Origin of the sequence: Mangrovactinospora gilvigrisea (assembly GCF_001879105.1) — a bacterium.
GTDB lineage: Bacteria > Actinomycetota > Actinomycetes > Streptomycetales > Streptomycetaceae > Mangrovactinospora > Mangrovactinospora gilvigrisea.
The window spans coordinates 1-55,107 of sequence record NZ_MLCF01000062.1; the positions used below are offsets into that span (position 1 = coordinate 1).

Consider the following 55,107-nt stretch of genomic DNA (forward strand, 5'->3'; position numbering starts at 1 on the left):
CCCACCTGCCCCTCCCCACCCCCACCGGATCCACACCCCCGAGTGATCGCGCCGCACGCAACCCGTTCCACAACCGCTCCGCGAACCCGGTAGTCTGGGCGCGGTCGCCCCACGGCGACCCCCGCCTCCGTAGCTCAGGGGATAGAGCACCGCTCTCCTAAAGCGGGTGTCGGCAGTTCGAATCTGCCCGGGGGCACAGTGCGCGAGACGCACCGAAGGCCCAGACCGACCGGGGTGAACCGGGTGGTCCGGGCCTTCGGATTGTGCGCTTCCGGTGCTTGTTGTCCGGGCCGGGACCTGCGGCTTTCGGCACCCGGGCGGATACCCCGCTTGCAGTGGTGAGGCCGGTGCTGGTGTGTCGGAGATTGAGGAAGTACACGCCTCGGGAACCTCCTGACGCGCTGTTACGTCAGTAGTGGTGAACCACCATTCGCACGTTCACCGACTCTGGGTTTGCGGTGACGGACGGGCCTGGCCGAGGGACCACGGGGGCGCTCCTGGCCGAGGACGTCCACGGCAAACCCTGGAGGACCGGATGGATTGGACGAATGTGGTTTGGGTTGTCGGCGTTACGACCGTCGGACACCTGGTCGCGTTCACCACGATCGCTCTCAGGTCCCTCTCGGGAACGAACCCGCGTGATCGCCCCGCAATCCTCCGGGCTCTGGCGGAGGTCGGGCGGTCTTTGGGGCGTCGGCGGCGGCGTTGACGGCTACCGAGCCGCCCTTGCTGGCGAGGAGGAGGTTAAAGACCCCTCTGCGTCTTCAAGGGCGGCTCGCTGTGCTTCAGGCTACGGGGCGTCCGGGGCCTTCCACAGGACCGCGGTGGGCTGCTCGGGGGTGAGGTGGAGGGCGCCGGTCCAGGAGAGGAAGGACGGGGTGGGGAGGTCGTCGGTGCCCAGGAAGAAGGCCCGGGTGGCGGCGGTGACGTCGAGGGTGGCGGCGGATTCGGTGAGGGGGGTGCGCTGGACGTCGATCTCGGCGAGGTCGGCCTGGGTGGTGCCCGGCGGGAGTTCGACGGTGGTGGCGGCCGCGCCGTCGCGGTTCACCGCCGAGGTGGCGACGCCGTGGTCGGAGCGGTAGACGGTGGCGTCCCCGCGCAGCCGCACCGTGACCGTCAGTCCCACGTTGCCGGTGTCGGCCGTCGGGGAGGCGGTGTGGGTGACCGCGATCCACAGGTAGTCGCGCTGGTCGCTCAGTGCTGGGGTGGACGGATCGGCGGGCGACTCGATCTTCCCCTCGCGGGACATCTCCTTCGCCATCACCGGATACGTCCACGGGTTGACGTCCATCATGTGCTCGCGCGGCTGGCCGCTCGGCAGGTCCTGCAGCGGCGAGAGCGCGAACCGCATCGGGTCGTCGATCGCGTCGCACATGTTGTTGTTGGAGGTGCAGGTCTCCAGCCGCGGACGGTCGCCGTTCTCGTAGGACCCCGCGTAGGCGAGGGTCTGGTGGTTGGCCGCCTGGTACACGCCGGTGTCCGGGACCCGGTTGCCGGCGGCGTCGATCTCCACCCGGTAGACCCACTCGATGTCGGTGGTGCGTCCCCAACGGGACATCAGGGCGGGGGAGTCGGTGCCGCCGTCCTCGTTGCTCCAGATCACCGAGTACTGCAGGATCCGGTGGCCTGGCGTGGTGGCGGGCAGGAACTCGTGCCACATCAGCAGCGGGGTGTCGGTGGTCGCCGACTGGAACGCGCTGCCGAGCGCGGGGACGTTCCGTCCGTACAGCACGGGCGCGTTGCGCAGCACGATGCCGGTGTCGCCGGTCTCCGGGCGGACGTCCACCGCGAGGCCGGAGAGCCGCGCCGTGCGGGCGCCGGCGGGCGAGCGGTCCGCGGCGAGCGCCAGCCGCAGGTGGTGGGTGCCGCGGGTGACGTGCCCCAGCGCGAGGCTGCGGGTGAGCGGCTGCGCGCCGGGGACGACCAGGTCGGTGGCGTAGCGGCCGTCGAGGTAGATCGAGACCACCGCTGACTCGGCGCCCTTGGTGCCCCAGTCGGTGCCGGGCGCGGCGGCGGTGAGGGTGAGCAGCGCCTCGCCGGTGCGGTCGGCGCGGAACGGGACGGTGCGGGCGGGCCCGCCGCGCGCCACGGTGACCGCGTGGCCGCCGCCGTGCGCGGCGGCGCCCGCGGCGGCGTCCGCCGGGGCGGCCGCGCCCAGGCCGCCGGCGCAGGCCGCCACCAGCGCGCCGGCCGCGAGCACCGCCCTCAGCCGGGCTGCCGACCGCTTGCCCCACCTCTGACGTACCGCCATGGCGTCTCCGTCCCCTCGGTGTGCTCCGATGTCTCCGGCACCTTGGCAGTCCCGGTTGAACCGCAGTGTGCGCAGACCCGACCATCCGTGTAACCCGTCGGGCACGTGATGTTGACGGAACCTCAGATGTTTCCGGCGCTGAAGCCGGCGTCCGGCGCGCTTCGGTACAGCCTGCGGGCCTCGGCCCGCCGCGGCGCCGCTCAGAGGCCGATGCGGCGCACCGCGGCGAGGAGGAGGTCCGGGCGGCGGGTGGGTAGGGAGTGCTCGGAGTCGGGGATGGTGACGAGGTCGCAGGTCGGGAAGTGGCGGAGGACGGCCGCGGTCTGCCGGTGGTCGCCGACGTGGGTCAGTCCGCAGCGGAGGTAGGTGACGGGGGTGCGGATCCGGGCGGCGGTGCGGTGCCAGCGGACCGTGTCGAAGCGGAGTTCGCGCAGCACCGCGTCCCGGACGGCCAGGTCGTGGCGCCAGACCAGGCCCCCGTCGGCGCCCGGTCGGACCAGGTGGCGGTGGGGGTGGTCCGGCGTCAGATCCGCCGGGTCGACGCCGACGCATCGCGCGAACGCGTGGAGGTCGGCGAATCCCGGGGGAAGCGCGCCGGCGTTGGGCGTCGTCGGCTCCCACGCCCCGGCGGGCAGTCCGTCGACGGCGACCAGCCGATCGAGCATCTCCGGGTGCGCCTCGGTGAAGCAGAAGCCGAGCGTCGCCCCCATGGAGTGCCCGAGGAAGGTGAACGGCGGCAACTCCAGGGCCGTCGCCACCGCGTGGAGGTCGGCGACCCAGCCGTCGAAGCAGTAGTCGTCCGCCCAGTCGGACTCGCCGTGGCCGGCCAGGTCGACCGCGACGACGGAGTGGCGCCCGCGCATCTCCGCCGCGAACCGGTCCCAGATGCGGGTGTGCCCGGGGTAGCCGTGCACCAGCAGCAGGGGATGGCGGCCCGGCGGTCCCCAGCGGCGGCAGTGCACACGGCGGCCGTCGATGCGAAGGACGACGTCGGTGGCCACGGTGCGCACCCTAGCGGCAGCGGGCTCAGGACGGGGACGGTCCGCACTCGCGGCCGCCGCGGGGGGAGCGGGACGCCGCATGCCGGCGCCCGGCTCTCGCGGCCACCAGGTAGGACTGGTCGTCGGTGGCATGGGCGGCGGCCACCGCCCGCAGGTCGCTCACCATGGCGATGACGTCGCGCGCGGTGTGCCGCTCCAGGTTCATCCCGCGTCGCTCGAGGTCGATCTGCGCCAGCCGCAGCGCGGTCGCCGCATGGATCAGCCCCGACGCCAGCGTGCCGTGTTCCCCGCACGTGTGAGTGTCTGTCATGTCGCCGCTTCCGTTCGTGTGTCGGTGCCGGTCTGCTGCGGCCAACGGTCTTCCATGAGGCCCATGTTGCCACGTGTTCGAATTTATGTTCGAGGCTTCCGGCGAAGCAATGTCAGAGGTGTCCCGTAGCCTCCCCGTGGGTGGTTGCTGCGCGAGTGAAGGCCCAGGTCGCCGCGGTCCCCCGTCGGCATGCGCCGCGAGGGCGGTGGGCGGTGGGTGCGGCGAGGGCGGTGGGTGACGCAGCCTCAGGCGGTCAACGTCGGTGCGGACTTCCCACCGGCGGGCGCGCGCCGGGGTGCCGCGCGGTCCAGCGGCACCACGACGGTGGAGTGGAAGCGGTGGACCGCGTCGTTGACGCTCCGTATGAAGCCGGTCTCGGCGTTGCCGCGGCTGCTTCCCATGCCCTTGAACAGCGACAGGCGGAAGCCGGAGATGCGGGCGCCGTCCTTGGGCAGCAGGTCGGCGGGCTCGGGCCGGAGGCGTTCCAGCGTGCTTCGGGGTCCGCCGCCGCGACCCTCGACGAGCGTCTCGATGTGCAGGTCCGCCGGAGCCTCGGCCAGGCAGCGGATGAGCCGCTTCGCCCAGGCCAGCGGATAGCCCTGCTCCGGGGTCGGGACCTCGATGGAGGTGCGGAGCCGTCCGGTGCGGAGGTCCGCGGTGACCGCCAGGAGGCCGGGCGCATCCTCGATGCGCAGCTCCGCCTGCAGCTGGCCGGTGAGGCAGAGCTGATCGGCGAGGCGGCTCCGTCGGGCCGCGGGATCCACTCCGCGCCTGCTGCGCTGCGCCGGGAGGACCTTCTTGCCCAGCTCGCCGCCGAGCCCGAGGGACACCTGACGGGTCAGCCGCTCCCAGCTCTCGACGACCTGGAGCGCCCGCGGGTCGCCCTGGCACAGCGTCTCGTCGTCGATCCCGTTGCGCACGGGTACCCACGACCGGCCCATGTTCTGGAAGCCGTGGCAGCCGGAGTTCTCGTGCTGGAGGTAGTGCAGCAGCTCCTGGAGGAGCCATGCGTGCGCGCCGTTCCCGACGCCCTCGTGGCGGATCAGCATCTGCGCCTGGTGCGCGACCTCCGCCCAGGAGAGGTGCCAGAGGGCCGCCTTCTGCTTGCGGCGTCCGTCGACCCTGACGTCGACGAGCGGGCTGCCTTCCAGGGCGACGTCGTTGGACAGCGTGATCACGGCCTCGTAGCCGCGGCGTGCCGCGATGTCCATGTACGCCTGCACCTGTTCGGTCCGCAGGGCGTTTCCGTTGGTCTTCGTCTCCAGCAGCGCCGTCCACAGCTTTCCGGCCCGCTCGACGCGGATCACCCCGTCGGGGCGCCGCGGCTTGTCGCTGTGCGGGAGCGTGACCTCGGCGAACGTCTCCATGGTGCCGGCCGGTGCGCCGAACGCGACGGTGATCCTCCGGCCGAACTCGGGCACTTGGGCCATCACCGAGAGCAGCACCGACGTGGCCCGCATCTCGCGGTCGTGGTCGCTCTTGAGTGCCGACACGGGGAAGAGGCGGGCCGCTCTCCAGGAGTCGTTCTCCGCCAGGCTCTTCTTGGCCGCCGCCGGCAGGGTGACCTTCTTCTTCGCGGTGCGGGGCCGGGCGGCGGCCTTCCGCGGCGCACGGGCCTCGTCCGTCTCGGCCGTCTCGTCCGCCCCGGACGCCGCGGACGCCCCGGACGCCGCGGCCGGCTCGCCGTCACGGACCGCGGCGATCTCGACCGCGGGTTCGTCCTGGACGTCCTGCGCATCCGCGGATGCCGCGTCGTCCTCGATGTCGACGCCGAAGTCCGTTGCCAGACCGGCGAGGCCGGACGCGTAGCCCTGGCCGACGGCCCGGAACTTCCACTCTCCGGCGCGCCGGTAGAGCTCGCCGAAGATGATGGCGCTGACCGTGTCGACGTCGTCGACGGTGAAGTCGAGGAGATCCTCGCCCGCGCTGTCGGCCAGCGATATCCGGACGCCGTCCAGCTCGCTGAACCGCGCGCCCTCGTAGCGGCTGGCGGCCACGACGATGCGGTCGACCTCGTCCGGAACCGCGGCCAGGTCGAGGCTGATGCGGTCCTCGCTCCCCTCCGCCGTCGGCGTATTGCCCAGCAGGTGCACGCTTCCGTCCGCGGCGGCCGGGTTGTTGTAGAAGTAGAAGTCGGTGTCGCTGCGGACCTTGCCGTCCGCGCCCAGCAGGAGAACGGAGACGTCCGCGTCGCCTTCGCCTGTCGGGCTCCCCCACCCCAAACTGACGATCACCGCCCCGCAGTTCTCGCTCAGGGCCGACAGGGCCGCATTGGATCCCTTGCTCATGTGCTGCACGATGCCCCCAAAATGATGCAACTCGGACACGAAAGCGTGTCTGTCTCGGCTGCCATCCCCCGACGCGGTACAACGCGTCGCATATGCGTCACTGTATGCGCAATCGACGCCACCCCGTGGGCTGTGCAACGAGTATGCGGCGATGGATCTGGCGCAGCGTCAGATCCGCCCGGGGGCCGCGAGGTTGTATCGAGGGTGACCGGCGTCACATCCGGGAGGTGTCACGGTCGGTGGGGCAGGAGGTGTCCGTAGGGGGGCAGGCAGTCGGGCAATCCTGGAAGGGGCGGTCATGAAGGCGATCATCGTGTGCACGTCGGTCTCGCACGGCAACACCCGGCGGGTGGCGGAGGAGATGGGGGCGGTGCTGGGGGCGGACGTGGTGGCGCCCGGCGAGGTGGGGGCCGGGGAGCTGGCCGGGTACGACCTGGTGGGATTCGGGTCGGGGATCTTCAACCGTCGGATCCACCCCGAGATGCGACGGTTCGTCGGCGACCTGGCGGCGGACGGGGCCGGGCGGCAGGCGTTCGCGTTCGCCACCAGCGGGCTGCCCGGGCCGCGGCTGACGCCGCTGGTGCGGGGGCTGGAGCGGAAGGGCTTCGCGGTGGGCGAGACGTTCGCCTGCCGCGGCTTCGACACCTGGCTGCCGTTCAAGCTGGTCGGCGGCATCCGCCGCAACCGCCCCGGCCCGGACGACCTCGCCGCGGCCCGCGCCTACGCCGAGCGGCTCAAGGCGGTGCGGGAGGACAGGGGTTGAGCTCCGGCGTCAGCGGCCGGTGAAGCCGGGGTTGGCGGCGTCGAAGGCGGCGCGGTGGGCGGTGATGGCGGGGCGGTGGGCGACCTCCCAGTCGGCGAGGGCGCGGATCAGGGTGGTGCAGTCGCGGCCCATTTCGGTGAGCTCGTACTCGACCTGCGGCGGAACCGTGGGGCGGACGGTGCGCGTCAGGAGGCCGTCGCGCTCCAGGTGGCGCACCGTCAGGGTGAGCATCCGCTGGGAGACGCCGCCGGGGATGGCGCGCTGCAGCTCCTTGAAGCGGCGCATTCCGGCGGCGAGTTCGACCAGGACGTAGGCGGACCACTTGCCGCCGATGCGGTCCACCAGATCCCGGACCCCGCACTCGTCCGGCGGGGTGTCGCACACCAGCTCCTGCTCCTCGGTCACATCCGTGTGCCCTGCCGACATCGATGTGCCTCCTTATGCGATCCACCGTGCCGCTCCAGGATGGCAGCAGCGCACTTCGCGCGGCTAAACACCCTGGAAGGAGCCCCCATGATCCTCGTCACCGGTGCGTCCGGAGCCCTCGGCGGACTCGTCGCCGAGGAGCTCGCCGCCCTCGGCCTCGCCGCCGGCCGCGACTACCTGCTCGGCAGCCGCAAGCCCGCCGAGGACGCCCTCGGACGGCGCGTCGACTTCGACGATCCGGCCGGCCTCGTCGACGCGTTCGCCGGCGTCGACACGCTGCTGCTGATATCCGCCGGCGCCGCCGAGGACGACGTCGTCATGGCCCGGCACGGCGCCGCGATCGACGCCGCGGCGGAGGCCGGCGTCGGCCATGTCGTCTACACCAGCGTCAGCGGGGACGGCGACCACCTCACCTACGCCCTCGCGCACCGCTGGACCGAACGCCGGCTCCGCGGCAGCGGGCTGACCTGGACGATCCTGCGCAACGGCCTGTACGCCGAGTTCCTGGCGTCGATCGCCGCCCCCGCCCCGGACGGCACCGTCGTCGCCCCGCTGGGCGACGGCCGGCTCGCCGCCGTCGCCCGCCGCGACCTCGCCGAGGCGGCGGCGCGGGTCGCCGCGGACCCGGCCCCGCACGCCGGACGCGTCCACGAGCTGGTCGGGACCGCGCCGCTGGGCGGTGCCGAACTGGCCGCCGCCCTGGGGACGGACTACCGTCCCGCCGGGCTGGAGGCCACCCGCGCCGCGGTGGCCGGCTCCGGCACGATGCTGCCCTTCCAGGTGCCGATGCTGCTCAGCACCTACTCCGCGATCGCCGGAGGCTTCCTGGACGGCGGCGGGGTGGACGGCAACGCGCTGCCGGAGCTGCTGCCGCACCCGCCGCGGTCCGCGCTGGAGGTCTACCGCGAGGCCGTCGGCACCGTGAAGTGGTAGTCGCGGCGGATCAGGCCGTCCTCGCCCAGGTGGAGGACCGCGCGGGCCGACCAGGTGACGGTGCCGGCGGCGTCGAGCAGCCGGATGGTGAAGACCACCAGGTCGTGGTGGGCGAGGACGTCGCCGGCGTGGTCGGCGGTGAGGCCGTCGCCGGCGATCAGGGTGCGGTACGCCTCCGCGACGCGCTCCTCCAGCGCGGCGCGGCCGTGCCACTGGTGCTCCTCGACCACCTCGGCGGCGTCCGCCGACCAGAGCGCGGCGATCGCGGCGCGCCGCCGCTCCGCGTCGGGCTCGTTCCAGACCGCGGTGTAGCGGTCGACCAGGTCGGGGACGTCCAGTTCGATCTCGGGGACGGGGCGGAATGCTTCCTCGGTGTCCAGCTGCTCAGTGCTCATGGCCGGGACGGTAGGGGCGCTTCGTTGACGCCTTGTGTCAGTGGATGGCAGGAATCCCGGCGCATCCTCGGGGCATGAAGGCGAGCCGACTGGTGTCCATCCTGCTGATGCTGCAGACCCGGGAGCGGATGACGGCCCAACAGATCGCGGATGCGCTGGAGGTGTCGGTGCGCACCGTCTACCGGGATGTCGACGCGCTCTCCTCCTCGGGCGTGCCGATCTACGCAGAGCCGGGGCACGGCGGCGGGTTCCGGCTGCTGGAGGGGTTCCGCACCCGGCTCAACGGGTTCACCGCCGGCGAGGCGGAGGCGCTCTTCCTCACCGGCCTGCCCGGCGCCGCCGCCGACCTGGGGCTGGACGGGCCCGTCACCGCGGCCCGGCTGAAGCTGCTCACCGCGCTCCCCGCCGAGCTGCGGGACCGGCCGGAGCGGTTGGCCGACCACTTCCACCTCGACCCGGCCGGCTGGTACCAGGACCAGGAGCCCGCCCCGCACCTGCAAGGCCTCGCCGCCGCGGTGTGGGGGGCGCGCCGGGTGCGGATCCGCTATCTGCGCTGGGCCGAGCCGCGGCGCGTGGACCGGACGCTGGAGCCACTGGGGCTGGTCCTCAAGGGCGGGCACTGGTACCTGGTGGCGCGTCAGGCACCGGGCGGGCAGGCGGCGGAGGGGCAGGCGGCGGGCGGGCAGGGGGCGGAGGGGAAGGGGGCGCCGGGAAAGGCGGCGCAGAGGGAGGCGCGGACGTTTCGGGTGTCGCGGATCGCCGGGCTGCACACCTTCGAGGAGACCTTCGAGCGCCCCGCCGGCTTCGACCTCGCCGCGCACTGGCGCGCCCATCTGGACGGCTTCGAGCGGCGGCGCCTGCGCGCCAGCGCCGTCGTCCGGCTGGCGCCCGGGCTGCTGGAGCGGCTGGCGGAGCTGCTGGAGCCGGCCGCCGCCCGCGCCGCCCGGGAGACGGCGACCGCGCCCGACGCCGCGGGACGGACCACCGTCACCCTGCCGGTGGAGACCTGGGAGCGGGCCGTCCCCGATCTGCTGCGGCTGGGGGCGGGCGCCGAGGTGCTTGAGCCGGAGGCGCTGCGGGAGCGGATCGCCGCGGAGGCCGCGGCGCTGGCCGACCTCTACGCGGGAGCGGGAGGCCGCGCTGGCGTCCAGGCGGGCGGCGCCGCTCCGGGACGGCCCGTCAGGGAGCCGTCCGGCCATGCGCGTTGAAGGCGGCGTGGGTGAGCGGCATCAGCGCCGCCCACTGCGCCTCCATCGCCTCCGCGACCATCTCGATCTCCCGCTGCGGGAAGGACGGCACCGCCGCCCGCTCGTCCTGGGTGCGCAACGAGAGGAAGTGCATCAGCGAGCGGGCGTTGCAGGTGGCGTACATCGAGGAGTAGAGCGCGGTGGGCAGCACGGCCCGGGCCACCTCCCGCGCCACCCCGGCCTCCAGCAGCGACCGGTAGGCGGCGTGCGCGTCGGTGCAGGACCGCCGCAGCGTCGCGTCGACGAGCCGGTGCTGGGCCTCGGTGCCCGCGGTGAACTCGTAGTGGCCGGGGCGGCCGCGCTGCACCAGCCGCCGGTCGGCGGCGGGGAGGTAGAAGACCGGTTGCAGCTCCCGGTACCGGCCGCTCTCCTCGTTGTAGGACCAGCCGATCCGGTGCCGCTGGAACTCGCGGAACACGAACAGCGGCGCCGAGACCAGGAACGTCATCGAGGTGTGCTCGAACGGGCTGCCGTGCCGGTCGCGCAGCAGGTAGTTGATCAGCCCGGCGGAGCGCTGCGGATCGCGCTCCAGCTCCGCCCGGGACTCCTCTCCGGCGGTGGAGACCCGGGCGGCGAACAGGACGTCCGCGTCGGAGGCGGAGTGCTTGATCAGCTCGACGGTCATGTCGGTGCGGAAGCGGACCTCGGTCGGCGGGGTCGGCGAGGCCGGCGGCGGCTCCTGAAGATCGGTCACGGTGGACGAGTGAAGCAGGCGGCACCGACAGCGGGACGGTGCCGATACGGGACGGTGCCGACAGCGGGACGGTGCCGGCCTCTGGTGGCACATGCGGTTCCGCCAGTACCTTCCCTGGCGTGATGCCTCAGGAGAGTGCCTCGCCACGTGCCCAGTTGGGCCGCCGGTCGATGCTGGCCGCGATGGCGGCCGGCGCGGGGCTGGCAGGGGCCGCGGCCTCCGTCGCCGCCCCGTCGTCCGCCCGTGCCGCGACGCCCGCCGATGCCGCCGCCCGCCCCGTCGACCTTCCCGCCGCCGATCCCGTCGACCCCGCCGACCTTCCCCTCACCGGGGGCAGCCAGTTCCCGATCGGCGTGTTCTGGCCGCCGCCCCCGCTGCAGATCAGCACCGCCCGCTACCAGGAGATCGCCGACGCCGGCTTCACCTTCATCCTCAACGGCAACTACGTCTGGGACGCCACCGGGATCCGCTACTCCCTCGCCGCGGCCCAGCAGACCGGGCTGAAGGTGCTGGTCTCCGGGGACCCGCTGGAGGCCGCCCTGGCCGGCAACTTCTGGATCCAGGGCGACCCCAGCGGCAACCACCCGCAGATCAGCCCGCAGGACGCGGCGACCTCGCTGGCCGCCGTCCTCTCCACCTACAAGGGCTACTCCTCCTTCGCCGGGCTGGACCTCGCCGACGAGCCCGCCGCCGACCGCTTCACCACCCTGGCGGCGCTGGTCGCCCTCTGCCGGCAGGCGGCGCCGACCGCCCTGCCCTACATCAACTTCCGTCGCATCGGTCAGCCCTGGGGCGCCTGGGGCACCGCCGGGATGGACGCCGCCACCTACACCACCTACATCCAGCAGGCCGTGGACACCGTCCGCCCGTCGGTGCTCAGCTACGACCGCTATCCGCTCAACGCCGACGGCACCGACGACCCGCAGTACTTCCAGAACTGGGCGATCATGCGGCAGGCGTCGCTGCGCTCCGGCATCCCGGCGTGGATCTACCTCCAGTCGGTGCAGTACGCCGGGCACCGGCTGCCCACCGCCGCCGAGCTGGCCTGGCAGGTCAACATCAGCCTCGCCTACGGGGCCAAGGGCATCCAGTACTTCACCTACTGGACGCCCGACCCCAGCCGCGGCAGCGGCTTCGTCCCCGCGCAGGCGCTGATCACCGTGGCGGGTGAGCGGACCGCCCTCTACGACGCGGCCAAGCGGCTCAACACCGGCTGGCTGGCGCCGGCGGGCGGCCAACTCAAGCCGCTGGTCAGCGAGTCCGTCGTGCACGCCAACGACAACCCGCTGCCGGCCGGGGCGATCGCCTTTGCCCCGGACGACCTGCTCGCCGAGGTGAGCGGGGACGCCGTCGTCCTCGGCCGCTTCGCCGCCGTGGGGGCCTCCTTGAGCGACGACCGTACGCTGCTGGTTGCCAACCGCTCGCACTCCGCGCCGGCTACCGCGCGAGTGCGGCTGAAGCCGGCGGCGGTCGCGACCGTCTCCCGCTTCGATGCGGTCGCCGCGTCCTGGCTGCCGAAGGCGGGCGCCGCCCATCTCGACGTCCACCTCCCGCCGGGCGGGGCGGCGCTCTACCGGCTCGCCGCGAAGTGAGCCGGTAGCCGCCGAACCGCGCGGAATCCGAAGGAGGGTCGGGCGCCGGCACGGACGCGGACGCGGGCCCGGGCCCGGGCTCAGGGCTGGGGGCTCACCTCCGGATAGGCCGGGGAGGAGCCGTTCAGCAGGGGCTCGGGCCTGCCCTCCAGGGTGTGGTCGAAGAACGCCCGCACATACGCCCGGGTGATCGCTATGCCCCGGGAGGCGGAGATCGTCGCCGTCATCCCCGGGGCGCCGGTGATGCCGGCCGCGTCGGCGAGGACGTGGATGTCGGTGAAGGAGCCGTGGTCGGCCCCGTCGACGGCGAACCAGCGCTTGTAGCCGGTGAGGCGGGACCAGGCCTTCGTCCAGGTCTTGTCGGTGACGCCCGGCATCACATGATTGATCATCAGGAACGGGCGGTTGCCGAGCCCGGTCTTCGGCACCTGGTAGAAGAAGGTGCCGTCCAGATTGACGCCGGCGCGAATGCGCTGGTCGTGCGCCATGGCCGCGGCGGTGGCGTCGCCGCCGATGGAGTGGCCGGCCATCCCGATGCGCTTGGCGTCGATGGACTTCTCGACCCGGGCCAGCGGGGCGTCCCCGGAGGCCGGGCGGTGCGTCAGCTGGTCGACGACGAAGGAGATGTCCTTCGCCCGGCTGCGGGCGATCGCCGCGACCCCGCCGGCCGGCGGCTGGTCGCAGATGGCGCAGGTGAGGGTGGTGCCGTCGGGGAAGGTGGTGCCGGTGTCCTCGTAGGTGGCGCCGACCAGGGCGACGACGTAGCCGTGGCTGGCCAGATCCTCCGAGAGGGAGGTGAGGGTGGCCCGCGGGAAGGTGAAGCCGGGGGAGAGCAGCACCAGCGGGTGGCGGCCGCCGGACGGGACGGCGTCGGCGCGGGCCCACTCGCGGGTGGCGGCCATCTCGGGCGCGAACGGGACGGCGCTCGGTGCCTTGTCGGCGAGGAAGTCGCGGGCCTCGGCCGTCGTCATGTACGGCGCGGGGCCGGAGCCGGTGCCGCGGCGGGCCGGGTAGAAGAGCGAGACCATCAGCTTGCGGGGCCCGGCGGAGGGCACCCAGGGATCGGTGCGGTGGGCGTCGGTCATCTCGGCGGTGATCCGGCCGACCGCGTCGTGGCCGGTGGGCCGGGGCAGCACGGGCACCTGGACGGCGGCGCCGGCGGACGGCTGCGCGGACGGCGTCGCCGCCGCGGCCGTGGCCGTCATCGCGAGCGGGAGCAGCAGCGACGCGGCCGCCGCGACCAGCCCGAACCGGCGGCGTCCTCGGCGGGTTGACGCCGTGTCACGAGTTCCTGACGGTGCGTGGGATGAGGTCATGGCGTGACGCTACGGCCGCGCCGCGAGCCCCCGGATCGGCCGTTCGGCCGGAGCCGGATCGGCCGAACGGCCGAAGCGCCCGCCGCCCGGCTCAGGCGTTCGGCCGATGTGCCACCACCAGGTGCCTCGTAGAGTGGGCGACGAACGGCCCCTCCGCCGCGATCAGTTCATGCAGCTCCCGCAGTCGCTCCCGATACTTCTCCACGGTGAAGCCCGGCACCATCCAGATCACCTTCCGCAGGAAGTAGACCACCGCCCCCACGTCCAGGAACTCGATGCGAGTGCGCGCCGTGCGCAGCTCGTCCACCACCAGCCCGGCCTCCCGAGCCCCGGCCGCCTCGCGCTCCGGGTCGCGGGCGCGCCGCACCTCCTCGTCCAGCGGGCCGAGGAAGTACTCCACCAGCTCGAAGACGCTCGACGGCCCCACGTGCTGGGCGAAGTAGGTGCCGCCCGGCCGCAGCACCCGGGTGATCTCCTCCCACCACGGCCGCACCGGGTGGCGCGAGGTGACGAGGTCGAAGGTGCCGTCCGCGAACGGCAGCGGCGGCTCGTCGCCGTGCGCCACCACCACGACCCCGCGCGGCCCGAGCCGCCGCTGCGCCCGGGCGACGTTGGGCGGCCAGCCCTCGGTCGCCGCCATCAGCGGCGGCAGCACCGGGGCCCGGTCGAGCACCTCGCCGCCGCCGGTCTGCAGATCGAGCCCGCCGGTGGCGCGGGCCAGCCGGCGCCCCATGGCGCGGGCGTAGCCCCACGGCGGGCGCTCCTCGGTGGCGCGCCCGTCCAGCCAGGAGAAGTCCCAGCCGTCGACCGACACCGAGGAAGCCTCCTCGATCAGTTCTGCGAAACCGCGTGCGCGAGGTGTGGACATGGAAGCGATCCTCGCAGACGCCCCGCCGGGGCTCAGCGAGCCAGCCCCGCGTCCTGCGCCACCCGCGCCATCAGCTGCTCGACGCGCTCCTCGGGGAGCCCGTGGCTGCTGAACCAGCGGCCCACGTTGCGCACGTCCCGTTCCAGGAAGGAGAGCCCGCGCGGATTGGCCACCACATCGATCACCTGCGGCACGTCGATCATCACCAGTCGGCGGCCGCCCTGCACCAGCAGGTTGTACGCCGACAGGTCGCCGTGCGCCCAACCCTCCCTCGCCAGCAGCGACATCGCCTCGATGAGCTGCTCCCAGAGGTCCTCCAGCAGCTCCGGATCGGGCCGCAGCTGGGCGAGGCGCAGGGAGGCGGTGCCGTCCTCCTCGCCGATGAACTCCATCAGGATCTCGGTGCCGACGATCTGCACCGGGTAGGGGACGGCCGCCCCCGCCCGCCACAGCCGGCAGAGCGCGTCGAACTCGGCGGCCGCCCACTGTCCGGCGATCGCCTGCATGCCGAAGGCGCTGCGCTTGGAGACGGCCCGGCTGACGCGGGAGTCGCGGCCGCGCCGCCCCTCCAGGTAGCCGGAGTCGCGGTGGAACATGCGGTGCTTGGTGTCGCGGTAGCGCTTGGCCGCCATCAGGGTGCGGCGGTCGGTGTCGGGGACGGCGCGCTCGATCAGGTGGACGTCCGCCTCCTTGCCGGTCTTCAGCACCCCGTACTCGGTGTCCTGGGCGGCGAGTTCGGTGATCACCCAGTCGGGGCGGGGCTTGGGGCCGCGCTCCAGCGGGGTGGAGCTGTCCCAGGTGGTCCAGCGCATGCCGGGCGGCAGCTGCTGCGGGTCGTCGTCCTGGGTCTCGCCGGCGAGGCCGGGCCAGTTGGTGGCCGCGTAGGCGGCGAAGGCGTCGTCGAGCGCCGCGGCGTCGTCGGCGCTGCGCCGGTCGCGGTGCTCGCGGGTGTGGATACGGGTGAAGGACTCGGCGTCCTCGGTGTTGCGCGGGTTGCCGTGCTTGGCCACGGGTGTGGACTCCTGGTGAGTGCCCCGCGCCTCGACAGCGCCGGCGAACGCGGCGCGTGCTCAGGCAGCGGGCGGGTTACGAGGGAAGGCGTCTGGCGCGCATGCGGAAGCGCGCCGCGTCGTCGCGGCGACCATTCGGCGCACCTCCCCTCGTTGCTGCCGGAGCGTTCGCCACCGGCACATCAGGAACCGCGCCCAGATTGGAGGACGTGCCCGCGGGGGCGCAACAGGTTTTTCCCGGACGCGGCTCGGCCCGCCCAGGGGCACCCGGTCCGGGGGCGCCGTTCTCCGCGATCGAGCGGCGCGGCCCTTGCGCGGGCCGCCGCGCCTCCCGCAGGGTGGAGGCGTGCTCGATCTTCGTACCGCGGAGCGGCTCCGCCGGGCCGGACTGGCCTGGAACCCCGCGCCCGGCGACCGCTTCGTCATCCCCGACCGGGGCATGGACGACGACGTCTTCGTCATCAGCAACATGACCGTCGACCTGCACCGGATGCCGGACGACTCCACCGTGATCGGCTTCAACGGCACCGTGGAGTGGGCCCTGGACAGCCTGGAGAAGGAGGACGCGCTGTGGCTGCCCCGTGAGGACCAGCTGCGCGACCTGCTCGGCGGAACGTTCCGCCTGCTGGCCCGGGACGGCGACGGCTACGCCGTCACGCTGCGCGTCAACGGCAGCCCGCATGCGTTCGCCGGCGCCGACCCGGAGGCCGCCTACGCCGCCGCGCTCTATTTCCTGATCACCGGTGACGACCCCTCACACCCGTCGCCAACTGGCCTTTAGGATGCGCGGGTGCCGAGAGGGAGGCCGCCGGGCGGCGGCGACGAACCAGCAGAACCAGCAGAACCCGCCGAACCCGCCGATCCGAAGGGGCAGAGAGGGCCGCGAGGACCGGGACGAGCGGGAGGGCCGAGCGGGCCTAGTGGGCCGAGCGGGCCGGACGAGCCGCAGGGCGATCCGCTCCGCGCCGGGTTCGAGCTCGGCACCGACGGTCCGCGCATCCTGGTGGTCGGCATGGACGGCTCGGACTCCTCGATGCGCGCCGCCGCCTACGCCGGCGGGATGGCCCGCCGCCAGCGGGCCCGCATCGTCGCCGTCTACGTCCGCCCGCTGGCGCCCCGCTGGCCGACCACGGCGGTCGCCGTGGCCGGCTACGAGCAGGCCTCCGGCGAGCTCGCCGAGCAGCTGATCGCCGAGATCCGCGCCGGCGCGCGCCGACTGGGCTTCCACAACTGGGAGTTCCGCGTCGAGCGCGGCGATCCGTACACCGAGATCTGCCGGATCGCCGACGAGCTGCGCGCCGACGGGGTGTACGTCGGCTCCTCGACGCAGGCCCAGCGCCGCGTGGTCGGCACCGCGCTGGGCGCCTCCTCGCTGACGCTGCGCCTGGTCAGGACGGGGCGCTGGCCGGTGACGGTCGTCCCTTGAGCTGGATGCGGCGCACCAGCGGGCGCGGCTCCGGCAGCCGGCCGTCCGGCCCCTCGGCGAGCTGCGCGGCGAGCGCGGCGGCGAGGCCGGGGGTGAAGGGCACCAGCTCCTCGGCGAGCCGGCGGCACGTCAGCAGCAGCGCGCCCAGGGCCCCGTCCAGCTCCGCGGCGCGCGCCGCACCCTCGCGAGCCGCCTCCCAGGGGCGGGCGCGGTCCACGAAGCGGTTGCCCTCCTCGGCGAGCGCGCGTACCGCGGCCGAGCCGCGCCGAAGGTCGTAGCCGTCGAACGCGGCGTCGACGGCGAGCGTGACGGCGTCCAGCGCCGCCGCCAGGGCCGCGTCCGGCGCGGCGGCAGCGGCGGCCGCGGCCGGGTCGCCGCCGCGGTAGCGGTGGAGCATCGCCACCGTCCGGTTGACCAGGTTGCCGATGCCGTTGGCGAGATCGGTGTCCGTGCGGGCCGCGAGCCGCTCCGGGGTGAAGTCCACGTCCCCCGAGCGCGGCACCTCCGACAGCAGCCACCAGCGCACCGCGTCCGCGCCGAACTCGGCGGCGAGCGCGGCCGGATCGGCGAGCGCGGCGGTCCCCGCCGACTTGCTGATCTTCGCCCCGTCGACGGTCAGATAGTCGTGCACCAGGACGTCGGTGGGCGCGGGCAGCCCCGCCGACAGCAGCATCGCCGGCCAGTACACCGCGTGGAAGCGCACTACGCCCTTGCCGGCGAGGTGCACCCGGCGCTCCAGTGCCCGCCAGCGCGCGGCGCCCTCCGGGTCGGGATAGCCCAGCCCGGTGAGGTAGTTGACGAGGGCGTCGAACCAGACGTAGACGACCTGGTCGGGGTCGTCCGGCACCGGCACGCCCCACAGTGCGCCGTCCGGGCCGGTGGCGCGGCGGCGGGAGCGGGAGACGGAGAAGTCCCGCAGCCCGCCGTCGATCAGGGCGAGCACCTCGTTGCGGCGCGCGGCCGGCTCGATGCGCAGCGCGCCGTCGGTGATCAGCCGGCGCAGCGGCGCCCGGTAGCGGGAGAGCCGGAAGAACCAGTTCTCCTCCTCGACCCAGTCGGCGACGGTGCCGTGCTCGGGGCAGCGGGCGCCGGCCTCCAGCTCCCGCTCGTCGTAGAACTGCTCGCAGCCGGCGCAGTAGCGGGCCCGGTAGCCCTGCCGGTACAGGTCGCCGGAGGCGGCGCAGGCCCGCCACAGCGCGGCGACCGCGGCGGGGTGGCGCGGGTCGGCGGAGGTGCGCAGGAAGGCGTCCGGGCGCGCGGCGAGCTGCGGGCCCAGCTGCTCGAAGGCGGCGGCGTTCTCGTCCACGAACTCCCGGACGGGGACGCCCGCGGCGGCCGCGGCCCGGACGTTCTTCAGCGCGTGGTCGTCGGTGCCGGACTGGGTGCGGGCGGCGCGGCCGCGGGCCCGCAGCCGGCGGGCGAGCGCGTCGGCCTGCACCAGCTCCAGGGCGTGGCCCAGATGGGGGCGGGCGTTGACGTACGGGATGGTGGTGGTGAGGTAGCTGTCGGCCATGGCGGGTGCCCTTCGTCGGATGTCCCGGCGAGGGCGCCCGCGTCACTCCGAGTGGCCCCCTCCGGGGGCTCGGTCGTGCGGCGCGGCGACGCGCCTCAGCGGATGCCCCGGGTGCGGGGCATCATGCTGCGCTGGTGGTCGCCTGTGCTCATGGCACCAGCGTGCCGTGCGCGGGCGGGCGGCGGCAACGCCTTTTCGGACGGCGCGTCAGCCGAGCTGGGCCGCGCCGGGGGAGGACTCCGAGGCGCGCTCGCTGGTGTAGAAGGCGAACCGCTCGTCCCAGCGGGGGAGGCCCTCCGCGGTCCAGCGCGACCAGTCGAAGGGGCGTCCGGCGAGGGCCTCGCCGAGCAGGTCCAGATGGAGGTGCCAGTCGGCGAGCCGGGTGCGCAGCAGGTGCTCGGCGGCGGCGGCGTCGCCGGGGACCAGCAGGGCGGCGGAGAACTCCAGCCGGGTGGCCGAGCCGCCGTCGCCGTCCCCGCCGCGGAGCGAGGCGAGCTCGAAGCGGAGCCGGCCCAGCGCGGCGGTGTCGTACTCCACCAGCCGGGGCCGCTCGCAGGCGGCGGTGCGGCCGTGCGTGACGGGATGCTCCCCGGCGGCGTTCGGGACGGCGGAGCGCAGCTCGACGGGGCCGCCGGGCCGCAGGTCGAGCCGGGCGTCGGCGAGCCAGGAGGCGAGGCCCGCCTCGGTGGCCACCGCGGCCCACACCCGCTCCGCGGCGACCTTGTGGTGGCGCACGAACCGCAGCACCCGCGCGCCCCCGGACGCGGCCTCCACGGCCCCGCTGTCCTCCCGCAACCGCTCCGCGTCCCGCTGCCGTACCCGATCCCACATCATGGCTCGATGCTCAACGCTCCCCGCCCCCCGGGCAAGGCGGCACACCGCACCCGCGGCGTCGGGGCGGCGCAGGCCCCGCTGCCCCGCAGCCCCGCCGCGCTTGCTGCGCGGCTACGGCGTCGGGCGGACGGGGAGGGTGGGGAGGGCAGTGCGGATGGATTGGGCGAGGGTGTGGAACTCCTGGCTGCGGGGGGTGCCCTGGCGGAGGACGAGGCCGATGGTGCGGGAGGGGCGCGGCCCGGCGAACTCCACGGTGCGCAGGCCCGTCCCCTTCCCCGTCTCCACCTCCACCGAGGTGCGCGGCAGCAGCGTCACCCCGAGCCCCGCCGCGACCAGCTGCACCAGCGTGGGCAGCCCCGCCGCGCGCGTCGCCGCCGCGCGCCCCCGGCACACCTCCAGCGCCTGGTCGCGCAGGCAGTGCCCCTCGTCGAGGAGCAGCAGCTCCTCCTCCGGCACCTCCTCCGCGCGCACCGTGCGCCGCCCCGCCAACGCGTGTGCCTCCGGCACCAGCAGGACGAAGTCCTCCTCGAAGAGCGGCAGTTCCACCATCCCCGCGCGCGCCGCCGGCAGCGCCAGCAGCAGCAGGTCGAGCCGCCCGTCGCCGAGCCCGTCGAGGGCCTGCGCGGTCTGCTCCTCGTGGACGAACAGCTCCAGCCCCGGGTGTTCCCGCCGCAGCACCCGCAGCGCCGCCGGCAGCGTGTACGGCGCGACGGTGGGGATGACGCCGAGCCGCAGCGGCCCGGTGAACGGCTCCCGCGCGGCGGCGACCAGGTCGTCCATCGCGTCCACCACCCGCCGCGCCCGCCCCACCAGCCGCTCGCCGTCCGGGGTGAGCAGCACCCGCCGGGTGGTGCGCTCCACCAGCCGGGTGCCGAGGTTCTCCTCCAGTGCGGCGATCGCCCCGGAGAGTGCGGGCTGGCTCATCCCCAGCCCGGCCGCCGCGTCGCGGAAATGCAGGTGCTCGGCGATCCCCAGGAACGCCCGCAGCTGCACCACCGTGGGCGCCCCGCGCCGCTCCCCACCACTCATAGCCGAACCGTATCAATGGCCTCCGACCGGCCTCCCACCAGCGGGTCGATGGTCAAGAGGCCACCGCAATTGATCGGTGGTTCCTATCGCCGGAAGGGCCGTTCGGCTATTTCCGCGATCAGCGCCGCGCTGTGCATCATGATCCCCGAGCCCGGTGATCGCCGCCGGGCCGTTCCAGGGAGGAGTCACCATGCTGACCGTCGGAGACCAGTTCCCCGCGTGGAAGCTGATGGGCGTCGAGGGTCCCTCGACCGACAAGCTCGAGCTCAAGGAGTACTCCTCGGAGGACTACGCCTCGTCCTGGAAGGTCGTCTTCTTCTGGCCGAAGGACTTCACCTTCGTCTGCCCCACCGAGATCGCCGCCTTCGGGAAGCTCAACGAGGAGTTCGCCGACCGCGACGCGCAGGTCCTGGGCGCCTCCGGCGACTCGGAGTTCGTCCACCACGCCTGGCGCAAGGACCACGCGGACCTCGCCGAGCTGCCCTTCCCGATGCTCGCCGACTCCAAGCACGACCTGATGCGCGCGCTCGGCGTCGAGGGCGAGGACGGCTTCGCGCAGCGCGCCGTCTTCATCGTCGACCCCAGCAACGAGATCCAGTTCTCCATGGTGACCGCCGGCTCCGTCGGCCGTAACCCCAAGGAGGTCCTGCGGGTCCTGGACGCGCTGCAGACCGACGAGCTGTGCCCGTGCAACTGGAGCAAGGGCGACGAGACGCTCGACCCGGTCAAGCTGCTCGCGGGCGAGTGAGCGGGAGGCTGGAGCGAGCATGGCACTCGACGAACTGAAGGCGGCCCTCCCGGCCTACGCCAAGGACCTGAAGCTCAACCTCGGCTCCGTGATCGGCAACTCCGACCTCCCCGAGCAGCAGCTCTGGGGGACGGTGCTGGCCTGCGCGCACGCCTCGCGCAGCGCCCGCGTCATCCGGGAGCTGGAGCCGGAGGCCAAGACGCACCTGAGCGCCGAGGCCTTCGAGGCGGCCAAGGCCGCCCACGCGATCATGCAGATGAACAACGTCTACTACCGGACGGTGCATCTGCTCAGCGACGACGAGTACGGCAAGCTGCGCGCCGGGCTGCGGATGAACGTCATCGGCAACCCCGGCGTGGAGAAGGCCGACTTCGAGCTGTGGTGCCTGGCCGTCTCCGCCGTCAACGGCTGCGGGATGTGCCTGGACTCGCACGAGAAGGTGCTCCGCCAGGCGGGCGCGGACCGGGAGACCGTCCAGGCCGCCTACAAGATCGCCGCGGTGCTCAACGCCGTCGGCGCGGTGCTGGACGGCGAGGCGGCGATCAACGGCTGAGACGGTGCGGCGGCCGGTCCGGCGCGGGCATTAAGGTGGTCCGCATCGAAGCAGGCCGACGGCGGCCCGTCCCCGAGCAGCGGCTCGGGGGCGGGCCGCTTCGCGTCCGGCCCGAAGACCGCGAGCCGTGAGGGAGACCCGATGACGGTGCAGATCCGTCCCGCCACCGCCGACGACCTGGCGTCCGTCGCGGAGATCTACGCCCACTACGTGCGGCACAGCGGCGCCACCTTCGACCTGGAGCCGCCCACCGTCGAGGCCTGGCGGGAGAAGCACGCGCTGATCGCCGTCCGCGAGGGGCTGCCGTTCCTGGTCGCCGAGGACGGCGGCGAGGTGCTGGGGTACGCGTACGCGGCGCAGTACCGGCCGAAGGCCGCCTACTGGCACACCGTGGAGGACAGCATCTACCTGCGGCCCGGCGCGGGCGGCCGGGGGCTGGGCCGGCTGCTGCTGGAAGCGCTGGTCGCCGGGGTGGCGGCGGCCGGGCGCCGAGAGATCATCGCGGTGATCGCCGACCACGGCGACCCCTCCTCGGTGCGGCTGCACGAGCGCTTCGGGTTCCGGGACGCGGGGCGGCTGCACCGGGTGGGCTGCAAGAACGGGGTGTGGCTGGACACCCTCCAGATGCAGCTCTCCCTGGAGGAGGACGACGCGGCGTCAGCGGCGTGAGGCGTCGCCCGGGCCCGCCCGCAGGAGGCCGGCGAGTTCGGCGAGGGACGTCACGGTGAGGATGCCGTCGTCGGAGTCGTCGTCGAAGCCGGAGCCGGTGCCGGCGTCGCCGCCCGACCCGGCGCGGTCCAGCCACACCCCGGTGAGGCCCGCCGCCGCGGCGGCCTCCGCGTCCAGGTCGCGGCGGTCGCCCACATACGCCACCCGCTCCGGCGGCAGGCCCAGCTCCGCGCAGGCGGCCAGGAAGATCGACGGGTCCGGCTTGGCCGCGCCGAACTCGCCCGCGCAGACCAGCGGTCCGTCCGCGAGGTAGCCGTCCAGCCCCAGCCGGGCCAGCTTGGGGCGCTGCGCCGCCGCCGAGGAGTTGGAGACGACGCCGAGCCGCACCCCCGCCCCGCGCAGCGCGGCCAGCGCGGGCGCCGCGTCCGGAAACGCCCGCCAGCAGGCCCGGTAGTGCACGTGGTAGCGGCCGAACCACGCCGCGGCCGCGGCCTCGTCCCCGAGCGGCCGCCCGGCCGCGGCCGCGAACTCGCGGGCGCGGGCCGCCTGCTGGCCGGGGAAGGTCAGCTCACCGGCGAGGAACCGCGCATACTGGCGCTGCATCACCGCATGCCACAGCTCCGCGGCCGCCTCCGCCGAGGGGAAGGCACCGGCCAGACCCTCGTCCCGCAGGTGCGCCGCGATGGCGTCCCGCTCGGCGCCCCCGTAGTCGAAGAGCGTGTCGTCGACGTCGAACAGCACCGCGACCGTGTCCCTGCCCACCGAAGCTCTCCTCTCCCCGCACTGCGCTCCCGACCGAACGCCCACACTAAGGTTGGTGGTCATGGGCAGTACATCCGGGCACGGCCTGGCCCTCGAGGGGCACTACAACCAGCTGGTCCCCGCCGTCGCCAACGGCGGCACCGCCGAGGTGATGGCGGTCCTCGCCGTCACCCGCGACCCGGCGCCCGCCGCCGCGGCCCCGCAGCCCCGCGCCGAGGTGATCGTCCTGGACGTCACCGAGGCGATGGCCGCCCAGCCCGGGTGGCCGGACGCGCTGCGCTCCGGGGCGCGCGCCGCCCTCGGCACGCTCCGTCCGGGCACCGCGTTCGCGCTGGTGGCCGGGACGGACGAGGCCCGCGTCCTCTACCCGGAGCCGGCCAAGGAGGCGGACGCCCCGCCGCGGCTCGCCGTCGCCGACGAGACGACCCTCGCCGAGGCCGCCGCGGCGATCGAAGCCGTGCCGATCGGCAGCGGCGCCGGCGGGGCCCGGCTGGGCGGCTGGGTCGACCTCGCCGGCCGGCTGCTCGCCGAGCACCCCAACCCGCTGCGGCACGCCCTGCTGGTCTCCGCCTCCGCCGACCGCGGCGGTCCGGGCGAACTGGCGTCCGCGCTGGACACCTGGCGGGGCCGGTTCGCCTGCGACGCCCGCGGGGTGGGCCGCGGCTGGCGGCCGGTGGAGCTGCGCGCGGTGGCCGCCGCGCTGAGCGGCACCGTCGACATCGTCGACGACCCGGTGGGACGCGACCGGCTGGCCCGCGAGATGGCGGCGACGCTCGCCGACGCGATGGGCCGCACCCTCGGCGACATCGTCCTGGAGGTCCGCACCCGGGCCGACGCGCGGCTGGCGAGGGCCCGTCAGGTGGCGCCCACCGTCGAGCGGTTGACGCAGGTCAAGGCCGAGCAGTCCGGGCTGAGCCTCTGCTACGGCACGGGCGCCTGGGGCGCCGAGACCCGCGAGTACCTGCTGCAGTTCGAGGCGGTGCCGGGGCGGATCGGCGAGGGCGCGCTGCTCGCCCAGGTGGTGGCCCGCCTAGACGACGGCACCGGCCCGATGGTGCCGATCGCGGACTGGCAGCTCCGGGTGAGCTGGGCCGACCCGGCGGACGAGGACGCGCAGCGCGCCGACCCCCGGGTCGCCGCCACCGGCCTCGCCGCCGGCCCCGGCACCGGCGCCCACACCGCCCCCCCGGACGAACCCGACGCCCCCTACGGCCAGTAGGGCCCCGTCCGGCGGCCCTCCGCGTCGCCGCGACTCCCGGCGCTCCGTCAGGTCCTGTCCGGGTTGCGCCGACCCGCGCGCCGCGGCCACCGGCAGCGCCGCTGTGCCCCGACGCCCCCTGGGCAGCGTGCGGAGCGCCGGGCCGGGGCGGGTGCCGACCCGTCCACCGGCGGCGTCCGCCGCAGGCCCCCACACGCCGAAGGCGGCCCGCTCCGGCCGAGTGACAGGTGCTCGGTCGGAGGGGCCGCCCCGGGGTTCGGGAGGCGTCGAACGGCGTCAGCCGTTGGCGCACATGTTGCCGAAGGTCGGGTTCAGCAGCCCGATCGCGGTGATGGTGTTGCCGCAGAAGTTCACCGGCACGTGCACCGGGACCTGCACCTCGTTGCCGGAGATGAAGCCCGGCGAGCCGGCCGCGGTCCCGACCGCGCCGCTGGACGCGGAGGCCGCTCCGGCCGCGGCCACGACACCCGTGGCGGCCAGTGCTGCGGCGGCGGTCACCGTACGTGCGCGCATGATCCCTGCTTTCCTCGTTGACGACGGCATCCCGGGCGAACCCGACGGGACGATTCCACCCGAACAGGGCGCCCGGGTCCCGGTATTGGTCCATTCGGCGGCGTGTCCCGCCGGACCTCCCCGGGGGCCTCAGCCCTGCGGCATGCCCTGCTGGGCGAGCGCGCCGATCACCGCGGCGCCGCGGGTCACGCGGTCCTGGACGGTGCCCAGCTCGGAGAGCGAGAGCGGCATGTTGCCGACCATGCGGCCGTCGCCGGTGACGGTGTTGCCGTCCCCGGACATCTCCCGGTAGACGGTGGCGAGCTTCGGATCGACCTGCGCGGGGGCCTGCGCCTGCGGGGCCAGGGGGGCCTGCGGGGCGTCGGCCGCGGCGGTGCCGGCGGCGACGCCGGTGAGGGCCGCCGCGGCGACCGCGCCGGCGCCGAGGGTACGGATGCGGATCACGTGCTGTCCTTCCAACAGAACAGGGGCTACCGGGGGTTGAGCCGCCCGGGTGGTGCCTTGCCCCCTGTCCAACGCGCCGGAGGCGCCGCGAACACGGGGGGTCCTCCGTTCGCAGCAATCCGCGTCCGCCCGCAGGGCGTGCGCCGTCACCCGTGCGCCCCGCGCCGCGTCACCTTCCCGCCGGCGGTTCGTTGGGGCCACGGACAGCACATTCCGTGCAGGAAGCAGTGGAGGGAGACCCTTATGCGCAGGACCGTCGTGCGGGCGGCCGGCATCGGAGCCGTCGCGGCCGGACTGGTCGGCGCCGCCGCGGGGGCGGCCAACGCCTCGTCCGCGGCCGGCGGTGCGGCCGTCGGTTCGCCGGGGGCGGTGTCCGGCTGGCAGGTGCAGGCCCCGGTGCACGTGCCCGTGAACTTCTGCGGCAACACCATCAATGTGATCGGGCTGCTGAACCCGACGTTCGGGAACGTCTGCGCCAACGGCTGACGCGGCGTCCGACCGCGCTCTCCGGGGCCGGTGCCCCCTCGCCGACGTGCGAGAAGGCACCGGCCCCGTTGCTTTGCGCAATAGGCGCCAGAAGGTTACGCCCCGTCACAAATTTCGGCCGCACGGGTGATCCGGCAGATTCCTGCGGAACCTTTCGGTCGGAACGCAGTTGACCAGTTTGCTCCTGGGTCGCCGGAGCGGAATAGCTCCCGGCGCCCGAAGCTGGGGCAGCAGAAAGTAAACAAAGACGGAGGCAGAGATGCTCAAGAAGTCCCTCGTGGCTGCTGCCGCGGTTGCGGTCGCCGGTATTGCGTTCGCCGCCCCGGCCACCGCCATCGGCAACGCGCACGGCAACGCGACGGCCGCCGGCAACGGCGCGAGCCAGATCTACGGCAACACCAAGACGGGCGGCTACATGAGCCCGCAGATGAGCCTGGTCCAGGGCTCCCTGAACAAGCCCTGCATCGGCCTGCCCGCCAAGGTGGACGCGCAGTCCCTGGTCGGCGTCGTGCCGATCGGCGTCCAGGACATCCCGGTCCTGTCCTCGCCGCAGAACCAGCAGTGCGTCGAGAACTCCACCCAGGCCAAGGGCGACGACGCGCTGTCGCACATCCTGGACAACATCCCGGTCCTGTCCGGGAACGGCACCGGCAACCACTGAGGTTGACCGACCGACGGTCCGGCTCCTGAGCCGGACCGCGGCCGCCCCGCGCGGCCGCCAATGACACAACGAAGGGCCCGGTTGGCCGGCAGCCGGGCCCGCCCCCTCTCTCGGAAAACCGCATTCCTCACTCCCCCCGATTTCGACGCGCCTCGCGGACTCTCCCGCAATCCCGGAACTCGGTGGAATTTCAGTGAACTTCCGGTTTCGTGGCGCGCCTGAGAAACAAAGGAACGAAGCGTCATGATGAAGAAGGCTCTCGCCGCGGTCGCGGTGTCGCTGGTGGCGGGTCTGATGGCGGCCGGTCCGGCCGTCGCGGTCGGCAACTCGACCGGCAACATGACCGCCGACGGCGACGGTGCCAAGCAGGTCTACGGCAACCAGATGACCGGCGGCCACGCCTCCCCGTCCGCCTCGGTGGGCCAGGGCAGCCTCAACAAGCTGTGCGCCGGCGTCCCGCTCAAGGGCGACCTGCAGACGCTGGTGGCCGTGCCGATCCCCGGCGTCGGCGTGGGCGTCCAGGACATCCCGGTGCTCTCCTCGAAGCAGAACTCCCAGTGTGCCTCCGGCTCGTCCCAGACCAAGGGCGACGAGGCCGCCTCGCACCTGCTCAACGACATCTCCGGCATCGCCGGTAACGGCAGCGCCAACCACTGACGGCGCGTCGGCGCCCGGCCCCTGACCCGGCCGCCGACCCCCGGTGGCAGCGAAAACGCCGACGCGGATGCCCGTCGCTCCCGGGCATCCGCGTCGGCGTTCTTGCGTGAACGCGGGCGCGTCCTACGGCTCGACCGGCGCCTTCGGCTCGCCGAAGAGCGAGCTCACCGACTCGCCGTTGTGGATCCGGCGCATCGCCTCGGCGAGCGCCGGGGCCACCGAGATCACCGTGAGCTTGTCGGTGCGCTGCTCCTCGGGCAGCGGCACCGTGTTGGTGCACACGATCTCCTCCACCTCCGGCTGGTCGCCGATCCGCTTCAGCGCGCCGGCGGCGAACAGGCCGTGGGTGCAGGCGACTCGGACGCTGCGGACGTTGCGCTCCCGCAGCCGGTCGAGGAGCTCGATGACGGTGGAGCCCTTGGCGATCTCGTCGTCCAGGATGATGACGTCCTTCCCGTCGACGTCCCCTATCACCGCGCTGATCTCGACCCGGTCGTCGGCGTAGCGCTGCTTGGCGCCGGCGCCGACCGACACCCCGAGCCGCCGGGCGAAGGCCGCGGCCTCCTTGGCGTTGCCCAGGTCGGGGGAGACCACCACGGTGTTGGAGAGATCCAGGTGCGCGAAGTGCCCGGCCAGCTCGCGCAGCGCGTGCAGGTGGTCGACCGGCATCCCGAAGAAGCCGTGCACCTGCGGGGAGTGCAGCGTCATCGCCAGGACGCGGTCGGCGCCCGCGGTCTTGAGCAGGTCGGCGACGAGCCGGCCGCCGATGGAGATCCGCGGGGCGTCCTTCTTGTCCGAGCGGGCGTAGGCGTAGTGCGGCATGACGACGGTGATCCTGGCGGCGGAGGCGCCGCGCGCCGCATCGAGCATGAACATCAGCTCGACCAGGTTCTCCTGAACCGGCGCCACCAGGGGCTGGATGATGAAGACGTCGCGTTCCCGGCAGTTCGCCTGCAGCTGAACCTCGATGCAGTCGTTGGCGAACCGCTGGGTGCGGACCGGGCGCAGGGGCACGCCCAGGTGCGCGCAGATCTCGGCGGCCAACTCGGGGTGGGCGCTGCCGCTGAAGACGGAGATGTCATGCACGGTCGTGCTCCAGACGAAGGAGTGCGGGGGAGGAGAGGTGGGGTCTGGGGACGAAGAGGCGGTTGCGTGGTGGCGAGTACGCCTGAAGAGCCCGTGCACGTGCACCGGGCAGCCACTTCGATGCTACCGGGCGGTGGAATGGCGCCTCACCTCGGCCATCTCCCGTTCACCGGCCGGCGGGCGCCTCCGGGCCGCCGCCGACGAGGCCGTGCTGCCACATCCAGGCGGCTGTCTCCACCCGGTTGCGCAGGCCCAACTTGCCCTGGAGGTTGGCGATGTGGGTCTTCACGGTGGAGAGCGAGAGGAACAGCTCGGCGCCGATCTCCTGGTTGGTGCGGCCGCGGGCGACCAGCTGGGCGACATCCAGCTCCCGGCCGGTGAGATCGGGCACAGCCGCCTGCCGCGAGCGGGGCGCGGGGGCGGCCGCCGCGGCCGCCGCGCGGGCGGCCCGCTCGGCGGCGAGGGCGCGCAGCAGCCGGACGGTGATGGCGGGGGAGACCAGCGCATCGCCGCGGACGGCCGCCCGCACCGACTCCACCAGCATGTGGGGCCCGCTGTCCTTCAGGAGGAAGCCGCAGGCCCCGCCGAGGAGCGCGCCGTAGACGTACTCGTCGAGATCGAAGGTGGTGATCACGACGATCCGCAGCGGATCGGGCACCTCGGGACCGGCCAGCAGCCGGGTGACCTCCAGGCCGTCGAGGCGGGGCATCCGGATGTCGACGAGGCAGACGTCGGGGCGCAGCCGGCGGGCCTCCTCGACGCAGGCCAGGCCGTCGGCGGCGTCGCCGACCACCTCGATGCCCTCGGCGGCGTCGAGGATCATGCTGAATCCGGTGCGGACCATCTCCTGGTCGTCGGCGACCAGGACGCGGATGGGACGGGCGGGGGCGGCGGCGTCGTTCACGGCTCCAGCCTCGCACCCCCGGCGGCGCCCCCGGGCACCGCTCGGCTGCGCAGCGGCAGGCGCGCGGAGACCTGCCAACTGCCGTCCGGCAGCGGGCCCGCGTCGAGCGCGCCGCCCGCGGCCTCGACCCGCTCGCGGAGGCCCACCAGACCGTAGCCGCCCCGGCCGTCGCGCAGCGCCGCGGCGGACCGGCGCGGACCGGCGGCGCCCGGCGCGGCCGCGTTGCGCACCTCCACCAGCAGCCCCTGCGGGCCGGTGGTGACGTCGACCCGGGCGCCGGCGGTGCCGGGGGCGTGCCGGCGGACGTTGGTGAGCGCCTCGACGACCACCCGGTGGGCGGCGCCGGCCGCCTCGGGGCTGAGCGGGGCGGCCCGGGCCGCGGAGGTGATCTCCAGGTCGACGCGGGGGCCGGTGCCGGAGCGCCGGAACGCCTCCACCGCGGCGGCGATCGCCTCGGGGGCGTCGGGGGAGGCCCCCGCCGCCGTGGCGTCGGGGCGGGGGGTGCGCAGGACGGTGACCAGGCGGCGCATCGAGTCGAGCGTCTCCAGGCCGGCCTGCTCGATGGTGTCGAGGATGGGGCCGACCCGCTCGGGCGCGGTGGCGCCGACGGTGCGGGCGGCCTGCGCCTGCACCACGATCCCGGTGATGTGGTGGGCGACGAAGTCGTGCAGGTCGCGGGCGAGTTCGAGGCGCTCGGCGTGCCGGGCCCGCTCCATCAGGGAGTTGCGGCGCTCCTCGACGATCCGCAGGTAGGCGCCGAACCCGGCGGCGGCCAGCGCCACCACCCCGCACAGGAAGGAGAAGGCGAGGCCGCCGACCGAGGGGCCGAAGCGGCGCAGCGGCAGCGCCGCCGTCACCAGCAGCAGGGCGATGGAGAGCAGCAGCGCGGTGCGGGCCGGGGCGACCCGGTGCGCCACCAGGTGCACCGTCAGGACGAGCACCACCAGCTCCAGCACCCCGGGGGAGCCGCGCCAGTCGATCACGGCGCTGAGGGGGTTGGGGCCGTCGGCGGAGAGCGGCTCCGGGAAGCCCAGCGGTGCGGCGCCGACCTGGGAGGCGAGCATCAGCAGGGTGCAGGCGCCCGAGACGAGGACGGCGAGCAGCGCGCGCAGCCGCAGCGGGCCGAGCCGCTCGGCGGTGAGCAGCACCGCGACCGCGGCGCCGCTGAGCAGCTGGGGGGCGAAGCCGTGCTGCTCGGGGCGGTGGATGACGAGCGAGGAGACCGCGTCGAGCACCCAGAGCAGCGCGAGCGCCGCGAGGAACAGCGAGCGGACCGCGGTGCGGACGAACCGGCGTGGGACGGGGAGCGAGGTACTGGCCACGCCACTCAAGGTACGGCTGCGGGTTGACCTCCGGATCGGCCGTTCGGCTGACGAAAAACGGGTATGAACTGGCCGAACGGCCGAGGCGGGGGCCCGGGTGCCGGCGCGATCGTGGGGGGTGGAGGTGATTCGCCATGGTCGATGCGATGACGGTGGTACAGGTCCTGATGTCGGTCGTCGCGGCGGTCCTGCTGCTCGGCGGCGCGCTGGCGCCGCTCGCGGCCGGCCGCCGGTGAGCGGGCGCCGTCCCGCTCGGGCTCCGGCTCGCTCAGGCTCCGGCTCGGGTCGTCCACTCCTGGAGGGCGGTGCGGGTGCTCCGGGTGTCGTAGTGCTCGGCACCGAAGACCTTCTCGCAGTCCTCCAGGAGCGGCACGAACATCTGCCGCGCGCCCTCGGGGTCGCCGGCCTCGCCCGTCCAGCGGGCGTACTGGTGGCGGAACTCCAACGTGGTGCGGTGGCGGTAGCCCAGGCTGGTCTCCGCCTCCTCGACGATGTCCCGGCACAGGTCGCGGGCGCGCGCCGGATCCCCGCGGCGGCCGATCGTCTCGGCCTCCCCGGAGAGGTGCGAGAGCCGCGCGCGGACGGAGCCGGTGCGCCCCGTCGCCCCGGTGACGCCGGTGACGGGCCCGCCGCCGGAGGCCGGCCCCGCGGAGGTCGGTCCGGCCGAGGTCGCGCCCGGCTGCGCGGGGATGCCCGCGGTGGTGCCGGCACCGGCACCGGTGACGGCGGCCGCGGTCCCGGTGGCCGCGCCGAGGCCCGCGGCCTCGGCGAGGGCGGCCATCGCCTCGCCGGCGTCGCCGAGCCGCTCGGCCGGGTCCTTGGCGAGCATCCGCATCACCACGGAGTCCAGCGCGGGCGGCAGGTTGGGCCGCCGCGAACTGGGCGGCACCGGGGCCTCGTTGACGTGCTGGTAGAGCAGTGTGACGGCCTCGGCGTCGGGCGAGGCCACCGGATGGTGGCCGGTGAGCATCCGGTAGAGCAGGCAGCCGACGGAGTACAGGTCGGAGGCGGGCCCGGCGGGCTTGCCGAGGCAGCGCTCGGGCGCCATGTAGAGGAACGTCCCGATGACCATGCCGGTCTGGGTGAGCTGCGAGCTGCCGCCGACGGCGGTGGCGATCCCGAAGTCGAGCACCTTGATGGCGTCCCGGCGCTCGTCGACGACGATGTTCTCCGGCTTGATGTCGCGGTGCACGATGCCGGCGGCGTGCGCGTCGCGCAGCGCGTCGCAGACCTGGCGGGTCCATTCGACGGCGCGCGGCACCGGCGGCAGCCCGTCGTCGTGCAGGACGGCGGAGAGCGAGCGGCCGGGGGCCAGCTCCATCACCAGGAAGAGGACGGTGAGGCCGGTGGCGGGGTCGAGCGCCTGGCCGTAGTCGTGGATGGTGACGATGTGGGGGTTGTTGAGCCCGCCGGCGAGCGTCGCCTCCTGGGCGAAGCGGGCGGCGGCGGTCTCGGCGTCCTCGCCGCCGCCGTGGGTGATCACCTTGATGGCGACGGGGCGGTTGAGGCGGGTGTCGGTGGCCTCCCATACCGCGCCGAAGCCGCCCGCGCCGATGCGGCGCGAGATGCGGTAGCGGTTGTCGAGCATGTCCCCCGGGTTCACGGGCACCTCCCTCTTCCGGTGAAGACGATATAGGGGGGCGGCGGCGTTCCCGGTTTGCGCGGTGGGTTGTTCGCGGCCCGTCCGCTCGTCCGCTCGTCCGCCCCTCCGCCCCTCCGTCCGCCCCTCCGCCCCTCCGTCCGCCCCGCCCGGGCCCGTCAGGCGACGTGGGGGCCGAGGGTGAGGGCGAGGTGCAGGGTGAGGCGGTCGCGGCCGTCGGCGAGGTCGAGGCCGGTGAGCTCCTCGATGCGGTGCAGCCGGTGGTAGAGGGTCTGCCGGTGGACGCGCAGCTCCAGCGCGGCGTCCTTGACGGAGCCGGCCGCGTCCAGGAAGGCGCGGGCGGTGCGGGCCAGGTCCTCGCGCTGCAGCAGCAGGGTCGTGCCCGGGGTGAGCACCGCCTCGGCGAGCCGCGCGTCCGGCGCGCACCACAGCAGCCGCTCCGCGCCCAGCCGCGACCACTCGCGGACCAGCCCCTGGCCGCCGGTGTCCGTCGCCGCCGCCGCGCGCGCCGCGACGCGCGCCCGCAGCCAGCCCTGCCGCACTTCGGCGAGCCCGTGGCAGGGCCCGAAGAGCCCCACCGAGACGCCGGTCGCCGTCGCGCGCCCGTCGCGCGGCAGCCGCTCGGCGACCATCGCCCGCGCCCGGTCGACGGTCGGCATCGCGGTGGAGGCGGTGACGTCCCGGGCGCCGGGCCGCATCGGCACGGCGAGCACGGTGTCCTGGTCGGTGCTGGTGGTGAGGACGGAGCGGGGCAGCCGCCACGGGTTGAGCAGCGGCCCCTGGGCCTCGCCGGCGCCGTCCGCGGCGACCCGCAGCACGGCCACCGCCAGGGTGGTGTCCCGGGCGAGCACGCCGGACTGGTCGATCTCGTCGACGGCGTGCGCACGCACGTCCGACTGAGGGGAGATCAGGTCGTCGAGGCGGAGCCCGAGGTCGGCGCGGGAGCGGGCCTGGCGGGCCATCAGCAGCGCCGCCCGGTCGCAGAGCGGGGCCGCCTGGGCGGCGAGCGCCGGCCCGATCCGCACCGCGTCGTCGAGCAGCCAGAGGTAGCCGAGGGTGACGGCCTTCCAGCGGACGGGGAGGCAGAGCCGGCCGAGCAGGCCCTGCTGCGGGTCGGGCGGGATGCGCACCGGGTGGTCGGCGGCGGCGATGCCGTAGCCCTCGAAGAGCCGCCGCACCTCCTCGGTGGAGCGCTTGGCGAGGATCGACTCCTCGCGGACCCGGTCGAGGGCGGTGCGCCCGCCTGGGCCCTCGTGCGCGGCGTAGGCGACGAGGTGGAAGTCGCGGTCCTCCAGCGTGGCCGGGGCGCCGAGCAGGTCGGCGGCCGCGTCGACGATCTCCTGCAGCTCGTCGGCCATGGTCCCTCCGGTCCGTTGCGCACCGCCGCTCGCCCGTCCGCACAAGCGTCCTTGGTCCCTTCGGGGAAGCCGCCGCGCGGGTGCACCCTGGAGGTGTCATACATATGTATCAGAAGCCGAGGGCATTGATGTGACACCTGACGATCCCCGGGGTTCGGTTCCGGCCCTACGGTGTGCTCGTCATCACCCTGCAAGACGTCCTGTGCACGTGTTCCGTGCTGTTCGGAGGGCCGCCCCGTGTCCCTGCTCAGTTCCGCCCTGCTGACCGCCGCGCGCAGCTCGCGCGCCCGCGGTCTGATCACCGCCGTGCCCGCCACCCGCAAGGTGGTCGAACGGTTCGTCGCCGGGGAGGTCACCGAGGACGGCGTGCGCGCCGTCGAGGAACTCGTCGGCAGCGGCCTCCATGTGACGCTCGACCGGCTCGGCGAGGACACCCTCGACCGCGCCGCGGCCGAGGCCACCCGCGACGGCTACCTGGCCCTCATCGAGACGCTCGCCGACCGCGGCCTGGCGTCGGGCAACGAGGTGTCGGTGAAGCTCTCCGCCTGCGGCCAGGCGCTCGGCGCGGACGGCGAGAAGATCGCCCGCGAGAACGCCCGGGCCATCGCCGAGGCCGCCAAGGCCGCCGGGATGCTGATGACCCTCGACATGGAGGACCACACCACCATCGACTCCACCCTGGGGATCCTGCGCGAGCTGCGCGAGGACTTCCCGTGGCTCGGTGCGGTGCTGCAGTCCGCGCTGTACCGCACGGAGGACGACTGCCGGGCGCTGGCCCACGAGGGCTCCCGCATCCGGCTGGTCAAGGGCGCCTACAAGGAGCCCGACACCGTCGCCCACCAGGCCAAGTCCGAGGTGGACAAGGCGTATGTGCGCTGCCTGCGGATCCTGATGGCGGGCCGCGGCCGCCCGATGGTGGGCAGCCACGACCTGCGCATGATCCGCATCGCCGAGAGCCTGGCCCGGGAGAACGGCCGCTCCGCCGACTCCTACGAGTTCCAGATGCTCTACGGGATCCGCGCCTTCGAGCAGCGCCGCCTCGCCGAGTCCGGAGCCACCGTGCGCGTCTATGTCCCCTATGGTGACGATTGGTACGGATACTTCATGCGGCGCCTCGCCGAGCGCCCCGCCAACCTCGCGTTCTTCGCGCGCTCGCTGCTGTCGCGCTGAACCGACCCACCGTCACCATCCCGTCCAGAACCCAAGCGAGAGGCAGGCCGACGCCGTGCAGTCCGTAACCCAGGTTCCCGAGCCGGTCAACGAGCCGTTCCACGCCTACGCCCCGGGCAGCCCCGAGCGGGCCCGCCTGGAGGCCGAGCTGAAGCGGCAGTCGGGCCAGGGCCCGGTCGAGCTGACCATGACCATCGGCGGCGAGAAGCGGATGGGCGGCGGCTCCCGCATCGACGTCGTCATGCCGCACCGGCACGCCGCGGTGCTGGGCACCATGGGCAACGCGACGCAGGCCGACGCGAAGGACGCCATCGACGCCGCGCTCAAGGCCGCCCCGGCCTGGCGCGCGATGTCCTTCGACGACCGCGCGGCGATCCTGCTGCGCGCCGCGGACCTGCTCTCCGGCCCCTGGCGGGAGAAGATGAACGCCGCCACCATGCTGGGCCAGTCCAAGACCCCGCAGCAGGCGGAGATCGAGACGCCCGCCGAGCTCTGCGACTTCTGGCGGTTCAACGTCCACTACGCCCGGCAGATCCTCGAGGACCAGCCGATCTCGGTGCCCGGCGTGTGGAACCGGATGGAGTACCGCCCGCTGGAGGGCTTCGTCTACGCCATCACCCCGTTCAACTTCACCGCGATCGCCGGCAACCTGCCGACCGCGCCCGCGCTGATGGGCAACGTGGCGATCTGGAAGCCCTCGCCGACCCAGACCTACGCCGCCTGGCTGCTCATGGAGCTGCTGGAGGAGGCGGGCATGCCCAAGGGCGTCATCAACCTGGTGACCGGCGACGGCAAGGACGTCTCCGAGGTCGCGCTGGCCCACCCGGACCTGGCCGGCATCCACTTCACCGGCTCCACCGCCACCTTCCAGCACCTGTGGAAGACCGTCGGCGAGAACATCGCCGGGTACAAGACCTACCCGCGGCTGGTCGGCGAGACCGGCGGCAAGGACTTCATCGTCGCCCACCCCTCCGCCGACCCGGCGGTGCTCAAGACCGCGATGGTGCGCGGCGCCTTCGAGTACCAGGGCCAGAAGTGCTCGGCGGCCTCCCGCGCCTACGTCCCCCGCTCGGTCTGGGAGCAGATCAAGGACGACTTCAAGGCCGAGGTCGACGGCATCAAGGTGGGCGACGTCAGCGACTTCTCCACCTTCATGGGCGCGCTGATCGACGACCGCTCCTTCGCCAAGAACAAGGCGGCGATCGACCGGGCCCAGGGCGACCCGACGATCGAGGTGCTGGCCGGCGGGACCTACGACGACTCGGTGGGCTACTTCGTCCGCCCGACCGTGCTGGTCTGCTCCGACCCCGCCAACGAGGTGTTCAGCACCGAGTACTTCGGCCCGATCCTCGCCGTGCACGTCTACGAGGACGACGCCTACGAGGCGACGCTCGCCCAGATGGAGTCGGCGGCGCCCTACGGCCTGACCGGCGCGATCATCGCCCGGGACCGGGAGGCCGTCGCGCACGCCGCCGAGGTGCTGCGCTTCGCGGCCGGCAACTTCTACATCAACGACAAGCCGACCGGCGCCGTCGTCGGGCAGCAGCCGTTCGGCGGCTCGCGGGCCTCGGGCACCAACGACAAGGCCGGCTCCAAGCAGAACCTGCTGCGCTGGGTCTCCCCGCGGGCCATCAAGGAGACGCTGGTGGCGGCGACCGACTACCGCTACCCCTACATGGGCTGACGGCTGGGCCGACCCCCTCGGCCCCGGGTCCCCCCGAGATCTAGTGAAAACTTTCACGAAGTCCGGGGGGACCTTCGTCTTCGGTGAAGGTGCAGCTCAACGCGGGTGGATCGGCGTCCGGAGGGGTCCTGTTGCCCCGGACGGCCGTCCGCTTCGGGCCGTTCGCCGCTGAACGATGCATACATCAAGGCGTGCAATGGAGACAGCAGACCGGTAACGCCGGAACCTTCTCCACGCGAGGGGCACGCGCCATGACCCGCAGCACCGCAGAGACCGAGGTCGACCTCCTCACCGCCGACGCCCTCACCGCGCTGAAGGCCTACGAGGAGTTCACCCAGGAGGACGTCGACCGGATCGTCCGCAAGGCCGCCCTGGCCGCGCTGCACCGCCACGGGGAACTCGCCGACCTCGCCGTCGAGGAGACCGGTCGCGGCGTCTTCGAGGACAAGGCCGTCAAGAACCTCTTCGCCTGCGAGCACGTCACCCACTCGATGGCCGGCCTGAAGACGGTCGGCGTCGTCGGCCGCGACGAGACCAACGGCATCACCGAGATCGCCGAACCGGTCGGCGTGGTCTGCGCGATGACCCCGGTCACCAACCCCACGTCCACCACGATCTTCAAGGCGCTGATCGCCCTGAAGACCCGAAACCCCATCGTCTTCGCCTTCCACCCCGGCGCCCAGGCCTCCTCCGCCGAGGCCGCCCGCACCGTCCGGGACGCGGCCGTCGCCGCCGGGGCGCCGGATGCCTGCGTGCAGTGGATCGAGCACCCCTCGATGGCCGCCACCAGCGCCCTGATGCACCACGAGGCGGTCTCCACCATCCTCGCCACCGGCGGCAACGCCATGGTCAAGGCGGCCTACTCGTGCGGCAAGCCGGCCCTCGGCGTCGGCGCCGGCAACGTCCCCGCCTACATCACCAAGAGCGCCAAGCTCGGCCGGGCCGTCAACGACATCGTGCTCTCCAAGGCCTTCGACAACGGCATGATCTGCGCCAGCGAGCAGGCCGCGATCATCGACACCGAGGTCTACGAGCCCGCGATGGCCGAGTTCGCCAAGCTCCACGCGCACCGGGCCACCCCGCAGGAGAAGGCCAAGCTGGAGGAGCTCCTCTTCGGCACCACCGCGGGCGGCGAGAACTGCGCCGGGGCGAAGCTCAACCCCGACGTCGTCGGCAAGTCGCCGCAGTGGATCGCCCGACAGGCCGGCTTCACCGTCCCCGAGGACACCTCCATCCTGCTCGCCGAGGTCTCCGGCGTCGGCCCGCACGAGCCGCTCACCCGCGAGAAGCTCTGCCCCGTGCTCGCCGTGATGAGCGCCGAGAGCACCGAGCAGGGCCTGGGACGCGCCGCCGCCATGGTGGAGTTCGACGGACTCGGCCACAGCGCCGCCGTCCACACCGAGGACGACGCCCTCGCCGAGGAGTTCGGCAGGCGCGTCAAGGCGATCCGAGTGATCGTCAACTCGCCCTCCACCTTCGGCGGCATCGGCGACGTCTACAACGCCTTCCCGCCCTCCCTCACCCTGGGCTGCGGCTCCTACGGCGGCAACTCCGTCGCCGGCAACGTCACCGCCGGCAACCTGCTGAACATCAAGCGGATCGGCCGGCGCACCACCAACATGCAGTGGTTCAAGGTGCCGCCGCGCATCTACTTCGAGAAGAACGCGCTGAAGTACCTCGCCGAGATGGACGGCATCCGCCGCGCCACCATCGTCACCGACAGGACCATGGGCCGGCTCGGCTTCGTCGCCCGCGCCACCGCGCTGCTCAACGCCCGCCGCGAGCCCGTCGCCGTGCAGATCATCGACGACGTGGAGCCCAACCCGGAGCTGGCCACCGTGGAGCGCGGCGCCGCCGCGATGCGGGACTTCGCACCGGACACCATCATCGCGCTGGGCGGCGGCTCCGCGATGGACGCCGCGAAGGTCATGTGGCTGATGTACGAGCACCCCGAGGTCGCCTTCGAGGACACCCGGGAGAAGTTCCTCGACATCCGCAAGCGCGCCTTCGCCTTCCCGCCGCTGGGCGAGAAGGCGAAGATGGTCGCCGTCCCCACCACCTCCGGAACCGGCTCCGAGGTCACCCCCTTCGCCGTCATCTCCGACCCGGAGGCGGCCCGGAAGTACCCGCTCGCCGACTACGCGCTCACCCCGGACGTGGCCATCGTCGACCCGGCGCTGCCGATGGACCTGCCGGCCGCCGTCACCGCCGACTCCGGCTTCGACGCCCTCACCCACGCCACCGAGGCCTATGTCTCCGTCTACGCCAACGACTACACCGACGGGCTCTGCCTCCAGGCCATCAAGCTGATCTTCGAGAACCTGGAGGCCTGCGTCACCGAGGGCGCCGCCGCCCCGGCCGCCCGGGAGAAGATGCACAACGCCTCCACGGTCGCCGGGATGGCGTTCGCCAACGCCTTCCTCGGCCTCGTGCACGCCATGGCCCACACCCTGGGCAACACCTTCCACCTCGCCCACGGCCGCACCAACGCCCTGCTGCTGCCGCACGTCGTCCGCTACAACGGGCAGATCCCCACCAAGCTCACCGGCTGGCCCAAGTACGAGACCTACCGGGCCCACGAGCGGTTCCAGGAGATCGCCAAGATGCTGGGGCTGCCGGCCGCCACCCCCGAGGAGGGCGTGGAGTCCTACGCGTGCGCCGTGGAGCGGCTGCGCGACCGGTGCGGCATCCCGGCCTCCTTCGCCGAGGCCGGCGTCGCCGAGAAGGCCTTCCTCGACGCACTGCCCCGGCAGGCCGACAACGCCCACGCCGACCAGTGCGCCCCCGCCAACCCGCGCATGCCGATGCGCGAGGACATGAAGCGGATCATGCGCAACGCCTACTACGGGAACGCGGCCTGACGGCCCGCCGGAACAGGAGAGCCACCATGACCATCCAGGAGACCACCGCAGCCGCCACCGCGTGGGACGGCTTCCGGGGCGGGCTGTGGCGCGACGCCGTCGACGTCCGCGACTTCGTCCAGCACAACTACACCCCCTACGAGGGCGACGCCGGCTTCCTCGCCGGCCCCACCGAGCGCACCACCGCCGTCTGGGGCAAGCTGCTCGCGCTCTTCCCCGAGGAGAACGCGCGCGGCGTCCACGACGTCGACGTCCACACCCCCTCCGGCATCGACGCCTTCGAGCCCGGCTGGATCGACCGCGAGCGCGAACTCGTCGTCGGCCTGCAGACCGACGCCCCGCTGAAGCGCGCCATCATGCCGGCCGGCGGCTGGCGGATGGTGGAGAGCGCCCTGAACGCCTACGGCTTCGAGGCCGACCCCGAGGTGAAGAAGATCTTCACCAGGTACCGCAAGACCCACAACGACGGCGTCTTCGACGCCTACACCCCCGAGATCCGCGCCGCCCGCCACTCCGGCATCATCACCGGCCTGCCCGACGCCTACGGCCGCGGCCGCATCATCGGCGACTACCGCCGCGTCGCCCTCTACGGCGTCGACCGGCTGATCGCCGGGAAGAAGGCCGACAAGGCCGAACTGCTGGAGGCGTGGCCCACCGAGGAGAACATCCGCGACCGCGAGGAGGTCGCCGAGCAGATCAAGGCGCTCGGCGAGCTCAAGGCGATGGCCGCCCGCTACGGCCACGACATCTCCCGCCCCGCCGCGAACGGCCGGGAGGCCGTGCAGTGGCTCTACTTCGGCTACCTGGCCGCCGTGAAGGAGCAGAACGGCGCCGCCATGTCGCTCGGCCGCGTCGACGCCTTCCTCGACATCTACCTCCAGCGCGACCTGGAGGCCGGCGTGCTGACGGAGGAGCAGGCCCAGGAGATCATCGACGACTTCGTCGTCAAGCTGCGCATCGTCCGCTTCCTGCGCACGCCCGAGTACAACCAGCTGTACTCCGGCGACCCGACCTGGGTGACCTGGTCGCTGGCCGGCATGGGCGAGGACGGCCGCACCCTGGTCAACCGCACCACCTTCCGGGCCCTGCAGACGCTCTACAACCTGGGCCCGGCCCCCGAGCCCAACCTCACCGTCTTCTGGACCCGCCGGCTGCCCGAGGGCTTCAAGAAGTTCGCCGCCCAGGTCGCCATCGACACCAGCGCCCTGCAGTTCGAGTCGGACGAGCTGATGCGCCCCAAGTACGGCGACGACACCGCGATCGCCTGCTGCGTCTCGGCGATGGCGGTCGGCAAGCAGATGCAGTTCTTCGGCGCCCGGGTCAACCTCGCCAAGGCCCTGCTGTACGCGATCAACGGCGGCCGGGACGAGAACACCGGCGAGACGATCGTCCCCGGCCTGGAGCCGATCACCGGCGAGTACCTGGACTACCCGACCGTCGCCACCGCCTACGACACCATGCTGGAGTGGCTGGCCAGGACGTACGTCCACGCGCTCAACGTCATCCACTACATGCACGACAAGTACGCCTACGAGCGCATCGAGATGGCGCTGCACGACCGCGCGATCCTGCGCACCATGGCCTGCGGCATCGCCGGGCTCTCGGTCGCCGCCGACTCGCTCTCGGCGATCAAGCACGCGGAGGTGCGGGTGATCCGGGACGCGACCGGGCTCGCCGTCGACTACGCGATCGAGGGCGACTACCCCGCCTTCGGCAACAACGACGACCGGGCCGACGCGATCGCCCGCGAGCTGGTGCACACCTTCATGCGGAAGGTGCGCAAGCACCCCACCTACCGGGGCGCGCGGCACACCCAGTCGGTGCTCACCATCACCTCCAATGTCGTCTACGGCAAGAAGACCGGCAGCACTCCGGACGGCCGCCGGGCCGGCGAGCCGTTCGCCCCGGGCGCCAACCCGATGAACGGCCGCGACGAGCACGGCTACATCGCCTCCGCGCTCTCGGTAGCCAAGCTGCCCTACGACGACGCCGAGGACGGCATCTCGCTGACCAACACCATCACCCCCGACGCGCTGGGGCGTTCGCCCGAGGAGCGGATCGACAACCTCGCCGGCGTGCTGGACGGGTTCATGGCGGCGGACGGCTTCCACATGAACGTCAACGTGCTGGACCGGGCGATGCTGGAGGACGCCATGGAGCATCCGGAGACCTACCCGCATCTGACCATCCGGGTCTCCGGATACGCCGTCAACTTCGTGCGGCTCACCCGCGAGCAGCAGCGCGACGTCATCAACCGCACCTTCCACGGGACGCTCTGATGGCCACCCCCGCCGCCGCCGTGCTGGAGCGCACCGGACGCGCGGTCACCGGCTCCGTCCACTCCTGGGACCTCTCCACCGGGGTGGACGGCCCCGGGACCCGGTTCACCGTGTTCCTCTCCGGCTGCCCGCTGCAGTGCCTGTACTGCCAGAACCCGGACACCATGCGGATGCGCAACGGCCGCCGCACCACCGCGGACGCGATCGTCGCGGAGGCCGCGAAGTACCGGACGTTCATCGACGCGGCCGGCGGCGGGGCCACCATCAGCGGCGGAGAGCCGCTGCTGCAGCCGGTCTTCGCCGGCGAGCTGTTCCACCGCTTCAAGCACGAGCTGGGGCTGCACACCGCGCTGGACACCTCCGGCTTCCTCGGGGTGCGGGCGACGGACGCGCTGCTGGCGGACGTCGACCTTGTGCTGCTGGACATCAAGTCGTGGGAGCCGGACCTCTACCGCCGCCTCACCGGGCAGCCGCTGCGCCCCACGCTGGACTTCGCCCGGCGGCTGGCCGGCCTGGGCAAGGCGGTGTGGGTGCGGTTCGTGCTCGTCCCCGGGCTGACGGACGGCGCCGCGAACGTCGGCGGCGTCGCCGACTTCGCCGCGTCGCTGGGCAACGTGGAGCGGGTGGACGTGCTGCCCTTCCACAAGCTCGGCCGGGCCAAGTGGGAGGGCCTGGGCAAGCGGTTCCCGCTGGAGGCCACCCCGTCCCCGACGCCGGCCCGGGTGGAGGAGGCGAGGGCCCGCTTCCGGGCCGCCGGACTCCACGCGGTCTAATGGACGGCATGTCCGACACCGCACAGCAGCCCCGCACGGATTCCCCCGCCGAGACCCCGGCCGCCCCGCGCCGGGGTCTGGTGCTGTCCCGCAAGGTTTCCTGGTTCCTCGCCGCGTTCGGCGTCTGGTCCTGGATCATCTGGATCACGTTCGAGAAGAACCTGGTCAAGGACGCCAGCGGGCTCGCCTTCCACCACGGCCGGGCGACCGCCTACTTCTACATCCACACCGCGCTGGCGATCGTCTCGTTCCTGCTGGGGACGGCGATCGGGATCCTCGGCCTCCGGGGGATCCGCCGCTCCCGCGGCTGAGGGGCTGCGCGCACCCTTGCGGTAAAGCGTTTACACAACCATGCTCACCACTGCCCCGGCCGGGCGCAGGTCGCGCAGTCGTCTCCCGCGCAAGGAGAGAGCATGGCACTCATCCGACGTAAGCGTATTCAGGCTTTGCTGGCCGCCGTCGCCGGATTAGGGGCGGTCGCCGCCCTGACCGCGCCCGCGTCCGCGGCGCCCTCCGCGCCGCCGGTGGACGCGGCGTTCCCGACGTATCCCCAGACGGTCACGCACATCCCCGAGGACCTGGGGTCGGACATCGCCGGGTCGGCGTTCACCGACTCCGACGGGCAGTTCCACTGGTCCAACGCCGTGGCGTCGTATGCCCGCACCGACGACGGCTCGTCGTGGGAGCACACCTTCACCAACACCGACATGGGGGCCGTCAGCGCCGGGCTGGCGAGCGGGGCGACGAAGCTCGCCTCGGCGGACGCCTACTACGGGACGCCGGGGACGCTCTGCTACAAGCTGGGGGAGCGGACCGACGCGAGCATGCCGTCGCCGTACGACGACGACCACTGCGACATCGTCGGCACCTGGGTCGACCCCGCCACCAAGCGCTGGTACGCCGTCATCAACGACGAGTTCACCTTCGACCCGCTGAACACGGACCCGACCAAGTCGATCCCCGACCGGATCGCCACCGCCCAGCACAGCAACCGCATCCTCGTCGCCACCTCCGACGACAAGGGGGCGAGCTGGGCGGTCCAGAACGAGATCGTCACCCCGCCGTACCAGCCCAAGGACTACTTCGACAACGCCGACTACCCGGGATCCACCTTCGCGTTCGGCGACTCCGGGGTGCGGTTCTTCGTCGACAACTCCACCGGGTACTTCTACGTGCTCTACAACTACCAGGTGCGGCTGAAGTCCAGCCCGTTCAGCTCGGTCGCCCAGTGGCAGTCGATCGCCCGCGCGCCGATCAGCGGGAAGATGGCCCGCGGCAGCTGGAAGAAGTACTACGACGGGCACTGGTCGCAGCCCGGCATCGGCGGGCTGGACGGAGCGTTCCTCACCCCGCTCGGCCTCAACCCGGTGTACGACCCGGCGAAGGACATCGTCACCTGGTCGGGGCGGGGCAAGGACGGGACGCGGCTCGCATACGTCAACACCCAGCTGACGGCGGCCGCCCCGAGCTTCGCCTTCAAGGCGGCGGACGGAGCGTCCTACACCGCCGACTCCGCGACCGGGGTGATCACCGACGCCTCGGGCGCCTCCGTGCCGAGCGTCTCCTACCGCGACCCCGCGCAGGACGCCACCATCACCGTGGCGAGCAGCGGCGGCAAGATCGCCCTGACGGCCGTCCAGGCGGACGGCCACGCCGACACCGCCACGCTCGGCACCAAGAGCGCCGTCTACCTCGACCGGGCCACCGGCCGGCTCTTCCTCCCGCCGAGGATCAACCAGTCGGCGGTCTCGTACAACACCTACAGCCGCCGCTACCAGATCTACGGCTACGACGGGTACCTCTACCAGGGCGACGACCTGGGGAAGCCCAACGCCTTCGCGCCGGTGGGGTATTCGGGGCTCGCCAACCCCGCCTACCAGTCGACGCTGGACTACGGCAGCCTCACCAACCAGATGATCACCGGGCGCTCGTTCTGGGCGGTCAACGACCTGGACACCTCGATCACCCAGGTGAAGGGGACGTCCCCGGCCGCCGGGCAGACGCAGTACGCGCACGAGGGCCTCCCGGTGGACACCGCCGGACGGCCCGTCAGCGCGCAGCACTCCTACACGCTGCGGATCGGCGGGCGCAGCCTCGGGGGCAGCTGGCAGCCGGTGCCCGTCAAGGACTCCTACGACACCGCCTCCGACAGCGGCTTCTACCGTCTCCGCAACACCCGCACCGGACAGTACCTGGACGTCCCCGGCGCCACCCCGGAGGCGAAGCGGGCCTGGGGCGCGGCGGTCTCCACGGGCGCGGCGGAGCCGGCGTTCGACCCGTCCGGGAACGCCGGCTACGGCTCGCCCGGCGGCTCCGACCAGTGGTACCTGCTGCCGGAGGCGTCCGGCGGCAGCACGTCCATCAAGGGCAGCACCCGCTATGCGCTGGTGAACCGCAACAGCAACCTGGCGGTGCAGTTCAACGGCGACAAGGCGCAGCTGGTCCCCATTCGCCACCTCTCTCCTTCCCAGCGGGTCACTATGACCGGTGTGGAGTAGGCGCTGGGTGGCTTGTAGCTACGCCGGTAGGTACGCCGGTAGCTACACCTGTAGGTACACTGCGGCAGTGTAGGTACATTTCGTCGACCGGATTGGAGCGTAGCCATGAGTGCGATCTCAGTCCGAGAGTTCTCCTACAATCCCAGTGCCGTCTTCGCCCGAGTGGAAGGCGGGGAAGCGGTCCGGGTGACCCGGCATGGGAAAGTCATCGCCATAGTGCTTCCCGGCGACGGCCCCGCCGACCGCTATGCCGATCTGGTCGCCTCGGGCCGTATCCGCCTCGGGACGGCCACGTCCGGGGACGATGCGCCCCTGCCCGAGTACGCGCTGCCCCCGGATGCACCGGACCCGGTGGAGCTGCTGCTCGCCGAGCGGGACGAGGACGCCCCGTGATCTACATGGACTCATCGGCGTTGCTCACGTTGATGACGGGGCGCCGGAACTCGGCGGAGCTGCGGGTGTTCCTGGCGGACCGTCCCGGGCTGCCGCTGGCCACCAGCACGATCGGGATCGTCGAGACGGTGCGGCAGCTCGACCGGGTGGGGAACTTCCCCGACGCCCTGGAGGAGTTGGGGCGCCTCGTCACCGAGGTGATGCTCACGGTGGAGGTGCGGGATCTGGCCGCGCGGATGTCACCCGCGCTGCGCGCGCTCGACGCGGTGCATCTGGCGAGTGCGGTGAGCCTGGGCAGCGCGGTGGACCATCTCGTGACCTACGACAAGCGCATGCTGGACGCCGCCCGGCAGCTCGGCTTCTCCGCGGAGGCTCCGGGCGCCGGATGGTAATCCGGCACGACGGCGCATCGCCCCGCCCCGCCGGGCAGGCGGGACGGGGCGATGCGGAGGGATGATCCGTCAGATGCGGCGGGTGATCAGCGCGCGCTTGACCTCCTGGATGGCCTGCGTCACCTGGATGCCGCGGGGGCAGGCGTCCGTGCAGTTGAAGGTGGTGCGGCAGCGCCACACGCCGTCCTTCTCGTTGAGGATCTCCAGGCGCTGCTCGCCGGCGTCGTCGCGCGAGTCGAAGATGAAGCGGTGCGCGTTGACGATCGCCGCCGGGCCGAAGTACTGGCCGTCGTTCCAGAACACCGGGCAGGACGAGGTGCACGCCGCGCAGAGGATGCACTTGGTGGTGTCGTCGAAGCGGGCGCGGTCCTCGATGGACTGCTTCCGCTCCCGGGTCGGCTCGTTGCCCTTGGCCACCAGGAACGGCATGACGTCCCGGAAGGCCTGGAAGAACGGGTCCATGTCGACGACCAGGTCCTTCAGGACCGTCAGGCCCTTGATGGGCTCGACAGTGATCGGCTTGTAGACGCCGTTCTTCGGCTTGCCCAGCACGTCCTTGATGAGGGTCTTGCAGGCCAGCCGGTTCTTGCCGTTGATGCGCATGGCGTCCGAGCCGCAGATGCCGTGCGCGCAGGAGCGGCGGAACGTCAGCGTCCCGTCGATCTCCCACTTGACCTTGTGGAGGGCGTCGAGCAGCTTCTCCTTGGGGTCCATGGAGAGCTCGTAGTCGACCCACACCGGCTCCGCGGCCTGCTCCGGGTTGAAGCGGCGGATGCGCAGCCGGAAGGTGACGTGCTGGGTCGCCCCGCTCTCGGCGGCGTCCAGCGCCGCGGAGTGCTTGTCCTCGGTTGCAGTGCTCATCAGTACTTGCGCTCCATCGGCTGGTAGCGGGTCTGGACGACGGGCTTGTAGTCGAGGCGGATGGCGTCCTTCCCCGACTCGTCGACCTCGCGGTACGCCATGGTGTGGCGCATGAAGTTGACGTCGTCGCGGGTGGGGAAGTCCTCGCGGTAGTGGCCGCCGCGCGACTCCTCGCGGGCCAGCGCGCCCGCCACCAGCACCTCGGCCAGGTCGAGCAGGTTGCCCAGCTCGACGGCCTCCAGCAGATCGGTGTTGAACCGCTTGCCCTTGTCCTGGACGGAGACGTTCCGGTAGCGCATCTTCAGCTCGCGGATGTCCTCCGCGGCCTGCTTGAGCGTCTGCTCGGTGCGGAAGACCATCGCGTTGGCGTCCATCGACTCCTGGAGGGCGGTGCGCACCTCGTGCACCTTCTCGGTGCCGGTGCCGGTGCGCAGCCCCTCCAGCAGCTCCACGACGAGCGTCTCGGGGTTCTCCGGGAGCTCCACGTGCTCGTGGGTGGCGGCGTACTCGGCGGCGTTGATGCCGCAGCGCTTGCCGAAGACGTTGATGTCCAGCAGCGAGTTGGTGCCCAGCCGGTTGGCGCCGTGCACCGAGACGCAGGCCACCTCGCCGGCCGCGTAGAGGCCGGGGACGATGTGGTCGTTGTCGGCCAGCACCTCGCCGTCGTTGTTCGTCGGCATGCCGCCCATCGCGTAGTGCGCGGTCGGCTGGATCGGGATCGGGTCCGTGTAGGGCTCGATGCCGAGGTAGGTGCGGGCGAACTCGGTGATGTCCGGGAGCTTGGCGTCCAGCTGCTCCGGCGGGAGGTGCGTCAGGTCCAGGTAGACGTGGTCGCCCTCGGGGCCGCAGCCCCGGCCCTCGCGGATCTCGGTGTAGATCGCGCGGGAGACCACGTCGCGGGAGGCGAGGTCCTTCATGACGGGCGCGTACTTCTCCATGAAGCGCTCGCCGTCCTTGTTGCGCAGGATGCCGCCCTCGCCGCGGGCGCCCTCGGTGAGCAGGATGCCCATCCGCCAGATGCCCGTCGGGTGGAACTGGAAGAACTCCATGTCCTCCAGCGGCAGGCCGCGCCGGAACGCCGCCGCCTGGCCGTCGCCGGTCAGGGTGTGGGCGTTGGACGTCACCTTGAAGAACTTGCCGGCGCCGCCGGACGCGAAGATCACCGACTTCGCCTGGAAGACGTGGATCTCGCCGGTGGCCAGCTCGTAGGAGACCACGCCGGCGACCCGCTTGCCGGGCTCGCCGCTGGCGAGGGTGACCTCGGGGTCGTCCACCAGCAGCAGGTCGAGCACGTAGTACTCGTTGAAGAACTCCACGCCCTGCTTGACGCAGTTCTGGTAGAGCGTCTGGAGGATCATGTGGCCGGTGCGGTCGGCCGCGTAGCAGGCGCGGCGGACCGGGGCCTCGCCGTGCTGCCGGGTGTGGCCGCCGAACCGCCGCTGGTCGATGTTGCCCTCGGCGGTGCGGTTGAAGGGCAGGCCCATCTTCTCCAGGTCGAGGACCGCGTCGATGGCCTCCTTGGCCAGGATCTCCGCGGAGTCCTGGTCGACGAGGTAGTCGCCGCCCTTGATGGTGTCGAAGGTGTGCCACTCCCAGTTGTCCTCCTCGACGTTCGCGAGGGCGGCGGCCATGCCGCCCTGCGCGGCGCCGGTGTGGGACCGGGTCGGGTACAGCTTGGTGAGCACCGCGGTGCGGCTGCGCGGCGAGGCCTCGATGGCCGCGCGCATGCCTGCGCCGCCGGCGCCGACGATCACGGTGTCGTACTTGTGGATCTGCATGGTGGTCGCGACCTGTCTCTGGCTCGGCGGCGGCTTAGCTGATGTTGGGGTCGAAGGTGAAGATGACCAGCGTGCCGAGGAGCACGGTGAAGACGGTGGCCGCGTAGAGCAGCGCCTTCAGCCAGGCGCGCGTCGCGGCGCGCTCCGCGTAGTCGTTGATCACGGTGCGCAGGCCGTTGGCGCCGTGCAGCATCGCGAGCCAGAGCATCACCAGGTCCCACACCTGCCACCAGGGGTTGGACCAGCGGCCGGCCACGAAGGCGAAGGACACCTTGGTGATGCCGCCGTCCAGGTACAGCTGGATCAGCAGGTGGCCCAGCACCAGGATGACGAGCACGATGCCGGAGAGCCGCATGAACAGCCAGGCGAAGAGCTCGAAGTTGGTGCGGGTGCTGCGCGGGGTGCGGGCCGTCCGCTTGCGCGGGGGCTCGATGACGGGGGCGACCGCTCCGGGGTTCTCCGGGGCGCCCGGGGTCGTCTCGGTGGTGGCCATGGCGCGTCAGCCCTTTCCGAACAGCTGGTGGATGGTGTGCTGCAGCACGGGGTAGATCGACCCCAGCATCAGCACGACCCAGACCACGACCACGGACCACAGCATCGTCCGCTGCATCTTCGGGCCCTTGGCCCAGAAGTCGACGGCGATGATGCGGAGCCCGTTGAGCGCATGGAACAGGATCGCCGCGACCAGCCCGAACTCCATCAGGTTGACGACGGGGTTCTTGTAGGTCGCGATGACCGTGTCGTACGCCTCGGGCGATACGCGGACGAGCGAGGTGTCGAGCACATGCACGAACAGGAAGAAGAAGATCAGGACGCCGGTGACTCGGTGAGCCACCCACGACCACATGCCTTCCCGGCCGCGGTACATCGTTCCAGCCGGCACGGAACATCCTCCGGAACGGGACCCTCTTCGGTCCCCTGACGACGGGGGGCGCGGCCGGGGTCGGAGCGCCGTGCGGGCGTCCGGCCGGTCGGTCGGCCCGGCCGGGTACGGTCCACCGGCCCTGGCCATGGTAACGACGGGTGGGGCCGCTGCTGCTGCTGGGGGGTGTCGTGTCCCCTTCGTGATCGTTTGAGCGCCTGTCAGCTCGCGGTCGCACGGGGTGGCCGCGCAGCGGTCAACCCGTCAGAAGGCGGGCCATTCGGGCGAGCAGCAGCTTGCGGAGCTCCTCCGCGGCGATCGCCCGCTCCCGCTCGGGGGTGTGCCCGAGGCGACCGCGGATCGAGAAGAGCACCTGGTCGAGAACCTCCTCGACGGGGAAGTCGTCGACGCTGAGCAGGAAGGCGCGGCCGAAGCGCTCGCGGTACTCCTGCTGGGCGGCGCGCAGCGCTATGCCGGCGGCGTGCGCGCCGGCCGTGCTGGGGGAGGGCACCGGGACGGCCGCCCGCTCGTCGTCGAAGGCCTCGTCCAGCTGCTGCTCCGTCAGATCGAAGAACGCCTCCTCGGCGGCGGCGAGCGCGGACGCCGCGTCCGGGTAGGGGCGGTGCAGGGCGACCCGTTCGGCCCAGGCGCGGCAGCCGCAGCAGGACGCGAGGAGGGAGACGGCCTGCTCCGCGGGTGCGCGGTTGAGGGCGGTCAGCACATCGCCGTCGGCGGTGGCGTCGGCGGGGGCGGTGACGGACAGGGTGCCTTCTCCTCGGTGCGGCGGCGGACTCGGCCGGGCGTGCGCCGGGTTTCGGGCACGGGGGAAAGCAACGGTAGTGGGGCGCGGGAGGGTTACGGGCGAGTTGTCACTCATATGGTGGTCCGTGTCACGTTCCCGGCGGTGCGCCGGAGCGCCGAGCGGGGGGTGATCGGGGGGTGTTCGGACGCCGGGCGGACGTCGTTCGAGTGCTGTGCGGACGCGAGGGGTGCGCTGTGCGGGCGCCGGACGGGCGCCTCGCTGGGCCGCCCGGGTCCACCGGCGGGCCGGGGCGGCGAGGTGGCCGCGCCGCCCGCGGCGCGGCGGGTATCGTGCCGACCCCATGAGCACCCTCCGGCGACGCAACTTCCTCCTCGGCGCGGCGGGCGCGGGCACCGCGGCCCTCGCCGCGGGCTGCGGCGGCTCCGTGCCCGGAGTGCTGGGCGGCGGGCTTGGCTCCGGCACCAGCCCGGACGCCTCCGCGGAGCCGTCCGCGAGCCGTCCGGCCGGCGCCCGGGACACCCCCCGGCCGAGGGCCGCCCCGGCGCTGCCGGCCGGCACGCCGGCCTTCCCGGCCGTCCCCGCGGTCCGCAGCCACCGGCCCGGCCCGCCCGCCGAGGACTGGTGGCCGCGGCCCGGCGCCCGCGTCGTCGTCCCCGCCGGCAAGGACGGCGACCCGCTCGCCGCCTCCGCCCGGCTGCTCGCCGCCGACCTCGGCCTGGCCACCGCCCGCGGCGCCCCAGCCGACGGCGATGTGCTGCTCACCCTCGGCGGCGCCCCCGCCGGCGTGCCGTCCGCCGCCCGCGGCGAGGCCTACGGCCTGACGGTCCGCCACCAGCTGCTCACCGTCACGGCCCCGGCCGCCGCCGGCGTCCACCACGGCACCCGCACGGTGGCCGGCGCCGTCCGCGCCCGCCGCACCGTGCCGGCCGGCACCGTCGCCGACTGGCCGGACCGCGCCGAGCGCGGCCTCACCCTCGACATCGCCCGCAAGCCGTTCGCCTTCGCCTGGATCCGCGACCGCCTCGCCGAGCTGGGCGAGCTCAAGCTCAACCAGCTGCATCTGCACTTCTCCGACGACCAGGGCTTCCGCATCGAGAGCAGCAGCCACCCGGAGATCGTCAGCTCCGACCATCTGACGAAGCAGCAGATCAAGCAGCTGATCGCGTTCGCCGCGGAGCGGCAGATCACCCTCATCCCGGAGATCGACAGCCCCGGCCACCTCGGCCAGGCGCTCACCGCGCATCCGCAGCTGGCGCTGCGCGGCCCCGGGCACGCCCCGCCCGGTGCCGTCGACATCTCCCTGCCGGCCGCCAAGAGCCTCGTCACCGACCTCGTCGACGAGTACGCCGAGCTCTTCACCGGCCCCGACTTCCACCTCGGCGGCGACGAGTACGCGGCGCTGCTCTCCAGCCACCCCGAGACCGCCTATCCGCAGCTCGCCTCCTACGCCGTGCAGCGCTACGGCGCCGGCGCCAAGGTGGTGGACGCCACCGTCGGCTGGACCAACGACCTCGCCGCGCACGCCGTCCGGCTCGGCAAGCGCCCCCGCGCCTGGAACGACGGCCAGGGCGGCAGCGCCGTCGGCGGCAAGGTGGCGCCCGACCGCCGCATCCGCGTCGAGTACTGGACGGGCACCGAGGTCGGCTCCCCGCTCCCGGAGCCGTTCCTCGCCGCCGGCCGCCCGCTGCTCAACATGAACGACGGCTTCCTCTACTACGTGCTGGGCGAGCCCCGGCAGTACACCTACCCCACCGGCCAGAAGATCTACGAGGACTGGACCCCGGCCGTGCTGCGCGGCACCCAGCCGGTCCCCGCCCGCCTCGCCGGCCCCACCCTGGTCCCCGGCGCCCGCCTCGGCATCTGGTGCGACCAGTCCGAGGCGCAGACGCAGGCCGAGGTCGCCGCCGGCGTCCGCATGCCGCTGCGGGCCCTCGCCCAACGCCTGTGGAACCCGGTGAACCCACCGGGGTTGGGGTGGGCGGGGTTCGGGACGCTCGCGGGGCGCTGCCTGGGATAGGCCGCTTCTGACGGATCTCCGCGGCGGCCTTGCGGTTCACCGGTCGCAGCTCCAGCCGATGATCCGGCCGCTGGCCGGCGCGACGGTGACGACCGTGCGCGGGGCCGTCCCAGAGACGAGGGCCGTCGCCCGGCTCGGCCCGGTCTGCCGCAGCGGGCCGACGTGGAACGCGGCGTCGGCGGGCGGCGTCCCGCAGACGGCCGGCCAGCTCCTCCCGCTCGACGCCGTGGCGACGGCGGCCGCACGGGCCAGGGCCGGCGCGGCGAGATGGGCCCGGACCAGGCCGTTGAGGTCGGCGCGGGCGGCGGCGGCCGACGGGAGACGGGCGTAGTAGTCGGCCACCGCGGCGTGCGCGGCGTCCAGCTCGGTGCGGGGGGTGGCCGCGGTGTGCGGGGCGGGGCCGGCGTGCCCGCCGAAGACCGCGAGGAGCGCGACCGCCGCGCTCGCGGCGGTCCCGCCCGCCGCGAGGGCCAGGCGGCGGCGCCGGCGCCGGGCGGCGCCGCGCTGCCGGATCTGCCGGGGCGTCAGCACCGGCCGGAGCGGGGGCCGGGCAGGCTCGGCGAGCGCGGCGCGGATCCGGCCGTCGTCGTCCGGCTCAGACATGGCTCGACTTCCTTTCCGCGCCGTCGCGTTCCTCCCGGCGGAGCTCCCGGGCGAGCGCCTTGCGGCCCCGGGCCAGCCAGCTCTTGACCGTCCCCGCGGAGGCGCCGGTCTCGCCGGCGATCTGCTCCACGCCGAGATCGCACAGGTAGTGCAGGACCAGGACGCGCCGCTGGTTCAGCGGCAGGGCGGCGAGGGCCTGCTCCACCAGCACCCGGTCCGGCGACGGCGCCGCGACCTCGGCCGGGCCGTGGTGGTGGCGCACCGCCAGCTCCCAGCCGCGCCGCAGCCGCCGGAACCGCGAGACGGCCAGCCGCCAGGCCGTCGTCCGGATCCACGCCTCGGGCAGCTCCGCCGAGTCGAGGACGGAACGCCGGGACCAGGCGCGCACGAACGCCTCCTGCACCGCGTCCTGGGCGGCCTCGGCGTCCCCGGTCATCAGGGTCAGCTGACGCACCAGCCTGGGGAACGCCGCTGTGTAGAGGGCGTCGAACTCCTCGTCCTGCACTGCGCATCCACTCCTGCCCGCGGGCCGGGATCGGTGTCGGGCCGCTCGATGAATACGCACGGCGGGGCGCCGCGGTGGCGGGTGGGGGCGGTGACATGCCTCACAGCGTGCTGCTGCCACCGCGGCGGCATCGGCGGGCGTACCCCGATCGACCCGATCGACCCGATCGACCCGATCGACCCGATCGACCCGATCGACCCGATCGACCCGATCGACCCGATCGACCCGACCGACCTGACCGACCCGGTCAACCCGGTCGACCCGAGAGAAAGGCCCGCTTCATGTCCGCACACCGCGCCCCGCGCCCCGGACGCCTCCGCCTCAACCGCGTCGCCGTCACCGCCGCCGCCCTGCTGGCCGGCCTCGGCGCCGCCGCCACGGCCCACGCCCAGACGGGGACCGCCCACTCGACCGCCTCGCCCGCCGCGGCCAGCGCGTCGACCCCCGAGGCGGCCCGGGCCGCGGCCGCCGCTGCCGCCAGGGCGGCGAAGGCGGCCAGGCCGGCCGGCACGTCGACCCCGGCGACCACGGCCGCCAGGCATGCCGCCGCGTCCGCCGGCGATGCCGCGTGCCGCGCCGCCACCAGGGCCGCCGCCAAGGCCGCCGCCAGGACGGGAACGCCCCAGGACGCCCGAGACGCGGCCGTCGCCAACCTCAAGCGCCAGGAGGCGTGCGGCTGACGGCGCGTCCGGCGCCGGCACGGCCGGGGCAACGTCCGCCGCCCGGCCCACCCGTCAGTTCTTCCGCAGGTCCGGGGCGTCGGCGCCGATCGTCGCTCGGCGGGCCGCGCCCCAGGCGGCGCGGAGCGCGCGGGTGACGGCCGGGGGGTGGTCGCCGAGGATGCGCAGCCAGGCGCCGCAGTCGTCGGGGAGGGTGCTGACGCCGAACCGCACCCCGTCGGACGCGCAGTCGGACGCGCCGTCGGACACCCCGCCGAGCACGCCGTCGAGCGCCGCGTGCAGCGCGTCCGCCAACTCGGCGGCGGGCCCCGGGCAGACGGCGAAGAGCGAGGCCATCACGTCGTGCCCGCCGAGCACCGCCGGTCCGTCGACCGAGCCGCCCGCCGCGTCCTGTCCGGGCACCAGGCGGACGGTGTCGACGGCGAGCAGCTCCCCGTCCGGGCGGACGATCTCCAGGTCCAGCGCCAGCGCGGTGTAGGCGTGCCGCTCGCCGCGGGCCAGCCGGCCCGCCGTCACGGTCTCGGCGGCGATCACCGTCGCCGACTCCGCGACCGTGATCCGGGTCTGCTGGTGGAAGCGGCTGCCGGCGTAGGGGATCAGCGGGTCCGGGAGGTACTCCAGGACGGCGCCGTCCTCCGCCGCCAGCCGCACCGACTGCGCGGCGTGGTCGAAGTCGCAGCGGTGCAGCCGAGTCGCGGCCTGGGTGGTGACCAGCGCGTGGGCCCCGGGGCCGACCTCGACGTCCACCGCCAGCCGATCGGCCTGCACCACGCCGCCCCCGGTCGACATCAGGTAGCTGACCGGCGTGCCGGGCAGCGCCGGGTCGATGTAGAGGGGGCGGGTGAGCGAGAGCGGCGCGGTGTGGTGGCGGTGCGTCAGCTCGGTCCGCGCGCCGCGGCGTTCGTAGCGCAGCTCCAGCCGGCCGACCTTGGCGGGGCGGCCCGCGCCGAGGGTGTCGGGAGGCCCGGCCCCGGCGCGCACCGCGGCCGGGACGCGCTCGGGGCCGACGTCCGTCGCGGTCACCGGCGGTAGCCGTCGAGGAAGTCGGCGATCCCGGCGATGCCGTCGCCGCTCAGGGCGTTGGTGAGGTGGACGGGCCGGCCGTCCCGCACCTTGACCGCGTCGGCCTCCATCCGCGCGAGGTCGCAGCGCACATAGCGGGCGATGTCGGTCTTGTTGATGACCAGCAGGTCGGACTCGGTGATGCCGGGGCCGCGCTTCCGGGGCATCTTGTCGCCCTCGGCGGTGTCCAGGACGAACAGGAACAGATCGACCAGCGCCGGGCTGAAGGTGAGCGTCAGATTGTCGCCGCCGGACTCGAAGAGCAGGGTGTCCAGGTCAGGGTGGCGCTCCACCAGCTCGGCGGCGGCGGCCAGGTTCATCGTCGGGTCGTCGCGGACGGCGGTGTGCGGGCAGGCGCCGGTCTCGACGCCGACGATGCGGTCGGCGTCGAGGATGCCGTCCAGGGTGCGGCGGACGTGCCGGGCGTCCTCCTGGGTGTAGATGTCGTTGGTGATGACGGCGGGCCGTCGGCCGCGCGCCACCAGCAGCGGGACGAGGGCCTCGATGAGAGCCGTCTTGCCGGATCCGACGGGCCCGGCGACGCCGACCCGCAGGATGCCGTCGTCGGGCCGGGCGAGGTCGAAGTCGTCGTTGTGGTCGTGGTCGTGGTGGTAGGCGGGATCGTGCACGGTCGGGTGCTCCAAAGGGACGCGGGGTCAGGAAGCGAAGAGCCGCGCCTCGGCGCGCTCATGGCGGGCGCCCATCAGGTCGGCGAGCGGCGTGCAGCCGCCGAGGTCGGCGAGGTCGCGGGCGAGCGCGTCGGCGGTGGCGCGCTCGATGGCGGGGGCGAGCCGGCGCAGCAGCAGCTGGGCGCGGCGGTGGTCGGTGAGGCGCAGCCGCAGCGCGGCGCCGGCGAGGCTCGCGGCGAGGCCGAAGAGCTCGGCGGCGACGGCGTGTTCGACGGGGACGCCGAGGGCGGCGTGCGCCACGGCGGCGACGACGGGGCGGCAGGGCCGCACGCCGTCGAGCCCGGCGAGCGTCTCCAGTTCGGGGGTGCGGTGGATCTCGCGGGTCAGGTCGAGCAGCTGGCGCCCGGTGCGGACGGTGG

55 protein-coding genes and 1 tRNA gene (1 of these 56 only partly in view) are annotated in these 55,107 nt (G+C 73.4%); 25 read left to right on the forward strand and 31 right to left on the reverse strand.

Annotation, left to right across the window (positions count from 1 at the left end; genetic code table 11):
* Window positions 1-123 precede the first annotated feature (123 nt).
* Window positions 124-196 (forward strand) — tRNA-Arg (locus BIV57_RS12610).
* Between the two features lie 594 nt (window positions 197-790).
* Here the strand turns inward: BIV57_RS12610 and BIV57_RS12615 are convergent.
* The 4 genes from BIV57_RS12615 to BIV57_RS12630 all read right to left on the reverse strand — a co-directional run bounded on the left by BIV57_RS12615 (window position 791) and on the right by BIV57_RS12630 (window position 5,850).
* Complete coding sequence (locus BIV57_RS12615; protein WP_071656851.1) at window positions 791-2,251, reverse strand: hypothetical protein; 1,461 nt, start codon at window positions 2,249-2,251, stop codon at window positions 791-793.
* A 200-nt stretch (window positions 2,252-2,451) separates the two neighbouring features.
* A complete protein-coding gene (locus BIV57_RS12620; protein ID WP_175548742.1) occupies window positions 2,452-3,252 on the reverse strand; it encodes an alpha/beta fold hydrolase in 801 nt (266 codons plus the stop codon).
* 25 nt (window positions 3,253-3,277) lie between these two features.
* A complete protein-coding gene (locus tag BIV57_RS25155; protein WP_071656853.1) occupies window positions 3,278-3,562 on the reverse strand; it encodes a hypothetical protein in 285 nt (94 codons plus the stop codon).
* Between the two features lie 245 nt (window positions 3,563-3,807).
* On the reverse strand, window positions 3,808-5,850 hold the full coding sequence (locus BIV57_RS12630) for a TerD family protein (RefSeq protein WP_071656854.1): 2,043 nt from the start codon (window positions 5,848-5,850) through the stop codon (window positions 3,808-3,810).
* Window positions 5,851-6,148: 298 nt separating this feature from the next.
* Here BIV57_RS12630 and BIV57_RS12635 point away from each other — a divergent pair, with 298 nt between their 5' ends.
* Entirely contained in the window at window positions 6,149-6,613 is a 465-nt protein-coding gene (locus BIV57_RS12635; RefSeq protein WP_071656855.1) for a flavodoxin family protein, read from the forward strand.
* 9 nt (window positions 6,614-6,622) lie between these two features.
* Here BIV57_RS12635 and BIV57_RS12640 read toward each other — a convergent pair whose 3' ends face one another.
* Window positions 6,623-7,039 carry a winged helix-turn-helix transcriptional regulator gene (locus BIV57_RS12640; RefSeq protein ID WP_071656856.1) on the reverse strand — a complete coding sequence of 139 codons (417 nt, stop codon included), beginning with the start codon at window positions 7,037-7,039 and terminating at the stop codon, window positions 6,623-6,625.
* Between the two features lie 87 nt (window positions 7,040-7,126).
* Here BIV57_RS12640 and BIV57_RS12645 point away from each other — a divergent pair, with 87 nt between their 5' ends.
* On the forward strand, window positions 7,127-7,972 hold the full coding sequence (locus BIV57_RS12645) for an NAD(P)H-binding protein (protein ID WP_071656857.1): 846 nt from the start codon (window positions 7,127-7,129) through the stop codon (window positions 7,970-7,972).
* Here the strand turns inward: BIV57_RS12645 and BIV57_RS12650 are convergent.
* On the reverse strand, window positions 7,939-8,367 hold the full coding sequence (locus BIV57_RS12650; RefSeq protein ID WP_079170269.1) for a hypothetical protein: 429 nt from the start codon (window positions 8,365-8,367) through the stop codon (window positions 7,939-7,941). The two genes, BIV57_RS12645 and BIV57_RS12650, sit on opposite strands and share 34 nt — an antisense overlap.
* Window positions 8,368-8,441: 74 nt before the next feature.
* On the opposite strand from BIV57_RS12650, the gene BIV57_RS12655 reads away from it, so the two are divergent.
* A complete protein-coding gene (locus BIV57_RS12655) occupies window positions 8,442-9,575 on the forward strand; it encodes a helix-turn-helix transcriptional regulator (protein WP_071656858.1) in 1,134 nt (377 codons plus the stop codon).
* Here BIV57_RS12655 and thyX read toward each other — a convergent pair.
* On the reverse strand, window positions 9,547-10,239 hold the full coding sequence (thyX, locus tag BIV57_RS12660; RefSeq protein WP_245797623.1) for an FAD-dependent thymidylate synthase: 693 nt from the start codon (window positions 10,237-10,239) through the stop codon (window positions 9,547-9,549). The genes BIV57_RS12655 and thyX overlap by 29 nt on opposite strands.
* Before the next feature lie 191 nt (window positions 10,240-10,430).
* Between thyX and BIV57_RS12665 the strand changes: the two genes are divergently transcribed.
* Window positions 10,431-11,900 (forward strand): hypothetical protein, encoded by a 1,470-nt coding sequence (locus BIV57_RS12665; RefSeq protein ID WP_079170271.1) that lies wholly within the window; start codon window positions 10,431-10,433, stop codon window positions 11,898-11,900.
* Between the two features lie 80 nt (window positions 11,901-11,980).
* On the opposite strand, the gene BIV57_RS12670 is transcribed toward BIV57_RS12665, so the two are convergent.
* The 3 genes from BIV57_RS12670 to BIV57_RS12680 form a co-directional block, all read right to left on the reverse strand.
* Complete coding sequence (locus tag BIV57_RS12670) at window positions 11,981-13,216, reverse strand: alpha/beta hydrolase family protein (protein WP_079170272.1); 1,236 nt, start codon at window positions 13,214-13,216, stop codon at window positions 11,981-11,983.
* A 91-nt stretch (window positions 13,217-13,307) separates the two neighbouring features.
* Window positions 13,308-14,084 carry a class I SAM-dependent methyltransferase gene (locus BIV57_RS12675; RefSeq protein ID WP_071656861.1) on the reverse strand — a complete coding sequence of 259 codons (777 nt, stop codon included), beginning with the start codon at window positions 14,082-14,084 and terminating at the stop codon, window positions 13,308-13,310.
* Between the two features lie 32 nt (window positions 14,085-14,116).
* Entirely contained in the window at window positions 14,117-15,094 is a 978-nt protein-coding gene (locus tag BIV57_RS12680; protein WP_071656862.1) for a serine protein kinase RIO, read from the reverse strand.
* A gap of 346 nt (window positions 15,095-15,440) precedes the next feature.
* On the opposite strand from BIV57_RS12680, the gene BIV57_RS12685 reads away from it, so the two are divergent.
* Together BIV57_RS12685 and BIV57_RS12690 are read left to right on the forward strand one after the other, a co-directional pair.
* Window positions 15,441-15,875, forward strand: coding sequence for a pilus assembly protein CpaE (locus BIV57_RS12685; RefSeq protein ID WP_071656863.1), 435 nt, complete (start codon window positions 15,441-15,443; stop codon window positions 15,873-15,875).
* A 231-nt stretch (window positions 15,876-16,106) separates the two neighbouring features.
* Window positions 16,107-16,520, forward strand: a complete 414-nt coding sequence (locus BIV57_RS12690) for a universal stress protein (RefSeq protein WP_245797615.1) — start codon at window positions 16,107-16,109, stop codon at window positions 16,518-16,520.
* On the opposite strand, the gene BIV57_RS12695 is transcribed toward BIV57_RS12690, so the two are convergent.
* The 3 genes from BIV57_RS12695 to BIV57_RS12705 all read right to left on the reverse strand — a co-directional run bounded on the left by BIV57_RS12695 (window position 16,483) and on the right by BIV57_RS12705 (window position 19,896).
* Window positions 16,483-18,033 (reverse strand): methionine--tRNA ligase, encoded by a 1,551-nt coding sequence (locus tag BIV57_RS12695; protein WP_071656864.1) that lies wholly within the window; start codon window positions 18,031-18,033, stop codon window positions 16,483-16,485. The genes BIV57_RS12690 and BIV57_RS12695 overlap by 38 nt on opposite strands.
* A gap of 207 nt (window positions 18,034-18,240) precedes the next feature.
* The gene (locus BIV57_RS12700; protein ID WP_079170274.1) at window positions 18,241-18,867 is read right to left on the reverse strand and encodes an SRPBCC domain-containing protein; all 627 of its coding nucleotides are present in this window, start codon (window positions 18,865-18,867) and stop codon (window positions 18,241-18,243) included.
* 111 nt (window positions 18,868-18,978) lie between these two features.
* Window positions 18,979-19,896 carry a LysR substrate-binding domain-containing protein gene (locus BIV57_RS12705; RefSeq protein ID WP_071656866.1) on the reverse strand — a complete coding sequence of 306 codons (918 nt, stop codon included), beginning with the start codon at window positions 19,894-19,896 and terminating at the stop codon, window positions 18,979-18,981.
* A gap of 190 nt (window positions 19,897-20,086) precedes the next feature.
* On the opposite strand from BIV57_RS12705, the gene BIV57_RS12710 reads away from it, so the two are divergent.
* The 3 genes from BIV57_RS12710 (at window position 20,087) to BIV57_RS12720 (ending at window position 21,866) form a co-directional block, all read left to right on the forward strand.
* Window positions 20,087-20,644, forward strand: a complete 558-nt coding sequence (locus BIV57_RS12710) for a peroxiredoxin (protein ID WP_071656917.1) — start codon at window positions 20,087-20,089, stop codon at window positions 20,642-20,644.
* 19 nt (window positions 20,645-20,663) lie between these two features.
* Window positions 20,664-21,197, forward strand: coding sequence for an alkyl hydroperoxide reductase (locus BIV57_RS12715; protein ID WP_071656867.1), 534 nt, complete (start codon window positions 20,664-20,666; stop codon window positions 21,195-21,197).
* A 141-nt stretch (window positions 21,198-21,338) separates the two neighbouring features.
* Window positions 21,339-21,866: a GNAT family N-acetyltransferase gene (locus BIV57_RS12720; protein WP_071656868.1), complete on the forward strand. Its 528-nt coding sequence runs from the start codon at window positions 21,339-21,341 to the stop codon at window positions 21,864-21,866.
* Here the strand turns inward: BIV57_RS12720 and BIV57_RS12725 are convergent.
* Entirely contained in the window at window positions 21,855-22,628 is a 774-nt protein-coding gene (locus BIV57_RS12725) for an HAD family hydrolase (RefSeq protein ID WP_071656869.1), read from the reverse strand. The two genes, BIV57_RS12720 and BIV57_RS12725, sit on opposite strands and share 12 nt — an antisense overlap.
* 61 nt (window positions 22,629-22,689) lie before the next feature.
* On the opposite strand from BIV57_RS12725, the gene BIV57_RS12730 reads away from it, so the two are divergent.
* Window positions 22,690-23,847, forward strand: coding sequence for a hypothetical protein (locus tag BIV57_RS12730; RefSeq protein WP_071656870.1), 1,158 nt, complete (start codon window positions 22,690-22,692; stop codon window positions 23,845-23,847).
* Between the two features lie 276 nt (window positions 23,848-24,123).
* Here the strand turns inward: BIV57_RS12730 and BIV57_RS12735 are convergent, their stop codons facing one another.
* On the reverse strand, window positions 24,124-24,360 hold the full coding sequence (locus BIV57_RS12735; protein ID WP_071656871.1) for a chaplin: 237 nt from the start codon (window positions 24,358-24,360) through the stop codon (window positions 24,124-24,126).
* A 129-nt stretch (window positions 24,361-24,489) separates the two neighbouring features.
* Window positions 24,490-24,804 carry a hypothetical protein gene (locus tag BIV57_RS12740; protein ID WP_071656872.1) on the reverse strand — a complete coding sequence of 105 codons (315 nt, stop codon included), beginning with the start codon at window positions 24,802-24,804 and terminating at the stop codon, window positions 24,490-24,492.
* A 243-nt stretch (window positions 24,805-25,047) separates the two neighbouring features.
* Here BIV57_RS12740 and BIV57_RS12745 point away from each other — a divergent pair, with 243 nt between their 5' ends.
* The 3 genes from BIV57_RS12745 to BIV57_RS12755 all read left to right on the forward strand — a co-directional run bounded on the left by BIV57_RS12745 (window position 25,048) and on the right by BIV57_RS12755 (window position 26,608).
* Window positions 25,048-25,290, forward strand: coding sequence for a chaplin (locus tag BIV57_RS12745; RefSeq protein ID WP_071656873.1), 243 nt, complete (start codon window positions 25,048-25,050; stop codon window positions 25,288-25,290).
* Between the two features lie 259 nt (window positions 25,291-25,549).
* A complete protein-coding gene (locus BIV57_RS12750) occupies window positions 25,550-25,951 on the forward strand; it encodes a rodlin (protein WP_071656874.1) in 402 nt (133 codons plus the stop codon).
* A gap of 243 nt (window positions 25,952-26,194) precedes the next feature.
* Window positions 26,195-26,608 (forward strand): rodlin, encoded by a 414-nt coding sequence (locus BIV57_RS12755; protein ID WP_071656875.1) that lies wholly within the window; start codon window positions 26,195-26,197, stop codon window positions 26,606-26,608.
* A gap of 123 nt (window positions 26,609-26,731) precedes the next feature.
* On the opposite strand, the gene BIV57_RS12760 is transcribed toward BIV57_RS12755, so the two are convergent.
* The 5 genes from BIV57_RS12760 to BIV57_RS26560 all read right to left on the reverse strand — a co-directional run bounded on the left by BIV57_RS12760 (window position 26,732) and on the right by BIV57_RS26560 (window position 32,878).
* Window positions 26,732-27,694, reverse strand: coding sequence for a ribose-phosphate diphosphokinase (locus BIV57_RS12760; RefSeq protein WP_071656876.1), 963 nt, complete (start codon window positions 27,692-27,694; stop codon window positions 26,732-26,734).
* 166 nt (window positions 27,695-27,860) lie between these two features.
* Window positions 27,861-28,598, reverse strand: coding sequence for a response regulator (locus BIV57_RS12765; RefSeq protein WP_071656877.1), 738 nt, complete (start codon window positions 28,596-28,598; stop codon window positions 27,861-27,863).
* Window positions 28,595-29,920 (reverse strand): sensor histidine kinase, encoded by a 1,326-nt coding sequence (locus BIV57_RS12770; RefSeq protein ID WP_071656878.1) that lies wholly within the window; start codon window positions 29,918-29,920, stop codon window positions 28,595-28,597. Before BIV57_RS12770 ends, BIV57_RS12765 begins: the two co-directional genes overlap by 4 nt.
* A 268-nt stretch (window positions 29,921-30,188) precedes the next feature.
* Window positions 30,189-31,523, reverse strand: a complete 1,335-nt coding sequence (locus BIV57_RS12775) for a serine/threonine-protein kinase (RefSeq protein WP_071656879.1) — start codon at window positions 31,521-31,523, stop codon at window positions 30,189-30,191.
* A gap of 155 nt (window positions 31,524-31,678) precedes the next feature.
* Window positions 31,679-32,878 carry a PucR family transcriptional regulator gene (locus tag BIV57_RS26560; protein ID WP_071656880.1) on the reverse strand — a complete coding sequence of 400 codons (1,200 nt, stop codon included), beginning with the start codon at window positions 32,876-32,878 and terminating at the stop codon, window positions 31,679-31,681.
* Between the two features lie 243 nt (window positions 32,879-33,121).
* Here BIV57_RS26560 and BIV57_RS12785 point away from each other — a divergent pair, with 243 nt between their 5' ends.
* From BIV57_RS12785 to BIV57_RS12825, 9 genes are all read left to right on the forward strand, one after another.
* Window positions 33,122-34,048: a proline dehydrogenase family protein gene (locus BIV57_RS12785; RefSeq protein ID WP_071656918.1), complete on the forward strand. Its 927-nt coding sequence runs from the start codon at window positions 33,122-33,124 to the stop codon at window positions 34,046-34,048.
* Between the two features lie 55 nt (window positions 34,049-34,103).
* Window positions 34,104-35,732 (forward strand): L-glutamate gamma-semialdehyde dehydrogenase, encoded by a 1,629-nt coding sequence (gene pruA, locus BIV57_RS12790; RefSeq protein WP_071656881.1) that lies wholly within the window; start codon window positions 34,104-34,106, stop codon window positions 35,730-35,732.
* A 251-nt stretch (window positions 35,733-35,983) separates the two neighbouring features.
* Window positions 35,984-38,593, forward strand: a complete 2,610-nt coding sequence (gene adhE / locus BIV57_RS12795) for a bifunctional acetaldehyde-CoA/alcohol dehydrogenase (protein WP_071656882.1) — start codon at window positions 35,984-35,986, stop codon at window positions 38,591-38,593.
* A gap of 26 nt (window positions 38,594-38,619) precedes the next feature.
* Complete coding sequence (pflB, locus tag BIV57_RS12800) at window positions 38,620-40,872, forward strand: formate C-acetyltransferase (RefSeq protein ID WP_071656883.1); 2,253 nt, start codon at window positions 38,620-38,622, stop codon at window positions 40,870-40,872.
* Window positions 40,872-41,645, forward strand: coding sequence for a pyruvate formate-lyase-activating protein (gene pflA / locus BIV57_RS12805; RefSeq protein WP_071656884.1), 774 nt, complete (start codon window positions 40,872-40,874; stop codon window positions 41,643-41,645). The genes pflB and pflA overlap by 1 nt, the downstream gene beginning before the upstream one ends.
* A gap of 77 nt (window positions 41,646-41,722) precedes the next feature.
* Entirely contained in the window at window positions 41,723-41,956 is a 234-nt protein-coding gene (locus BIV57_RS12810; RefSeq protein ID WP_071656919.1) for an SCO4848 family membrane protein, read from the forward strand.
* A gap of 102 nt (window positions 41,957-42,058) precedes the next feature.
* On the forward strand, window positions 42,059-44,143 hold the full coding sequence (locus BIV57_RS12815; RefSeq protein ID WP_139275631.1) for an RICIN domain-containing protein: 2,085 nt from the start codon (window positions 42,059-42,061) through the stop codon (window positions 44,141-44,143).
* A 186-nt stretch (window positions 44,144-44,329) separates the two neighbouring features.
* The gene (locus tag BIV57_RS12820; protein WP_245797617.1) at window positions 44,330-44,536 is read left to right on the forward strand and encodes a hypothetical protein; all 207 of its coding nucleotides are present in this window, start codon (window positions 44,330-44,332) and stop codon (window positions 44,534-44,536) included.
* 5 nt (window positions 44,537-44,541) lie between these two features.
* A complete protein-coding gene (locus BIV57_RS12825; RefSeq protein ID WP_245797626.1) occupies window positions 44,542-44,928 on the forward strand; it encodes a type II toxin-antitoxin system VapC family toxin in 387 nt (128 codons plus the stop codon).
* 69 nt (window positions 44,929-44,997) lie between these two features.
* On the opposite strand, the gene BIV57_RS12830 is transcribed toward BIV57_RS12825, so the two are convergent.
* The 5 genes from BIV57_RS12830 to BIV57_RS12850 all read right to left on the reverse strand — a co-directional run bounded on the left by BIV57_RS12830 (window position 44,998) and on the right by BIV57_RS12850 (window position 49,306).
* On the reverse strand, window positions 44,998-45,789 hold the full coding sequence (locus tag BIV57_RS12830; protein WP_071656888.1) for a succinate dehydrogenase iron-sulfur subunit: 792 nt from the start codon (window positions 45,787-45,789) through the stop codon (window positions 44,998-45,000).
* A complete protein-coding gene (gene sdhA, locus BIV57_RS12835; RefSeq protein WP_071656889.1) occupies window positions 45,789-47,567 on the reverse strand; it encodes a succinate dehydrogenase flavoprotein subunit in 1,779 nt (592 codons plus the stop codon). Before sdhA ends, BIV57_RS12830 begins: the two co-directional genes overlap by 1 nt.
* A gap of 34 nt (window positions 47,568-47,601) precedes the next feature.
* Window positions 47,602-48,060, reverse strand: coding sequence for a succinate dehydrogenase hydrophobic membrane anchor subunit (locus BIV57_RS12840; RefSeq protein ID WP_071656890.1), 459 nt, complete (start codon window positions 48,058-48,060; stop codon window positions 47,602-47,604).
* A gap of 6 nt (window positions 48,061-48,066) precedes the next feature.
* Window positions 48,067-48,450, reverse strand: coding sequence for a succinate dehydrogenase, cytochrome b556 subunit (gene sdhC, locus BIV57_RS12845; protein ID WP_071656891.1), 384 nt, complete (start codon window positions 48,448-48,450; stop codon window positions 48,067-48,069).
* A gap of 235 nt (window positions 48,451-48,685) precedes the next feature.
* Entirely contained in the window at window positions 48,686-49,306 is a 621-nt protein-coding gene (locus BIV57_RS12850) for a 2-oxo-4-hydroxy-4-carboxy-5-ureidoimidazoline decarboxylase (protein WP_079170276.1), read from the reverse strand.
* Window positions 49,307-49,532: 226 nt separating this feature from the next.
* Here BIV57_RS12850 and BIV57_RS12855 point away from each other — a divergent pair, with 226 nt between their 5' ends.
* Entirely contained in the window at window positions 49,533-51,209 is a 1,677-nt protein-coding gene (locus BIV57_RS12855; RefSeq protein WP_071656892.1) for a beta-N-acetylhexosaminidase, read from the forward strand.
* Window positions 51,210-51,245: 36 nt separating this feature from the next.
* On the opposite strand, the gene BIV57_RS12860 is transcribed toward BIV57_RS12855, so the two are convergent.
* Both BIV57_RS12860 and BIV57_RS12865 read right to left on the reverse strand, forming a co-directional pair.
* Window positions 51,246-51,812: a hypothetical protein gene (locus tag BIV57_RS12860; protein WP_071656893.1), complete on the reverse strand. Its 567-nt coding sequence runs from the start codon at window positions 51,810-51,812 to the stop codon at window positions 51,246-51,248.
* Window positions 51,805-52,317 (reverse strand): SigE family RNA polymerase sigma factor, encoded by a 513-nt coding sequence (locus BIV57_RS12865; protein WP_071656894.1) that lies wholly within the window; start codon window positions 52,315-52,317, stop codon window positions 51,805-51,807. The genes BIV57_RS12860 and BIV57_RS12865 overlap by 8 nt, the downstream gene beginning before the upstream one ends.
* A gap of 281 nt (window positions 52,318-52,598) precedes the next feature.
* Here BIV57_RS12865 and BIV57_RS12870 point away from each other — a divergent pair, with 281 nt between their 5' ends.
* A complete protein-coding gene (locus BIV57_RS12870) occupies window positions 52,599-52,997 on the forward strand; it encodes a hypothetical protein (protein ID WP_071656895.1) in 399 nt (132 codons plus the stop codon).
* Between the two features lie 54 nt (window positions 52,998-53,051).
* Here the strand turns inward: BIV57_RS12870 and BIV57_RS12875 are convergent, their stop codons facing one another.
* From BIV57_RS12875 to BIV57_RS12885, 3 genes are all read right to left on the reverse strand, one after another.
* Window positions 53,052-54,020 (reverse strand): urease accessory protein UreD, encoded by a 969-nt coding sequence (locus BIV57_RS12875; RefSeq protein WP_071656896.1) that lies wholly within the window; start codon window positions 54,018-54,020, stop codon window positions 53,052-53,054.
* Window positions 54,017-54,616, reverse strand: a complete 600-nt coding sequence (gene ureG / locus BIV57_RS12880; protein ID WP_071656921.1) for an urease accessory protein UreG — start codon at window positions 54,614-54,616, stop codon at window positions 54,017-54,019. The genes BIV57_RS12875 and ureG overlap by 4 nt, the downstream gene beginning before the upstream one ends.
* A 99-nt stretch (window positions 54,617-54,715) precedes the next feature.
* Window positions 54,716-55,107: the 3' portion of an urease accessory protein UreF gene (locus tag BIV57_RS12885; RefSeq protein WP_071656897.1), read on the reverse strand. 289 nt of this gene lie beyond the right edge of the window; the window shows 392 of its 681 coding nt (coding positions 290-681); its start codon lies beyond the right edge, outside the window — the gene reads right to left on this strand; it ends in the stop codon at window positions 54,716-54,718.

Excerpts from the sequence above, each read along its gene's own strand:
- BIV57_RS12615 (WP_071656851.1), bottom strand. The coding sequence starts at position 2,251 with ATGGCGGTACGTCAGAGGTGGGGCAAGCGGTCGGCAGCCCGGCTGAGG.
- BIV57_RS25155 (WP_071656853.1), bottom strand. The coding sequence starts at position 3,562 with ATGACAGACACTCACACGTGCGGGGAACACGGCACGCTGGCGTCGGGG.
- BIV57_RS12630 (WP_071656854.1), bottom strand. The coding sequence starts at position 5,850 with ATGAGCAAGGGATCCAATGCGGCCCTGTCGGCCCTGAGCGAGAACTGC.
- BIV57_RS12635 (WP_071656855.1), top strand. The coding sequence starts at position 6,149 with ATGAAGGCGATCATCGTGTGCACGTCGGTCTCGCACGGCAACACCCGG.
- BIV57_RS12640 (WP_071656856.1), bottom strand. The coding sequence starts at position 7,039 with ATGTCGGCAGGGCACACGGATGTGACCGAGGAGCAGGAGCTGGTGTGC.
- BIV57_RS12645 (WP_071656857.1), top strand. The coding sequence starts at position 7,127 with ATGATCCTCGTCACCGGTGCGTCCGGAGCCCTCGGCGGACTCGTCGCC.
- BIV57_RS12650 (WP_079170269.1), bottom strand. The coding sequence starts at position 8,367 with ATGAGCACTGAGCAGCTGGACACCGAGGAAGCATTCCGCCCCGTCCCC.
- BIV57_RS12655 (WP_071656858.1), top strand. The coding sequence starts at position 8,442 with ATGAAGGCGAGCCGACTGGTGTCCATCCTGCTGATGCTGCAGACCCGG.
- thyX (WP_245797623.1), bottom strand. The coding sequence starts at position 10,239 with ATGACCGTCGAGCTGATCAAGCACTCCGCCTCCGACGCGGACGTCCTG.
- BIV57_RS12665 (WP_079170271.1), top strand. The coding sequence starts at position 10,431 with ATGCCTCAGGAGAGTGCCTCGCCACGTGCCCAGTTGGGCCGCCGGTCG.
- BIV57_RS12670 (WP_079170272.1), bottom strand. The coding sequence starts at position 13,216 with ATGACCTCATCCCACGCACCGTCAGGAACTCGTGACACGGCGTCAACC.
- BIV57_RS12675 (WP_071656861.1), bottom strand. The coding sequence starts at position 14,084 with ATGTCCACACCTCGCGCACGCGGTTTCGCAGAACTGATCGAGGAGGCT.
- BIV57_RS12690 (WP_245797615.1), top strand. The coding sequence starts at position 16,107 with ATGGACGGCTCGGACTCCTCGATGCGCGCCGCCGCCTACGCCGGCGGG.
- BIV57_RS12695 (WP_071656864.1), bottom strand. The coding sequence starts at position 18,033 with ATGGCCGACAGCTACCTCACCACCACCATCCCGTACGTCAACGCCCGC.
- BIV57_RS12700 (WP_079170274.1), bottom strand. The coding sequence starts at position 18,867 with ATGATGTGGGATCGGGTACGGCAGCGGGACGCGGAGCGGTTGCGGGAG.
- BIV57_RS12705 (WP_071656866.1), bottom strand. The coding sequence starts at position 19,896 with ATGAGTGGTGGGGAGCGGCGCGGGGCGCCCACGGTGGTGCAGCTGCGG.
- BIV57_RS12710 (WP_071656917.1), top strand. The coding sequence starts at position 20,087 with ATGCTGACCGTCGGAGACCAGTTCCCCGCGTGGAAGCTGATGGGCGTC.
- BIV57_RS12715 (WP_071656867.1), top strand. The coding sequence starts at position 20,664 with ATGGCACTCGACGAACTGAAGGCGGCCCTCCCGGCCTACGCCAAGGAC.
- BIV57_RS12720 (WP_071656868.1), top strand. The coding sequence starts at position 21,339 with ATGACGGTGCAGATCCGTCCCGCCACCGCCGACGACCTGGCGTCCGTC.
- BIV57_RS12730 (WP_071656870.1), top strand. The coding sequence starts at position 22,690 with ATGGGCAGTACATCCGGGCACGGCCTGGCCCTCGAGGGGCACTACAAC.
- BIV57_RS12735 (WP_071656871.1), bottom strand. The coding sequence starts at position 24,360 with ATGCGCGCACGTACGGTGACCGCCGCCGCAGCACTGGCCGCCACGGGT.
- BIV57_RS12745 (WP_071656873.1), top strand. The coding sequence starts at position 25,048 with ATGCGCAGGACCGTCGTGCGGGCGGCCGGCATCGGAGCCGTCGCGGCC.
- BIV57_RS12750 (WP_071656874.1), top strand. The coding sequence starts at position 25,550 with ATGCTCAAGAAGTCCCTCGTGGCTGCTGCCGCGGTTGCGGTCGCCGGT.
- BIV57_RS12755 (WP_071656875.1), top strand. The coding sequence starts at position 26,195 with ATGATGAAGAAGGCTCTCGCCGCGGTCGCGGTGTCGCTGGTGGCGGGT.
- BIV57_RS26560 (WP_071656880.1), bottom strand. The coding sequence starts at position 32,878 with ATGGCCGACGAGCTGCAGGAGATCGTCGACGCGGCCGCCGACCTGCTC.
- adhE (WP_071656882.1), top strand. The coding sequence starts at position 35,984 with ATGACCCGCAGCACCGCAGAGACCGAGGTCGACCTCCTCACCGCCGAC.
- pflB (WP_071656883.1), top strand. The coding sequence starts at position 38,620 with ATGACCATCCAGGAGACCACCGCAGCCGCCACCGCGTGGGACGGCTTC.
- pflA (WP_071656884.1), top strand. The coding sequence starts at position 40,872 with ATGGCCACCCCCGCCGCCGCCGTGCTGGAGCGCACCGGACGCGCGGTC.
- BIV57_RS12815 (WP_139275631.1), top strand. The coding sequence starts at position 42,059 with ATGGCACTCATCCGACGTAAGCGTATTCAGGCTTTGCTGGCCGCCGTC.
- BIV57_RS12825 (WP_245797626.1), top strand. The coding sequence starts at position 44,542 with ATGGACTCATCGGCGTTGCTCACGTTGATGACGGGGCGCCGGAACTCG.
- BIV57_RS12830 (WP_071656888.1), bottom strand. The coding sequence starts at position 45,789 with ATGAGCACTGCAACCGAGGACAAGCACTCCGCGGCGCTGGACGCCGCC.
- sdhA (WP_071656889.1), bottom strand. The coding sequence starts at position 47,567 with ATGCAGATCCACAAGTACGACACCGTGATCGTCGGCGCCGGCGGCGCA.
- BIV57_RS12840 (WP_071656890.1), bottom strand. The coding sequence starts at position 48,060 with ATGGCCACCACCGAGACGACCCCGGGCGCCCCGGAGAACCCCGGAGCG.
- BIV57_RS12850 (WP_079170276.1), bottom strand. The coding sequence starts at position 49,306 with ATGAGTGACAACTCGCCCGTAACCCTCCCGCGCCCCACTACCGTTGCT.
- BIV57_RS12855 (WP_071656892.1), top strand. The coding sequence starts at position 49,533 with ATGAGCACCCTCCGGCGACGCAACTTCCTCCTCGGCGCGGCGGGCGCG.
- BIV57_RS12860 (WP_071656893.1), bottom strand. The coding sequence starts at position 51,812 with ATGTCTGAGCCGGACGACGACGGCCGGATCCGCGCCGCGCTCGCCGAG.
- BIV57_RS12870 (WP_071656895.1), top strand. The coding sequence starts at position 52,599 with ATGTCCGCACACCGCGCCCCGCGCCCCGGACGCCTCCGCCTCAACCGC.